At 69.0% G+C, this 55,753-nt stretch carries 54 protein-coding genes and 1 tRNA gene (1 of these 55 only partly in view); 29 read left to right on the top strand and 26 right to left on the bottom strand.

The genetic code is table 11. The annotated features are described in order from the left end of the window. The 3 genes in view from eda to edd are tightly spaced (each overlapping or abutting the next) and all read right to left on the bottom strand, a layout consistent with a single transcriptional unit that may run on beyond the window. A protein-coding gene (eda, locus tag ACFRCG_RS11075; protein ID WP_380030538.1) for a bifunctional 4-hydroxy-2-oxoglutarate aldolase/2-dehydro-3-deoxy-phosphogluconate aldolase crosses the window boundary here: on the bottom strand, positions 1–579 show its 5' portion. The gene continues 42 nt to the left of window position 1, outside the view; only the first 579 of its 621 coding nucleotides appear in the window; it begins with the start codon at positions 577–579; the stop codon falls past the left edge of the window. Then, a complete protein-coding gene (gene glk, locus ACFRCG_RS11070) occupies positions 576–1,595 on the bottom strand; it encodes a glucokinase (protein WP_380030537.1) in 1,020 nt (339 codons plus the stop codon). Before glk ends, eda begins: the two co-directional genes overlap by 4 nt. Then, positions 1,592–3,466 (bottom strand): phosphogluconate dehydratase, encoded by a 1,875-nt coding sequence (gene edd, locus ACFRCG_RS11065; RefSeq protein WP_380030624.1) that lies wholly within the window; start codon positions 3,464–3,466, stop codon positions 1,592–1,594. The genes glk and edd overlap by 4 nt, the downstream gene beginning before the upstream one ends. A gap of 231 nt (positions 3,467–3,697) precedes the next feature. Between edd and ACFRCG_RS11060 the strand changes: the two genes are divergently transcribed. From ACFRCG_RS11060 to ACFRCG_RS11040, 5 genes are all read left to right on the top strand, one after another. Continuing rightward, entirely contained in the window at positions 3,698–4,885 is a 1,188-nt protein-coding gene (locus ACFRCG_RS11060) for an ROK family protein (protein WP_380003384.1), read from the top strand. A 383-nt stretch (positions 4,886–5,268) separates the two neighbouring features. Then, the gene (locus tag ACFRCG_RS11055) at positions 5,269–6,225 is read left to right on the top strand and encodes a pirin family protein (protein WP_380030536.1); all 957 of its coding nucleotides are present in this window, start codon (positions 5,269–5,271) and stop codon (positions 6,223–6,225) included. A gap of 455 nt (positions 6,226–6,680) precedes the next feature. Then, on the top strand, positions 6,681–6,986 hold the full coding sequence (locus ACFRCG_RS11050; RefSeq protein WP_380030535.1) for a hypothetical protein: 306 nt from the start codon (positions 6,681–6,683) through the stop codon (positions 6,984–6,986). A gap of 3 nt (positions 6,987–6,989) precedes the next feature. After that, entirely contained in the window at positions 6,990–7,976 is a 987-nt protein-coding gene (locus ACFRCG_RS11045) for a hypothetical protein (protein WP_380030534.1), read from the top strand. Between the two features lie 96 nt (positions 7,977–8,072). Then, entirely contained in the window at positions 8,073–8,369 is a 297-nt protein-coding gene (locus ACFRCG_RS11040; RefSeq protein WP_380003388.1) for a hypothetical protein, read from the top strand. 204 nt (positions 8,370–8,573) lie between these two features. Here ACFRCG_RS11040 and ACFRCG_RS11035 read toward each other — a convergent pair whose 3' ends face one another. Next, on the bottom strand, positions 8,574–9,116 hold the full coding sequence (locus tag ACFRCG_RS11035; protein ID WP_380030533.1) for a hypothetical protein: 543 nt from the start codon (positions 9,114–9,116) through the stop codon (positions 8,574–8,576). 91 nt (positions 9,117–9,207) lie between these two features. On the opposite strand from ACFRCG_RS11035, the gene ACFRCG_RS11030 reads away from it, so the two are divergent. After that, positions 9,208–9,732, top strand: coding sequence for a PadR family transcriptional regulator (locus ACFRCG_RS11030; RefSeq protein ID WP_380030532.1), 525 nt, complete (start codon positions 9,208–9,210; stop codon positions 9,730–9,732). Between the two features lie 146 nt (positions 9,733–9,878). Further along, on the top strand, positions 9,879–10,889 hold the full coding sequence (locus ACFRCG_RS11025; protein ID WP_380030531.1) for a zinc-binding dehydrogenase: 1,011 nt from the start codon (positions 9,879–9,881) through the stop codon (positions 10,887–10,889). A gap of 46 nt (positions 10,890–10,935) precedes the next feature. On the opposite strand, the gene ACFRCG_RS11020 is transcribed toward ACFRCG_RS11025, so the two are convergent. After that, on the bottom strand, positions 10,936–11,934 hold the full coding sequence (locus ACFRCG_RS11020) for a nitrilase family protein (protein WP_380030530.1): 999 nt from the start codon (positions 11,932–11,934) through the stop codon (positions 10,936–10,938). A gap of 145 nt (positions 11,935–12,079) precedes the next feature. Here ACFRCG_RS11020 and ACFRCG_RS11015 point away from each other — a divergent pair, with 145 nt between their 5' ends. Continuing rightward, entirely contained in the window at positions 12,080–13,072 is a 993-nt protein-coding gene (locus ACFRCG_RS11015) for a LysR family transcriptional regulator (protein WP_380030529.1), read from the top strand. Here the strand turns inward: ACFRCG_RS11015 and ACFRCG_RS11010 are convergent. The 4 genes from ACFRCG_RS11010 to ACFRCG_RS10995 all read right to left on the bottom strand — a co-directional run bounded on the left by ACFRCG_RS11010 (position 13,002) and on the right by ACFRCG_RS10995 (position 16,784). Beyond that, a complete protein-coding gene (locus ACFRCG_RS11010) occupies positions 13,002–13,475 on the bottom strand; it encodes an RrF2 family transcriptional regulator (RefSeq protein ID WP_380030528.1) in 474 nt (157 codons plus the stop codon). The genes ACFRCG_RS11015 and ACFRCG_RS11010 overlap by 71 nt on opposite strands. A gap of 76 nt (positions 13,476–13,551) precedes the next feature. Then, positions 13,552–14,382, bottom strand: coding sequence for a hypothetical protein (locus ACFRCG_RS11005; protein WP_380030527.1), 831 nt, complete (start codon positions 14,380–14,382; stop codon positions 13,552–13,554). A 456-nt stretch (positions 14,383–14,838) separates the two neighbouring features. Further along, positions 14,839–16,155, bottom strand: coding sequence for a hypothetical protein (locus ACFRCG_RS11000; protein WP_380030525.1), 1,317 nt, complete (start codon positions 16,153–16,155; stop codon positions 14,839–14,841). Positions 16,156–16,268: 113 nt separating this feature from the next. Continuing rightward, positions 16,269–16,784 (bottom strand): SigE family RNA polymerase sigma factor, encoded by a 516-nt coding sequence (locus tag ACFRCG_RS10995; protein ID WP_380030523.1) that lies wholly within the window; start codon positions 16,782–16,784, stop codon positions 16,269–16,271. A gap of 279 nt (positions 16,785–17,063) precedes the next feature. Between ACFRCG_RS10995 and ACFRCG_RS10990 the strand changes: the two genes are divergently transcribed. Next, positions 17,064–17,552: a hypothetical protein gene (locus tag ACFRCG_RS10990; RefSeq protein WP_380030522.1), complete on the top strand. Its 489-nt coding sequence runs from the start codon at positions 17,064–17,066 to the stop codon at positions 17,550–17,552. On the opposite strand, the gene ACFRCG_RS10985 is transcribed toward ACFRCG_RS10990, so the two are convergent. Beyond that, the gene (locus ACFRCG_RS10985) at positions 17,549–17,839 is read right to left on the bottom strand and encodes an MTH1187 family thiamine-binding protein (RefSeq protein ID WP_078976209.1); all 291 of its coding nucleotides are present in this window, start codon (positions 17,837–17,839) and stop codon (positions 17,549–17,551) included. The two genes, ACFRCG_RS10990 and ACFRCG_RS10985, sit on opposite strands and share 4 nt — an antisense overlap. 1,681 nt (positions 17,840–19,520) lie before the next feature. Beyond that, positions 19,521–20,447: an alpha/beta hydrolase gene (locus ACFRCG_RS10980; protein WP_380030521.1), complete on the bottom strand. Its 927-nt coding sequence runs from the start codon at positions 20,445–20,447 to the stop codon at positions 19,521–19,523. A gap of 172 nt (positions 20,448–20,619) precedes the next feature. Between ACFRCG_RS10980 and ACFRCG_RS10975 the strand changes: the two genes are divergently transcribed. Both ACFRCG_RS10975 and ACFRCG_RS10970 read left to right on the top strand, forming a co-directional pair. Then, positions 20,620–20,970: a hypothetical protein gene (locus ACFRCG_RS10975; RefSeq protein WP_380030520.1), complete on the top strand. Its 351-nt coding sequence runs from the start codon at positions 20,620–20,622 to the stop codon at positions 20,968–20,970. Between the two features lie 335 nt (positions 20,971–21,305). Further along, positions 21,306–21,857 carry a YceI family protein gene (locus ACFRCG_RS10970; protein ID WP_380030518.1) on the top strand — a complete coding sequence of 184 codons (552 nt, stop codon included), beginning with the start codon at positions 21,306–21,308 and terminating at the stop codon, positions 21,855–21,857. A 684-nt stretch (positions 21,858–22,541) separates the two neighbouring features. On the opposite strand, the gene ACFRCG_RS10965 is transcribed toward ACFRCG_RS10970, so the two are convergent. Then, on the bottom strand, positions 22,542–23,015 hold the full coding sequence (locus tag ACFRCG_RS10965; RefSeq protein ID WP_380030517.1) for a hypothetical protein: 474 nt from the start codon (positions 23,013–23,015) through the stop codon (positions 22,542–22,544). Positions 23,016–23,579: 564 nt separating this feature from the next. Here ACFRCG_RS10965 and ACFRCG_RS10960 point away from each other — a divergent pair. Both ACFRCG_RS10960 and ACFRCG_RS10955 read left to right on the top strand, forming a co-directional pair. Beyond that, on the top strand, positions 23,580–25,658 hold the full coding sequence (locus ACFRCG_RS10960; protein ID WP_380030516.1) for a restriction endonuclease: 2,079 nt from the start codon (positions 23,580–23,582) through the stop codon (positions 25,656–25,658). Between the two features lie 241 nt (positions 25,659–25,899). Beyond that, the gene (locus tag ACFRCG_RS10955) at positions 25,900–26,757 is read left to right on the top strand and encodes a phosphotransferase (protein WP_380030515.1); all 858 of its coding nucleotides are present in this window, start codon (positions 25,900–25,902) and stop codon (positions 26,755–26,757) included. 7 nt (positions 26,758–26,764) lie between these two features. Here the strand turns inward: ACFRCG_RS10955 and ACFRCG_RS10950 are convergent, their stop codons facing one another. After that, on the bottom strand, positions 26,765–28,144 hold the full coding sequence (locus ACFRCG_RS10950; protein ID WP_380030514.1) for a hypothetical protein: 1,380 nt from the start codon (positions 28,142–28,144) through the stop codon (positions 26,765–26,767). Between the two features lie 214 nt (positions 28,145–28,358). On the opposite strand from ACFRCG_RS10950, the gene ACFRCG_RS10945 reads away from it, so the two are divergent. The 5 genes from ACFRCG_RS10945 to ACFRCG_RS10925 all read left to right on the top strand — a co-directional run bounded on the left by ACFRCG_RS10945 (position 28,359) and on the right by ACFRCG_RS10925 (position 30,989). Beyond that, on the top strand, positions 28,359–28,847 hold the full coding sequence (locus ACFRCG_RS10945) for a hypothetical protein (RefSeq protein ID WP_380030513.1): 489 nt from the start codon (positions 28,359–28,361) through the stop codon (positions 28,845–28,847). Next, a complete protein-coding gene (locus ACFRCG_RS10940; protein ID WP_380030512.1) occupies positions 28,844–29,086 on the top strand; it encodes a hypothetical protein in 243 nt (80 codons plus the stop codon). Before ACFRCG_RS10945 ends, ACFRCG_RS10940 begins: the two co-directional genes overlap by 4 nt. Before the next feature lie 15 nt (positions 29,087–29,101). Further along, positions 29,102–29,407, top strand: a complete 306-nt coding sequence (locus tag ACFRCG_RS10935) for a hypothetical protein (protein WP_380030511.1) — start codon at positions 29,102–29,104, stop codon at positions 29,405–29,407. 212 nt (positions 29,408–29,619) lie between these two features. Continuing rightward, positions 29,620–29,835 (top strand): helix-turn-helix domain-containing protein, encoded by a 216-nt coding sequence (locus tag ACFRCG_RS10930; protein WP_078976195.1) that lies wholly within the window; start codon positions 29,620–29,622, stop codon positions 29,833–29,835. Then, complete coding sequence (locus ACFRCG_RS10925) at positions 29,835–30,989, top strand: tyrosine-type recombinase/integrase (protein WP_380030510.1); 1,155 nt, start codon at positions 29,835–29,837, stop codon at positions 30,987–30,989. Before ACFRCG_RS10930 ends, ACFRCG_RS10925 begins: the two co-directional genes overlap by 1 nt. A gap of 62 nt (positions 30,990–31,051) precedes the next feature. Here the strand turns inward: ACFRCG_RS10925 and ACFRCG_RS10920 are convergent. Continuing rightward, a tRNA-Gly gene (locus ACFRCG_RS10920) sits at positions 31,052–31,125 on the bottom strand. A 127-nt stretch (positions 31,126–31,252) separates the two neighbouring features. On the opposite strand from ACFRCG_RS10920, the gene dcd reads away from it, so the two are divergent. Together dcd and ACFRCG_RS10910 are read left to right on the top strand one after the other, a co-directional pair. Further along, on the top strand, positions 31,253–31,834 hold the full coding sequence (dcd, locus tag ACFRCG_RS10915) for a dCTP deaminase (protein ID WP_020557430.1): 582 nt from the start codon (positions 31,253–31,255) through the stop codon (positions 31,832–31,834). A gap of 115 nt (positions 31,835–31,949) precedes the next feature. Beyond that, positions 31,950–32,447 (top strand): phosphoribosyltransferase, encoded by a 498-nt coding sequence (locus tag ACFRCG_RS10910; RefSeq protein WP_078976193.1) that lies wholly within the window; start codon positions 31,950–31,952, stop codon positions 32,445–32,447. Positions 32,448–32,480: 33 nt separating this feature from the next. On the opposite strand, the gene ACFRCG_RS10905 is transcribed toward ACFRCG_RS10910, so the two are convergent. From ACFRCG_RS10905 to clpB, 4 genes are all read right to left on the bottom strand, one after another. Next, positions 32,481–33,083 (bottom strand): bifunctional DNA primase/polymerase, encoded by a 603-nt coding sequence (locus tag ACFRCG_RS10905; RefSeq protein WP_380030509.1) that lies wholly within the window; start codon positions 33,081–33,083, stop codon positions 32,481–32,483. A 263-nt stretch (positions 33,084–33,346) separates the two neighbouring features. Continuing rightward, a complete protein-coding gene (locus ACFRCG_RS10900; protein WP_380030508.1) occupies positions 33,347–34,324 on the bottom strand; it encodes a Yip1 family protein in 978 nt (325 codons plus the stop codon). 143 nt (positions 34,325–34,467) lie between these two features. Next, on the bottom strand, positions 34,468–36,696 hold the full coding sequence (locus tag ACFRCG_RS10895) for a (Fe-S)-binding protein (protein WP_380030507.1): 2,229 nt from the start codon (positions 36,694–36,696) through the stop codon (positions 34,468–34,470). A 372-nt stretch (positions 36,697–37,068) separates the two neighbouring features. Beyond that, on the bottom strand, positions 37,069–39,687 hold the full coding sequence (clpB, locus tag ACFRCG_RS10890) for an ATP-dependent chaperone ClpB (RefSeq protein ID WP_380030506.1): 2,619 nt from the start codon (positions 39,685–39,687) through the stop codon (positions 37,069–37,071). Positions 39,688–39,852: 165 nt separating this feature from the next. Here clpB and ACFRCG_RS10885 point away from each other — a divergent pair, with 165 nt between their 5' ends. Next, entirely contained in the window at positions 39,853–40,518 is a 666-nt protein-coding gene (locus ACFRCG_RS10885; protein WP_380030505.1) for a nucleoside/nucleotide kinase family protein, read from the top strand. A gap of 54 nt (positions 40,519–40,572) precedes the next feature. On the opposite strand, the gene ACFRCG_RS10880 is transcribed toward ACFRCG_RS10885, so the two are convergent. The 5 genes from ACFRCG_RS10880 to dnaK form a co-directional block, all read right to left on the bottom strand. Then, the gene (locus ACFRCG_RS10880; protein ID WP_380030504.1) at positions 40,573–42,402 is read right to left on the bottom strand and encodes a TIGR03767 family metallophosphoesterase; all 1,830 of its coding nucleotides are present in this window, start codon (positions 42,400–42,402) and stop codon (positions 40,573–40,575) included. A 115-nt stretch (positions 42,403–42,517) separates the two neighbouring features. Beyond that, positions 42,518–42,988 carry a heat shock protein transcriptional repressor HspR gene (locus ACFRCG_RS10875; RefSeq protein WP_380030503.1) on the bottom strand — a complete coding sequence of 157 codons (471 nt, stop codon included), beginning with the start codon at positions 42,986–42,988 and terminating at the stop codon, positions 42,518–42,520. Position 42,989: 1 nt separating this feature from the next. Further along, positions 42,990–44,162, bottom strand: coding sequence for a molecular chaperone DnaJ (gene dnaJ / locus ACFRCG_RS10870; protein ID WP_380030502.1), 1,173 nt, complete (start codon positions 44,160–44,162; stop codon positions 42,990–42,992). Positions 44,163–44,283: 121 nt separating this feature from the next. Further along, positions 44,284–44,877, bottom strand: a complete 594-nt coding sequence (gene grpE / locus ACFRCG_RS10865; protein ID WP_380030501.1) for a nucleotide exchange factor GrpE — start codon at positions 44,875–44,877, stop codon at positions 44,284–44,286. Beyond that, complete coding sequence (gene dnaK, locus ACFRCG_RS10860; RefSeq protein WP_126636603.1) at positions 44,874–46,721, bottom strand: molecular chaperone DnaK; 1,848 nt, start codon at positions 46,719–46,721, stop codon at positions 44,874–44,876. Before dnaK ends, grpE begins: the two co-directional genes overlap by 4 nt. A gap of 350 nt (positions 46,722–47,071) precedes the next feature. Here dnaK and ACFRCG_RS10855 point away from each other — a divergent pair, with 350 nt between their 5' ends. The 4 genes from ACFRCG_RS10855 (at position 47,072) to ACFRCG_RS10840 (ending at position 51,002) form a co-directional block, all read left to right on the top strand. Beyond that, positions 47,072–48,124: a hypothetical protein gene (locus ACFRCG_RS10855; protein WP_380030500.1), complete on the top strand. Its 1,053-nt coding sequence runs from the start codon at positions 47,072–47,074 to the stop codon at positions 48,122–48,124. Continuing rightward, the gene (locus ACFRCG_RS10850) at positions 48,121–49,104 is read left to right on the top strand and encodes a hypothetical protein (protein WP_380030499.1); all 984 of its coding nucleotides are present in this window, start codon (positions 48,121–48,123) and stop codon (positions 49,102–49,104) included. The genes ACFRCG_RS10855 and ACFRCG_RS10850 overlap by 4 nt, the downstream gene beginning before the upstream one ends. Before the next feature lie 103 nt (positions 49,105–49,207). Beyond that, positions 49,208–50,065 (top strand): hypothetical protein, encoded by an 858-nt coding sequence (locus ACFRCG_RS10845; RefSeq protein ID WP_380030498.1) that lies wholly within the window; start codon positions 49,208–49,210, stop codon positions 50,063–50,065. A 1-nt stretch (position 50,066) separates the two neighbouring features. Next, positions 50,067–51,002 (top strand): hypothetical protein, encoded by a 936-nt coding sequence (locus tag ACFRCG_RS10840; protein WP_380030497.1) that lies wholly within the window; start codon positions 50,067–50,069, stop codon positions 51,000–51,002. A gap of 60 nt (positions 51,003–51,062) precedes the next feature. Here ACFRCG_RS10840 and ACFRCG_RS10835 read toward each other — a convergent pair whose 3' ends face one another. Then, a complete protein-coding gene (locus ACFRCG_RS10835; protein WP_380003422.1) occupies positions 51,063–51,425 on the bottom strand; it encodes a cupin domain-containing protein in 363 nt (120 codons plus the stop codon). 153 nt (positions 51,426–51,578) lie between these two features. Between ACFRCG_RS10835 and ACFRCG_RS10830 the strand changes: the two genes are divergently transcribed. Both ACFRCG_RS10830 and ACFRCG_RS10825 read left to right on the top strand, forming a co-directional pair. Beyond that, complete coding sequence (locus ACFRCG_RS10830) at positions 51,579–51,959, top strand: hypothetical protein (RefSeq protein WP_380030495.1); 381 nt, start codon at positions 51,579–51,581, stop codon at positions 51,957–51,959. A 25-nt stretch (positions 51,960–51,984) separates the two neighbouring features. Continuing rightward, positions 51,985–52,134 (top strand): hypothetical protein, encoded by a 150-nt coding sequence (locus tag ACFRCG_RS10825; protein WP_380030494.1) that lies wholly within the window; start codon positions 51,985–51,987, stop codon positions 52,132–52,134. A 54-nt stretch (positions 52,135–52,188) separates the two neighbouring features. Here ACFRCG_RS10825 and ACFRCG_RS10820 read toward each other — a convergent pair whose 3' ends face one another. Beyond that, the gene (locus ACFRCG_RS10820) at positions 52,189–52,521 is read right to left on the bottom strand and encodes a hypothetical protein (RefSeq protein ID WP_380030493.1); all 333 of its coding nucleotides are present in this window, start codon (positions 52,519–52,521) and stop codon (positions 52,189–52,191) included. Between the two features lie 191 nt (positions 52,522–52,712). After that, positions 52,713–53,006: a hypothetical protein gene (locus tag ACFRCG_RS10815; protein ID WP_380030492.1), complete on the bottom strand. Its 294-nt coding sequence runs from the start codon at positions 53,004–53,006 to the stop codon at positions 52,713–52,715. 262 nt (positions 53,007–53,268) lie between these two features. Between ACFRCG_RS10815 and ACFRCG_RS10810 the strand changes: the two genes are divergently transcribed. After that, the gene (locus ACFRCG_RS10810; RefSeq protein WP_380030491.1) at positions 53,269–54,186 is read left to right on the top strand and encodes a helix-turn-helix domain-containing protein; all 918 of its coding nucleotides are present in this window, start codon (positions 53,269–53,271) and stop codon (positions 54,184–54,186) included. Beyond that, positions 54,146–54,265 carry a DUF397 domain-containing protein gene (locus ACFRCG_RS10805; protein WP_380030490.1) on the top strand — a complete coding sequence of 40 codons (120 nt, stop codon included), beginning with the start codon at positions 54,146–54,148 and terminating at the stop codon, positions 54,263–54,265. The genes ACFRCG_RS10810 and ACFRCG_RS10805 overlap by 41 nt, the downstream gene beginning before the upstream one ends. The last annotated feature ends 1,488 nt before the right edge of the window (positions 54,266–55,753 follow it).

Here is a 55,753-nt window from a genome sequence, read left to right as displayed (position 1 = left end):
CCGGGACCAGTCGCGCGAGGCGACCGCGTCCGCGGGAAGCATCCAGGACCCGCCGACGCAGGCCACGTTGGGCAGCGCCAGGTAGGTCGGGGCCGAGGCCGGGGTGATTCCGCCCGTCGGGCAAAAGCGCACGTCCGGCACCGGCGAGGCCAGCGACTTCAGGAACGGCGCGCCGCCCGAGGCCTCGGCCGGGAAGAACTTCATCTCCCGGACGCCGCGTTCGCGCAGCGCCAGCACCTCGGACACGGTCGACGTGCCGGGCAGGAAGGAGAGTCCGGTGTCGACCAGGGCCCCGTACAGGGTCTCGGTGCAGCCCGGCGTCACCAGAAAGCGGGCGCCGGCGTCGGCCGCCGCCCTCGCCTGGTCCGGCGTCAGGACCGTACCGGCGCCCACGAACGCGCCCTCGACCTCGGCCGCGATCCGCTCGATCGCTCCGAGTGCGGCCGGTGTGCGCAGGGTGACCTCGACGGCCGGCAGCCCGCCCGCCACCAGCGCGCGCGCCAGCGGTACGGCCGACTCCACGTCGTCCACGATCACCACCGGGATCACCGGTGCCAGGTCAAGAGCGGACGTGCTCACGCCGCCACCTCCACGGGTCGAGTGCTGCGCGCCTCCAGCCACGCGGACGCGCCGCGCAGAGCCGGATGCGGGGCCACCACGAGCGCGGTGGAGATGCGGTGCAGGTACGGCGCCATCGTCGGGTTGGTCTCGAAGCCCATCCGGAACTCGCTCTCCAGCAGCATCTCGGTGATCCGGGGCAGGATGCCCCCGGCCAGGAAGACACCGCCGCGAGCGCCCATCGTCAGGGCAACCCCACCGGCGAACGTGCCGAGCAGTCGGCAGAAGGTCTCGACCGTCGCGACGCACACCTTGTCGGAGCCGTCGAGCGCGCGGGCGGAGATGTCGGCCGGGCTCAGCGCCTCGGCCGCGACCCCGTGTACCGCCGCCGTACAGCGGTGCAACCGGCACAGTCCCGGGCCGGACAGCACGTGTTCGGCGGTCACCGTGCCCAGGCCGCCGCGCTCGTCGCGCAGCACCTCCAGGGCCGCCGCGTCGGGCCCGTGCGCCGGGCGCAGCAGGACGTGCCCGCCCTCGCCCGGCAGCGGCACCCAGCCGCCGCCAGGGATCGGCACCAGGCCGGCCACGCCGAGTCCGGTGCCGGGGCCGAGCACGGCCATCGGCAGCGTCGGGTCGGGCAGTCGGTCGCCGACCACGATCAGGTCCTCGCCGGCCAGGTGCGGCAGCGACAGGGCCAGCGCCTCGAAGTCGTTGATCAGGTACAGGTCCGGCACGCCGAGCCTGACCCGGGTCTCCGCGATGGACAACACCCACGCGCCGTTGGTCAGCCGGAACCGGTCGCCGTGCACGGGGCCCGCGACCGCCGCGCAGATCGCGCTCGGCCGGGCCGCGCCGGAGCGGTCCAGGTAGTCCTCGATCGCCGCGGCCAGGTCCACGTGGTCCTCGCTGCGCAGCCCGAGCACGTGCTCGGGTCGGCCGCCGGGCTCGGTGAGCACGGCGAAGCGGGCGTTGGTGCCGCCGATGTCGGCGACCAGCCACGGGCGGTCGGGGGTCGGTGGGGCCACGGTCGGGTTCACGCGCTCGCTCCGTCGAAAGCCGCGGTCGCGACCGCGCCGAACACACCCGCGCCCAGGTCGGCGGGGCCCACCCCGGCGCGCAGCGCGGTGAACAACTCGCGCCCGGTGCCGACCCATTCCGCGTCGGTCGGGGCCGCGCCCTCGGGCCGCCGGCCGCTCAGGTCGGCCTCGGTGGTCAGCGTCCCCGCGACCGCGTCCACGGTCACGATGTCGCCGTTGCGGATCAGCGCTATCGGGCCGCCGACCGCCGCCTCGGGCGTGCAGTGGATCGCCGCCGGGATCTTGCCGGACGCGCCGGAGAGCCGGCCGTCGGTGACCAGCGCCACGTGGTGGCCCCGGTCCTGGAGCACGCCGAGCGCGGGGATCAGCTTGTGCAGCTCCGGCATGCCGTTGGCGCGCGGACCCTGGTAGCGCAGCACCGCGATCAGGTCGTGGTTCAACTCGTCGCGCTCGAACGCGGCCAGGAAGTCGGCCTGTCCGTCGAACACCCGCGCGGGCGCGCTCACCACGTGGTGCGACGGGTCGACCGCGGACACCTTGATCACCGCGCGACCGAGGTCGCCGTGCAACATCCGCAGTCCGCCGTCGGGCGCGAACGGCTTGTCGTAGGGCCGCAGTACGTCCAGGTCCAGGCTCTGCGTCGGGCCGTCCACCCACACGATGGAGCCGTCCTCGGTGAGCTGCGGCTCGCGGCGGTAGCGGGCGAGCCCGTCGCCGGCCACGGTGCGCACGTCCTCGTTGAGCAGCCCGCCGTCGAGCAGCGTGCCGATCAGGAACGCGGTGCCACCCGCGGCGTGGAAGTGGTTGATGTCCGCCGGACCGTTCGGGTACATCCGGGTCAGCAGCGGCACCGCCGTGGACAACTCGGCGAAGTCGTCCCAGGTGAGCGTGATCCCCGCGGCGGCGGCCATCGCGACCAGGTGCAGCGTGTGGTTGGTGGAGCCGCCGGTGGCGAGCAGCGCGACGACCGCGTTGACCCAGGCCTTCTCGTCCAGCACCTCGCCGATCGGCGTGTAGTCGCGGACCAGCGAGGTCGGGTCGCCGAGCGAGGTGGTGGCCGCGACCCGGCGGCCCGCCTCGTCGGTCAGCGCCTTGCGCAGCGGCTGGTCGGGGTGCACGAAGCTGGCGCCCGGCAGGTGCAGCCCGAGCACCTCCATCACCAGCTGGTTCGTGTTCGCGGTGCCGTAGAAGGTGCAGGTGCCGATGCCGTGGTAGGCGCCGGCCTCGGCGTCGAGCAGTTCCTCGCGGGAGACCTTGCCCTCGGCGAAGCGCTGCCGGACCCGGGCCTTCTCCTTGTTCGGCAGGCCCGAGGACATCGGACCGGCGGGCACGAAGACGGTCGGCAGGTGTCCGAACGACAGCGCCCCGATCACCAGGCCGGGGACGATCTTGTCGCACACGCCGAGCATCAGCGCGCCGTCGAACATGTCGTGCGCGAGCGCCACCGCGGCGGCCATCGCGACCACGTCGCGGCTGAACAGGGACAGCTCCATGCCCGCGCGGCCCTGGGTGATCCCGTCGCACATGGCGGGCACGCCGCCGGCGAACTGGGCCACGCCGCCGGCCGCGGCGACCGCGGCCTTGAGCTGCTCGGGGTAGGTCCGCAGCGGCTGGTGCGCGGAGAGCATGTCGTTGTAGGAGGAGACGATCGCGACATTCGGCTTGACCGGGCCCTGCGGGCCGGCGCCGCGCAGGCTCAGCTTCTCGCTCGGCGAGCACGCGGCGAAGCCGTGGGCGAAGTTGGCGCAGCCGAGCTGACCGCGTGCGGGCTTCTCGGAGGCCGCCGCTCGGATCCGCTCCAGGTACGCGGAACGCGTGGCGGCACTGCGGCGCGCGATGCGCTCCGTCACTGCGGCCACCGTCGGGTGGATCCTCTGCTCGCTCACGATCTTCGTGCCCCTGCTGTCTTCGGCTGGCTCTGCCGGTTCGGGTACCAAACTAGGGGTACTTTTGCTTCTTGGCAAGCAAAAGAGTGACGCTCGGGTGTCGAAGTAGTGAACTTAGGGCTTTGACCGAGGGAAAGCCGCCCTGGTTCACTGGACGACATGGCCCGACGCGCGAATCCCATCCCGCACAGCAGTGCAGGCGAGGTACTTCGCCTGGTGCGTGAAGGTGATGCCGAGACCCGGGCGGACGTCGCCCGGCTCACCGGGCTGTCCCGATCCGCCGTGGCGGCCCGGATCGACGAACTGGTGGACGCCGGACTGCTCGCCGAACGCGCCGACGGCGTGTCCACCGGCGGCCGGCCCCCGATCCGCCTCGAACTCAACCCCGAGGGCGGCCTGGTACTGGCCGCCTCGCTCGGCAGCAGCCGAGGCCAACTCGCGGTCTGCGATCTGACCGGCCGGGTGTTGGCCAGCCGGGAGACCCGGATGGCCGCGCAGGGCGGCCCCGACGCGGTGCTCACCGGACTGCCGGACTGGATCGACACGATGCTCGCCGAGGAGGGCTTCGACCCGGCGCGGGTACGCGGGGTCGGGGTCGCCGTGCCCGGACCGGTCGAGTTGGACACCGGACGCGCCGCGGGTGCGCCGACGCTGCCGGGGTGGGACGGGGTGGCGATAGCGCCGACCCTGCAACGCCGGTTGCCGGTACCGGTGTACGTGGACAACGACGTGAACGTGATGGCGCTGGGCGAGTATCGGGCCCGGGCCGACGCGGGCGACCTCGTCTTCGTCAAGGCGTCCACGGGCATCGGTGCCGGGATAGTCGCCGACGGCAAGGTCTACCGGGGCGCGCTCGGCGCGGCCGGCGAGATCGGCCACATCCCGGTCGCCGGCGGTACCGGGGTGCGCTGCTGGTGCGGCAACGTGGACTGCCTCGAAGTCCTGGCCAGCGGGCGGCACTTGATCGAGACGCTGGCCGCCCACGGGGCGCGCTTCCCGGACGGCCGCGAGGTCTCCAGCGTGCGTGACGTGGTGGCTCTCGCGGCGGCCGGCCAGCCCGAGGCGGTGCGGCTCGTGCGCGAGTCGGGGCGGATGCTCGGCGAGGTGCTGGCGAGCGTGGTCAACGTGCTGAATCCGGCGGTGGTGGTGCTGGGCGGCGACCTCGCCGACGCGGGCGATCCGCTGCTGGCCGGGGTGCGTGAGGTGGTCTATCGGCGGTCCACGGCGGTGGCCACGCGCGAACTGCGCATCGTGCCGAGCGTGTTGGGCGAGGCCGCGGGCCTGACGGGCTGCGCGTTCATGGCCCTGGACCAGATCCTGTCCCCGGACTCGGTGGACACCACCCTCGCCCGCCTCGCCGGCGGCCGAGCCCTCCCCAGCGTGAACAGGGCCCTCCCGGCCTGAACCCGGGCCGGACCGCCCACCGGGACTCGTCCGGCCGCGCAGCGGCGGTGAACCGCGACTCGCCGTGGCGACGGTGCCACGTTCCGCAAGCCGCCACGCCCCGGCACATCGCCACGCCCCGGCACATCGCCGCGCTCGCGGCGACCTCGCCCCGCTCCGCGACCGCGTAGCGGACGCGCGGCGCGGCGCCCGATCCCGACCGCGCGGCGGACGTGTACCCCAATGCGCCCCCCGCTCGCCGCCACGACGGCGCGACCCCCTCGCCCCGCCCGGAACCACCCTTCGAACCAGACCCTCCGCGCGGGGAATGTTGAGCGAGCAACTACTGTTGAGGCGTGCAAGGACCGGGAAAGCCGGACCGTACTCGTCCCGAGGAGCAGGCCATGCCCGCCGTCACCGTTGCCAACCCGCTGGCTCTGCCGCGTCTGCCGGAGCCCGCACTCGACGCCCGCCCGCGTCCCGTACTCGCCGTCACCACCGCCCCGAGCGGAGTCGAGGGTGAGGGCTTCCCCGTGCGGCGCGCCTTCGCGGGTGTCAACCAGACCTACCTCGACCCGTTCATCATGATGGATCAGATGGGTGAGGTGGAGTACGCGCCGGGTGAGCCCAAGGGCACCCCGTGGCACCCGCACCGGGGCTTCGAGACGGTCACCTATCTCCTCGACGGCGAGTTCGTCCACCAGGACTCGGCCGGCGGTGGTGGCGTGATCACCGACGGCGACACCCAGTGGATGACCGCCGGCTCCGGCCTGCTGCACATCGAGGCGCCGCCGGAGGCGCTGGTGACCAGTGGCGGGCTCTTCCACGGCATCCAGCTGTGGGTCAACCTGCCGTCCGTGCAGAAGATGAGCGACCCGCGCTACCAGGACATCCGCGCGGGCGACGTCAAGCTGCTCGCCTCGGACGACGGCGGCGCCCTGGTCCGGCTGATCGCCGGCTCCGTCGGCGGCTTCGACGGTCCGGGTATCACGCACACCCCGATCACCCTGCTGCACGCCTCGGTCAACCCGGGCGCGCGACTTTCGCTGCCGTGGCGCAAGGACTACAACGCGCTGGTGTACGTCCTTTCCGGTTCCGGGACCGTCGGAACCGATCGGCGACCGATCGAAACCGGCCGGCTCGCGGTCCTGGGTGCCGGCGACACGATCGACCTCCAGGCGGACGCGCGTCAGGATTCGAACAAGCCCAACCTCGAGGTGATCGTTCTCGGTGGGCAGCCGATCGGGGAGGAAGTGGCCTGGTATGGCCCGTTCGTGATGAACACTCACGCGGAACTGGCGCAGGCGTTCGACGACTTCAAGGCCGGTCGCATGGGCCGGATCCCGGCGGACCGGATCTGACGGGGTCTCAACAGTGGCCGAAGATCATCGGCGCGGGATCTGACGCACCGTCAGAGCCCTTAGGGTGCAAGGGAATGCCTCATGGGGGCGAGCGCGTGGGCTACGCAATGCAGCCGAGCGGTCGCCCCTTGACGCTGTCCCGCCCACTGGCCACACTGAACAAGGTCAAATGGAACGTAACGGTTTGCCGCGCCATGGGCGCGGCCTGCGGAAACAGGAGTGGAGCCGTCACCTCACCACCGTGAGCTCCGCCGCCGGGCCGTTGTGGCTCCGGTCGACGGGCGCGATGTGACACCGGACGAGAGGAGTCCGCGTATGTACCGGCCCTCCCGGGTGGCACACGGCATCGGCGACGGTGACCGACGGCCGCCCCACGCCCCGTATTTCGCCGATCGACCGATCGGAACCGGTACGTTCCCGCTCGGGTCGTCCACCGGCGCTTTCACGACTCTTTCGTGGACCGCCGGCGCCGGGCCCCGGAGGCCCTGATGGCCGACGACTGGCGCAAGAAGTTCAAGGAACGCACGGTCAAGACCCGGACCTCGTCCGCGAACTGGCTGGCACTGCGCATCGTGCACTCCAACGCGCTGACCATGCTCATCCTGGGCACCGCCGCGGTGTTCGCGGCCGTTCTGCACATCCGCGGCCGGGCACGAGACGGCGAGTTCTTCGCCATCGCGATCGCGGTGCCGTGGATACTGGCGGCATACCGGCACAGCCGGTCCTGCAAGCCGTGCCCACGTCAGTCGGGAGGTGGATAGGCGATGAGCGGCTACGAACCGCCACCGCCCCCCGAAGCACGCGGACTTCGGCTCGGCGACCTGCGGCGATGGCGCCATCTTTCGGATCCCGAGGACGAGGAACCGGCATTCCCCGCGCCCCGGGACGAACCCGCGCGCGGATCCGCCCGCGCGTCGCGCAGCCCTCGACACGAGGACGAAGAGCCCTCCTGGCGGCGCGACTTGCGGGAGCGTCGGAAGCGCGAGCGGGACACGGCGGCGGCGCCCGAGTCCCGGCGTACGACGGAGCGCAAGAGTGGTACCGGCGCGCGCCCCGGGCGGGGCGGCGCCGGCGAACGCCCCGACGCGGCCCGGTACTCGGAGAGCACGCGGGCGCATCCGCCCGAGCGTGGCACCGACCCTGGCGGCTCTTCCCCGCGCCCCACGGTGCGGCACGTGATGAAACCCCGCGACCCGGGGCGGAACAACGCTCCCGCGGCACCGCCGACTTCGGCCCCGCCCACACGCAAGCCGCCGTGGCGCCGCTCCGCCAAGGCGGCCGGCACGGGCGCGGTGGGCACGGCCGGAGCGCTCGGCGCCGACGACGCGGCACCCGTTGCCGCGAGTGGTCCGACGTCCGGCCTGGCCCGCTTCGTCCGCCGCGGCTCGGCGGCCGGCGACCAAGCCGGTGGATCGGCCGATTCCGGCACGCAGGGCGGGACTTCGGACAAGCCCGGAGTGCCGCCGCCGTTCACGGGCGGCCCCGGCGGCGTGGTCGGACCCTCCCGGCCGTTCAGCGGCACCGACCTGGTCATGCTGGTTCCCACCGGCCTGGCCGCCTACTACGGCGCCGGCCTCCTGGTGGACTGCTCCCATGAGGCGGGTTTCATGGCGGCCTTCTGTCTGTGGCTGATGGCCGGCTTCTGGATCGTGATCATCAGCGCCAAATGGCCCCTGGTGCGACTCATGCGCTGGGCCTGGGTGTTGGCCGGCCTGATGGCCGGGGCGACCATCCCCATCGGTGGCGGGTGACGGTGCGGGCGACGTGAGTAGCTTACGAACCGTCATATCACGGGTACGCCAAGGCAAACAGGGACCGGCGGACGACCGCAGGACCGGAGGGGAATCATGCACATGTCGCTGAGCGCCGTGGCCGCTGCCGCGCCCGAACACATCGCCAACTTCCAGGCGGTGACGACCGAGACGAGCAGTGTCGGTCGTGGGGTGACCGTCGGGGTCCCGATCCTGATCATCTTCATCCTCTTCTACATGGTCACGCACAAGGGCTACAAACTCCTGGGCCTGATCCTGGCGTTCGTGGCCGGTGTGATGTTGTCCGGTACGCAGGTCGCGTCCTCGCTCTCCGAACTGGTCGACCACTTCGTGACGGCCGGCGTCAACGCGGTCAGCGACACGTTCAGCTGAGTCGGATCCGGGCGGCCCGCACCGGAATCGGGTCGCCCGGCCCGTCGAGTCCCGCATGGTGCCCGCGGTCGGGGCGCGCGCCCACCGCCACGGCGTCGCCGGCGCGTCCGGCACGTCGTCGCGACGCGGGTGCGTGGGGCACGGGACGTACCACCCGACGCCGGTCGCCGCCCTCGGCGTGCGCCGTTCGCGGGGCGGCCGACGTCATCCGGCGTACCGGGCCTGGACGAGCGCGGGGTAGCGGGCGGTGAACATCGCCGGGAGCACGAATCCGGCTGCCTGGGCGGCGACGGCCACCCCGCCGGCCAGGTCGTTCGCCTTGATCAGATAGAGCGCGACCGCCGTGACGGTGAAGCTCGCGGCCCACACGCAGGCGATCACCACATTGACCCGGCGGAACATCGGCAGGCCCCAGATCTCACGCGGGGTGGAACGCCGGGCGATCACGAGGGTGAAGGGGTTGCCGACGGCGATCGAGCCCCAGGCGGTGAGCGCCAGCCAGGCGAACGAGGCCGCCCCGACATAGCGGTGGAAGCCGGAGTCCGGCACGGCGAACGCGACCGGGGTCAGCACCAGGAAGAAGATCGCGGTGCTGTAGGCGAGCAGGTCGACCCCGCGCCCCGCCCGGTGGTCCTGGGCGGCGATCAGCACGGTGGCGGCCAGCGCGGCGAGCGCGCCCCACTGCCAGTTCGTCGAGGGGATGGCGGCGAAGACGATCCACGGAGCGAAGTTGCGGACGTAGTTCATGGCATTCCTCTGTTCGACGCTCCGCTGCTGACAGGTCAAACTTTGACGTTCCAACTTCGACATGTCAATCCTGAGTGGTAAAGTCCGCGCCATGAGCCTTCGTCACGCACTCCTCGGACTCCTCGCGAATCGCTCGGCCAGCGGCTACGACCTGCTGAAGTCCTTCGAGACGTCACTGGCCAACGCGTGGCCCGCCACCCAGAGCCAGGTCTACGGCGAACTGGGCAAACTCTCCGCCGAGGGCCTGCTCGACGTGACCGCGGAGGGTCCACGCGGCCGCAAGGAATACTCGATCACCGAGAGCGGGCGGGCCGAACTGCGCCACTGGCTGATCGAGGTGGAACCCGAGCGGGTCAGGCGCAGCGGCATGCTCCTGCGCGTCTTCTTCCTCGACACCCTCGCCCCGGCGGAGGCCCGGGCATACCTGGCCGCCCAGGCCGAGGTCGCGGCCGAGCGGAACGCGGGGCTGCGCGAGGTGGAGGCGAACGTGCCGTGGGACGACGGCCCGCTGTCGGTGTACGGCCGCGTCGCCCTGGAGTACGGCCTGCGCCTGTCGCAGATGCAGCGCGACTGGGCGGAGTGGGCGGCGGAACAGGTGACCCCGCCGACGACGTGAGGGCGCGCGGCGGGTGCCTGCCGAGGGACGGGGCGCCCACCGATCGACCGTGGCCGAGTGGCACACGGCTGACATGCCGTCGCTCGCGGAATGCCGGGATCCCCCCGCCCCGTTACGCCTGCGACGTTGTGTCTTGATCGTTTGCCATGGAGGTGGAAGTGGCCGCGACGATGCGGGCCGTGGTGCTGACCGGACCCGGGCCGGTGGAGAACCTGGTGCTGCGGGACCCGGCCGTACCCGAGGTGCGGCCGGGGTGGGTGCGGATCGCGGTGAAGGCGTTCGGGCTGAACCGTTCGGAGTTGCACACCCGGCTCGGACTGGCCGAAGGCGTGACGTTTCCCCGGGTGCCGGGGATCGAGGCGGTCGGGGTCGTGGACGCATTGGATCCGGCCGACGCCGACGGCGGCCTCGTGGTCGGACGGCAGGTGGCCACCATGATGGGCAACATGGGGCGGACCTACGACGGGGGCTATGCGCAGTACACGCTCGTACCCGTGGACCAGGTGATCGGGTTCGGGTCGGACCTGCCCTGGCACGTGATCGGCGCGGTTCCGGAGACGTTGCAGACGGCGTATGGCTCGTTGACCACCGGGCTGGACCTGCGCGCCGGGCAGAGCCTGCTGATTCGCGGCGGGACCTCCTCCGTGGGCCTGGCCGCGGCGGCGCTCGCCAAGGGGATCGGCGCCACGGTGCTCGCGACCACGCGCCGCGCCGCGAACGTCGAGGTGCTGCGGGCCCAGGGGGTGGACCACGTCCTGGTCGACGACGGTGCCGTCGCCGCCGCCGTACGCGCGCTGTATCCCGAAGGCGTCGACGCGGCACTGGAGTTGGTCGGGACGCCGACCCTGCCGGACACCCTCGCCGCCACCCGGGTGCACGGGACGGTGTGCTTCACCGGGATGTTGTCCAACGAGTGGATCGTGCCCGACTTCTATCCGATCGGCTACCTCCCGAAGGGTGTTCGGCTGACCGCCTACGGCGGCGAGAGCGGCGATCTGCCCGCCGACGTGTTGCAGCGCCACCTCGACGAGATCGCCGCCGGGCGGATCAGCCTCGGGCCGATCCACACGTACGCTCTCGACGACATCCGCCGCGCGCACACCGACATGGAACTCGGCCGTACGGTCGGCAAACTCGTCGGGTTGACCGAGGGCTGACCGAGGGCTGACCGAGGGCAGGTCGAGCGCCGCGCCGACCCCGGGTTCAGTCCGGGAGCACCATCGGGGCCACCGCCGCCGGGTCCGGCGAGAAGCGGGCGGTCCTGGCGTCGCGTTCGTCGCCGAAGTGGTGGGTGAGGACGCCGTACAGGTCGGGGCGGCGGCCCTTGAGCCAGCGGCGGCCGGTGGACAGCGGGATCAGGGACAGGTCGACGTCCGCGGTGACCATCGTGTCCGCCGCGGCCCAGGTCTCGGCGAGGATGCGGCCGTACGGGTCGAGGATCATCGCGTTGCCGGTGCGGACCTCGTCGTCGTCGCGCCCCACCCCGTTGCTGAAGATCAGCGCCAGGCCGTTGTCGTGGGCCCGCGAGGGCAGCCAGCGCAGCAGCCACCCCCGGCCGCTGTCGCCGCGAAACGCGGCCTCGACGGCGGCCGGGTCCCGGTGCCGGTTCTCCCACACGGCCGGTGGGATCGGCCGCATGCCGTGCGGACTGCGCGAGTCGGTACCGCCGGTCTGGTGCGGTGCCACCAGGATCGAGGCCCCGAGCAGGGCGGTGGCCCGCACGTTCTCGACGAGGTTGTTGTCCCAGCAGACGAGGATGCCGACCCGTACGCCCCACGGGGTGTCGAAGACGGTGTACCGGTCGCCGCTGGAGACGGCCTCGTGCTCGAACGCGTGCAGTTTGCGGTGGCGGTGCACCCGGCCGTCGGGCAGGCACACCGCGTACGAGTTGAACAGCCGCCCGTCGACCTCGTCCAGTTCCAGGAAGCCCAGGCCGCCGGCCACGCCCAGCTCGACGGCCAACTCGCGCACGCGGGTGACGGAGGGGCCGGTGACCGGCTCGGCGAGTTCGCGCAGCCGCTCGGCGGGGTGCCGGCGCAGGTGCCAGTAGCCCAGGAGGGACATCTCGGGGACCACGACGAGCTGTACCCCGTCGGCGGCGGCGCGGCGGGTGAAGTGTTCGACGCGGGCCAGGTTGTACGCCTTGTCGTCCGGGCGCGGCTCGAACTGTACCGACGCGCAGCGCAATTGCTCCGTCGACATCGACGACTCCTGTCCGTGGGGTGGCTGATGGGTGGCTGATGGTCGTCCCGACTTCCATCACAGCCGTACCTCGGCATTCCGGTCCAATGAAAGTTCGGGGTGCTTCGATAACCGGACGGAATGGATCGCCGCCTAGACTCCCGATATGGACATCCGGCTGCTGCGCGCGTTGGTCGCGGTGGCCGACCGCGGCTCCTTCGGGGTCGCGGCGCGGGGGTTGTCGATCACCCAACCCGCGTTGAGCAAGCAGATCCGGGCGCTGGAGGCGGAGGTCGGCGGCGCCCTGTTCATCCGGGGGCGGCACGGTGCCGAGCCGACCCGGCTGGGCGCCACGCTGCTTCCGGAGGCGCGCGAACTGGTGCGTCGGGCCGACCAGTTGACTCGGCGGGCCGGACAGTTCCGGCGCGGGGAGGCGGGCAGTCTGGCGGTCGGGTTCGGGCTGTCCGGGATCGACCTCGCGCCGCAGGCCGTCGCGGCCTTCCGCCGGCGCTTTCCGGGGGTGGAGATCTCGTTGGAGGACATGTCCTCCGCGAGTCAGATCGAGGCGGTCCGCGGGGGCGACCTCGACGTGGGCTTCGTACGGCTGCCGGCGCCGGACGACCTGGCCCGGTTCGTGGTGCTGACCGACGCGCTCGCGGTGGCGGCGCCCCGGGACGCGGATCCGCCGCCGACTGATCCGGTGGGTGTCGCGGCGTGGTTGCGGGGGCGTGCGGTGGTGCGGCTCACCCGGGCGAAGGGGCCGGGGCTGGTGCGGCAGATCGAGCTGTTCGAGCGGGAGTTCGATGCTCGGTCGGAGCCGGTCCAGGAGGCGTCCGACCTCCAGACCGTGTTGGCGCTGGTCGCGGCGGGGGTGGGGGTGGCGTTGGTGCCGGCGGGGGCGGCCGGTATCGCGTCTTCGACGGTCGAGGTGACGGCGATCGAGGGCGGGGATGCTTCGGGCGCGATCTCGGATGCCGTTTCGGCCGCCGTCTCCTGGCGGATCGGCGCGGTCTGGGACCCGGCGCGGGGCACGCGGGTGCGGGACAACTTCCTCGCCGTCGTGCGCGATCTCGTCCGGCGGCGCGGGGCTACTTCGCGGCCAGCCGGTTCCGGGTCAGCTCCGGGGTGTCGGGGGAGCGGGACTCCACCGTCGCCCTGATGTCGGCGAGCGTCTGCGCGGCGAGTTCGCGGCGCCAGGCCAGGTCGGCGCGGGACATCGCCTGCGCGATGACGCACGTGGTGCGGTAGTCGGCCGTCGGGTCGGCGTCGGGACCGTTGCGCAGGATCTGTTGGCAGCGGAAGGCCGCGTCGGGGCCCTCGATGGCGACGACCACGTCCATCAGGGTGATGTCCTTCAGGGCCTTGGCCAGCCGGAATCCGCCGCGCGGGCCGGAGGTCGAGGTGACGATGCCGGCGCGAGCGAGGGCCTGGAGCTGCTTGTTGAGGTAGGCAGCGGGCAGGCCGTGGAAAGCGGCCAGCTTGGTCGCCGTCACCGCCGTGCCCGATTCGGCCCACGCCAGGTTCAGGCAGCTGTGCAGCGCCCACTCCACGCCTTCGCTCATCTGCATATGCTGGACGCTACCCATCCAGAATACCCGGGACAACCCCCGTTCCCTCGGATGGCTCCATCCGCGACGGTCACAGCGGCAGGCCGGCGAGTTGCATCAGCCGTTTCGCGCGGGCGAAGCCGTCGAGCGGAACGGGCGTGGTGCCGGTGCGGCAGTCGTGGCACAGGGCGCCGGGGACGAGGTCGGGTCCGGGGCGTCCGCAGTCGGCGCACTCGACCAGGCGCGGGCGGCGCGACTGGGCCGGGATCACCGGAGCCGTCGGTGGTGGCGCGGTACGGGTGAGGCGGAAGTGCAGCAGGCCGGTCCTGAGCTCGCGGCTCGGTGGCGGTAGGTCGTCGGTCAACTCCCGGAAGACCTCGTCGTCCGTGGCGCCGGCGGTGAAGCGGGCCTGGACGAACGGCACGAGGGTACGCAACTCCCGGTCCTTGAAGGCCAATCGTTCGTCCACGTCGGCCAGTGAGCGGAGCAGTTCGAGGGCGCGTACGGCGGGATCCGGCTCGGGACCGGCCGTCGGCGCGGTGTTCGGCGCGGTGTCGGGCCCGGCCTTCGGGGCGGCCTTCGGGGCGGAGGGTGAACCTGTCTCGGGAGCGCCCCGGACCGCGCGCGGCCCGGACCACTCCGTGAGACGACCGAGCAGGCGCCCGGTCGCCGAGTCCCTTAAGCGCTTGGCCACCGCGATACCGGCGTCGGTGAGTTCCTGGAGCACGCGGCGGGCGATGTGGGTGCCCACGCCCAGGAGTTCGCGGATGCTCTCGATGGAGATCGGCGTGCCGGGAGGCGCGGCCTCGTAGCGGATGGCGGCTTCGAACGCCCATCCGGAGAGGCCGCCGAATTGGGCCAACACGGCGGCGGCGGGGTTCTCGACAGGGGCGGGTACGTCGATACGCTTGGGGACAGCCATGCGAGGGTTCATGCCTCTCGTTGAATGGTCAGGCCCTCGCACCGGTGTTCGTTGCACCGGCGGGGGCCGAAATACGTTTTGGATGACTCACGCTTTGGACACGGAACAGCACACAGTGCTGTGGCAGTTGCCGTCAATCACCCACCCGAGTGACGTTTTCCTGGGCGGTTTTCCACCTGGAGCCGGCCGCCGCCCCGAAGGGGCGGCCGGCCTAGTGGGTCCTAGAAGGCGCCGTGTCCGCACAACGAAAAACCGCATCGACGGTCTCACCGGCACAAACGCTTGCGCGACGAAGTCCTGTGCCGTACAGCGGGTTTCACGCACTTCGGAGGGCCCACTCGGCGGGTGCGGGTACGTGGTCCGTCCGCCCCGCCCCGGCCTGGCCCGGCCCGGACCCGACGCGGCGCGTACACCCGGCCCGCCGGCCGTACGCGCCGCGCGCTGTCCGCGTGGATCTCACCGCGTCCAGCGCGGATCGGCGGCCATCGCCTCCAACTGGTCCAGGGTCAGAGCCGGTTCGACGCGAGACGGTTTGTTCTTGCTGAAGGACCCCTGGAACACGAGCCCCGGGTAGTCGTCACTGTTGATCAGAACCAACCCCGGACCGGCGGTGTTTCCCGCGTCGACCTGGACCGTACGCCCGTCCGGGTGGCGTATCGCCACCCGCCACTGGACGAACTCCGGCGGCCCATTGCCCACCGGCTGTCGCGCGGCGAAGGTCGTGGAGCCGTCGGGGAGGGTCTTGGTCCGACAATCGGCAATTCCCGCGCAGGATTCCAGGGGCCCGGCGGTCATCCGGACGCTCGCGGAAAGGTTCGTCAGCCCCTTCCCGTCCCGGATTACGACCGTCGCACCTTGCCCAGATTCGCCCTTGGCGGTGACGTCGGTACCGGCGGGAAGCACGCTTTGCAGGACGCCGAGCATCCGTCGATCCGGTGTCGGCAGGGCGTCGATCCCGCGTACCCAGCGTGCGTCCGTCGCGATCCCGGTCAGCTGGTCGAGCGTCAATCGCGGATCCCGGCCGACGCCGACGCCGTCCGGGTTGTCACCCGTCCACTGGTCCCGCGCCCCGCCGCTGAAGGCGTCGAGCGAGACCCGGCCGCCGTCGGGTCGGTCCAGGACCACTCGCCAGTGTCGTTGCCCGGGCGCGCCCGACATGCCGTTGACGGTCTTGGCCACGCTCAGTTTCGATCCGTCGGGCTGACGCCGGGTCGTGCACTCGTCGTAGGGCCTGCGCCCGTCGACGGCGCCGCAGTCGGCGATGCGGCTCTCGGGGCTGTCGGGCGCGGGGCGCGCAAGCATCACCCGGACCCCGGTCGAGCCGCCCGAGTCGGTGTAGACGAGTTGGGCGAACGGATTCCGACTGATCAACGGCGGGTCCTGGGGCGTCGGTTGCGACCCGCCACCGGAGACCTCGCTGATCTTCCCCTTGGCTGGCAGCAGGCTTTCCAGGACGGCGATCATCTGATTGCCCGTCACCGGCCCGGCCGAGGGCATCTCGCCGTCCGGCAGCGTACGCCGAGAGGCCGCCGACGCATCGGTCTCCAGCGCCCGATCGAGGACGACCCCGACGCCCACCACGGTGACGGCCATCGCACACGCGGCGGCCCCGATCCGGATGCGCCGCGTCCGCCGAATCCGCTTGCCGCGTGCGACGCCGCGCGCGATCACCTCGGGGTCGTACGCCGGGAAGGTATCGACCACGGCGTTAAGCGCCTCCGGCAGCGCCTGCTCGAAGTCGGGGTCGTGGTACTCAAAACCGGCAGGGGGCACGGTGAAATCACCGGTCCTTTCACTGGGAATGCGGAAGCGTGCAGGGGTCGAACGGAGCGCCGGCGTCGCGGGTGTCACCGGTGCCATCGGCGCCCACCGATATCAATCGAGACTCAACCGCGATCGAGGGCGAGATCCGGCAACTGATCGCCCAGCACCGCCCGCAGCCGATCGAGGGCCCGATGGGAGCGAACCCGTACCGCTCCCGCGGACAGATGCAACATCTCGGCGACCTGCTCCACCGAGCGGTCCTCCCAATAGCGCAGCACCAGCACCGCCCGATCCCCCGGAGCCAATTCGGCCAGGCCGTCGAGCAGAGTGAGCCGCAACTCGGGATCGCCCGTCGGGCGGGCCGCACGCTCCGGCACGTGGTCGGTGGCGCGCTCGGTGGAACTCTTGCGGCGCTGTTGTTCCAGGTAGGTGCGGACCAACGTGGTGTGCGCGTAGGCGAACGGCCACTCCATCCGGCCGATCCTGCGCCACTTCGGATAGAGCTTGCCGAGTGTCTCCTGAAGCAGGTCCTCGGCACCGTGCCAGTCACCAGAGGTGAGCAGACACGCGGTACGGAACAACCTGCGGCTGTGCGTGGCGGCGAACTCTCGGAAGTCCGCATCGCTTCCGCCGGCCATCGATGTCCCCCGTTCGTCGACGTCATCAGGGGAAATGGACCGGCCGGCAAAAACGTTACATCCCGCCCCGCGCGGTTCGGGAAGCCGGCCGGATGCCCGGATCCGGACAGCCCACAACGCCCCGACGAACCGAGCGAACCGAGCGAACCGACAAGCTTGCCATCGCCTACCGGGCGGCGCTCCACCTCGCTGCCATCCTCATCCGGGCCCGGGCGTAGGGGCGTCGGACCGCACAATTTGGAGAGGCACGTCCTCGACCCAGCGTGGCAGCATGCGTCGATGGTCTTTCGACACCCCGACGGCGACTACGCGATCACCGCGATGTACTCCGTGCCCGATGACGCCTGGTATCTGGAACTGGATCTCGTGGCCGGACAACGGACACTTGTGACCGCAATCGTCCCCGACGAGGATCCGGCACGGGAGCCGACGGTGTGCTTCAACCCGACCGCAGGACACACTCACGTCCCGTACGAGGTCATGCGCTGGTTCATGCACCAGGTCGACGAAGAGATCCGTAACTCCCGTGCCTGGATGCGGCTGAGACCGGAGCTCGTTGAGATCGTTTACCAACTCCGTCAGGAGCACATGGGCGTCATCATCGACGATGACGACTTTCCCCAGGTTCTGGCGGACGTGCGCACCACGGTCCCCGAGGAAGACCTCCCCGCCGTTCTGGAGGCCGCCTTCGGGCGGAATCCTGACGGCACCACCATGAACCACCCGCAAGCGCCCCGGCCTGTAGCCGATCAAGCAGACAGGTCCTAGGCCAGGTAGCGCTCGATCGTCTCGACCTTGGCCGTCAGCCCATCGACGACCCCTTCGCGGATGTCCGCCTTGAGCACCAGGCTCACCCGATTCGAGTGCGCCTTGACCGCCTCGACGGCCTCCTTGACCACGGCCATCACCTCGTCCCACTCACCCTCGATCGAGGTGAACATGGCATCGGTGCGATTCGGCAACCCACTGGCCCGCACCACCCGCACCGCAGCCGCCACCGCCTCCCCCACATCCTCACCAACACCCAACGGCGACACCGAAAACGCAACGATCACAACAACACCCTCCACATCCCAACCCCGTACACCCCCAGCGTAGGCCGACCCACACGCCACCCCCCAAACCCCAGCCACCCCCAACACCCAAGCCACACCAGGGTGCCGGACACCACGAGCTCCGCCGACCGCACCCGGCCCTTCGACAACCGGCAGCGGCACATCGACTTCGGCAGCCGATGCCCGCATGTCGACCTTCGACAATCAGCGGCCAAACCCTGCCCCCAACGATCGGCGCCCACGCCTGGACCCTCCACGGCCGACGGCCGAGCCTGCGCCATCGACGGTTGATCCCTGCGCCCTGGCCCCGGCCCCGGCGCCCGAGCCCCGGCCCCCGGCGATCGGCGGTCATGCCTCTCGTTTCGGTGACCGACCTTCCGCCTTCGGCAACCGGCGCTCACGCCTTCGTCTTCGGCGACCGGCGGCTGTGCTTCAGCGTTCGACGGCCGGCGGTCGTGCCTTCGGTTTCGGCGGTAGGCAGCCGAGCCCTCGCTTCCACAACCGCGACCACGCCGAGTCCTTCGACGTCCGGCCGCAGCGCCCCGGCCCCCGCTGACCGGCCACCGTGTCCTGGCCTGCGGCAGTCGCCGACGATGACTGCGGCGTCGGCGGCCGGCGACCGAGCTTCGGCTTCGGCAATTGGCGGTGGTGCGCCTGGTTTCGGGGGTCGGTGGTCGAGCCCTGACCGGTCGCCGAGTTCTGGCTTGCGGCGGTCACCGACTGTGGCTTTCGGCGTCGGCGGGGCGGTCGAGCTTCTGTCTTAGGCAACTGGCGGTGGCGCCCGTGCTTTCGGCGGTCGGTGGTCGAGCTTTGACCGGCTGGCGTGCTCTGGCTTGCGGCGGTCGCCGACTGTGGCTTTCGGCGTCGGCGGCCGGCGGCCGGCGGCCGAGCTTCGGTCTTCGGCAACTGGCGGTGGTGCCTCTGGTTTCGGCGGTCGGCGGTCGGAGTCGAGCTCTGACCGGCTGGCGTGCTCTGGCTTGCGGCGGTCGCCGACCGTTGCTTTCGACGTCGGCGGCCGGCGGCCGAGTTACGGTCTTCGGCATTTGGCGGTAGTGCCTGTGGTTTCGGCGGTCGGTGGTCGAGCTCTGACCGGCCGGTGTGCTCTGGCTTGCAGCGGACGCCGACCGTGGCCTTCAGCTTCGGCGGCCGGCGGCCGAGCTTCCGCCTTCGGCAACCGGCGGTCACGCCTTCGTCTTCTGCGGTCGGCGGCTGGGCTTGGCGTTCGACGTCTGGTGGTCATGTCTTCGCCGGTGACTGGCGGTCGTGCCTTTGCTTTCGGCGGTCGGTGACCGAGCCCTTCGCTTTCGTAACCAGCGACCATGCCGAGGCCGTTGGCGCCCGGCTGCGGGCCCCAGCTCCCGATGACCGGCAGCCGTGCCCTGGCCCGAGGTCACAACGGCCGTGGCTCGGCGTCCGGCAAACGGAGGCCGGCTCTGACTTTCGACGACGCCGGCAGCTACGCCGCGCCCCTTGCCTCCCGCCGCAGAGACCGGCGCCCATGCCTTGGTCTTGGGTGACAGGCAGCCCGATCCCGACTCCCGAAGCTGCCCCGCCCCCCGCGGTCCCGCAGCCGAGATCGCTGCCGCTGCCGCAGCCGCAGCCGCAACCCAGCCCCGCCTTGCCCCAGGCCCGACACCGTCGCCGGAGACCCGGCACTCCACGCCCCGGCCCCGCCGTGCGCCTACCCGACCCGGAAAGCCGCCCGCAGGGCGCGGCGGATGTCCTCCAGGGCCCGCCGCGAGACGTCCGCCGACGGGATCGCGTTGGAGCCATGGAACGTACCCGGCCGGTGATGCAGCTCGACCGGAACACCCGCCCGAATCAACCTCACCGCATACTCGATCGCCTCATCACGCAGCGGATCGAACTCGTTCGCCGTGATGTACGCGGGCGCCAAGCCCGCCACATCCTCGGCCCGCGCCGGCGCCGCGTAGGCGCTCGCCTCCGCACCCGCCAGGTAGTACCGCCAACTCAACTCCGCCTGCGGACGACTCCACAAGGGCGTCGCATCGAACTCCCGCATCGAGGGAGTGTCCAGCCGATCGTCCAAAACCGCCGTGTCCAACACCTGGTACACCAGCGCCGGCCCACCCTCGTCCCGAGCCCGCAGCGCCAACGCCGCAGCCAACCCGCCACCCGCGCTCACCCCGCCGACCGCGATCCGCCCCGCATCCGCCCCGATCGACGCCGCGTGCTCCGCCACCCACCGAAGCGCCGCCCACGCATCGTCGAAGCCCGCCGGAAAGGGATCCTCGGGCGCAAGCCGATACTCCACATTCACCACGACGCAGCCCACCTCCAGGGCGGTCGCCACGCAGCTGCCATCCGTACTGTCCATGTCCCCGAACACGAACCCACCACCGTGGAACCACACCAGCACCCCGAGCGCCCCACCAGCCCCGGCCGCCTCCACCGCGGCCGTCGGCGTATAGATCCGCACCGGCACACCCCCGGCCACCACCCGATCCTCGACCAGAAGCCCGTCCGGACGCTGCAAAGGCTGGGCCCGAGCCCGCTGCGCCGCCCGAAACGCCGCCGGCTCGGCGATGTCCACGGTCGGCAGATACGGGAGGACCGCGAGCAATTCGGGGTCTATGCGGTGATCCATGCCGCGGAAGCTAGCAGCGCCCGCCACCAACTTCCATGACGCCCCGTCAGATCCAACCCGATCGAGGCGGAAGTCACTCGCCCGCCACCCCACCCGAGCCCCACCCCGCCCGCCCCATCCCACCTGCGAAATCCGTTTCCACCCCACCCACCCGCGGCCGCACCATAACCCCATGAACGCCATCCCCACGACGACCCTCTGGCGGCCGACCGGACCGGCCGAGTTGGAGCTCGTACGCGAGTCCGGCTGGACCGCGTGGCCGGCCCGCCTGCCCGACCAGCCGATCTTCTACCCGGTCCTCAACGAGGACTACGCGATCAAGATCGCCCGAGACTGGAACGTCCCCGCCTCCGGCTCCGGCTACGTAACCCGCTTCCAAATCGAAACCGAGTACGTAATCCGCTACCCGGTCCGCCAGGCAGGCGGCAAATCCATCCTCGAACTCTGGGTCCCAGCCGAAGACCTCCCGGAATTCAACAAACACATAGTCGGCCGAATAGAACTGATCCACGAGTTCCACTAGCCCAAGCCCCAACCCACCCCGCCACCCCAAGCGGCGTCGGCCCGCCGACCCCTCCAGGGCAGCCACCCACAGAACCCCGAAGACCCGGCCCACGGCCCACGCCCGCGTGTCCACCCTGAGCCCGCCTTCAACGGAAACGGCCCACCACCCCTGCGAGCTGTTCGCATCGGTGCCGACCACGAGCCGCAGTGGTGGCGGCGGCCGTGGTCATCATTCGGAGTGCACTCCCCGCGCGTCCGGGCGGCCCAGGCGCCCATCACGCCTAGCGTGGGTCAGGAGACAATCCCGGCGAACCGCCGCCGGGATCCCGACCGACCCAGGGAGATCCGCTCACCATGACCGCCACCCTCCCCGAGCTCACCGGGGACTACGTCCTCGACCCCGCCCACACCCGGATCGGTTTCGTCGCCCGCCATGCCATGGTGACCAAGGTCCGCGGTTCGTTCAGCGATTTCGAAGGCACCGCCCACCTGGACGGCAGCGACCCGACCAAGTCCACCGCACAGTTGGTCATCAAGGCCGAGAGCATCCACACCGGCGTCGAACAGCGCGACCAGCACCTGCGCACCAACGACTTTCTCGACATCCCCAACTTCCCCGACATCACCTTCCGGACCACCTCCATCGAGGCGAACTCCGACACCGATTACCGCGTCACCGGCGACCTCACCGTCAAGGACGTCACCCGCCCCCTGACCATCGACTTCGAGTACACGGGCAACGCGGTCGACCCCTACGGCAACCTCCGCGTCGGCCTGGAGGGATCCGTGACCATCTCCCGCAAGGAATTCGGCGTGAAATGGAACGCGGCCCTGGAAGGCGGCGGCGTCCTCGTCGGCGACAAGGTCGTCCTGGAGTTCGACATCTCCGCCATCAAGCAGCCCTGACCCCACCCGACACACCCATCCGGCAGCGCCACAACCCAAACCCCGCCGGGACAACACGCAACCCGCCCCCCGGGCCCGCACCCCGCCCCGGCCCAAAGCCACCCCACGCCCGTTCCCGCCGAACCGCCCAACACCCACCGCCGAAGGCCGCAGCCCGATGTAGCAAATCCGAAAACGACGAAGGCCCAGTCCACGGATCATGTCCGTGACCTGGGCCTTCGTGAACGGAGCGGGCGACGAGAATCGAACTCGCGTTCTAAGCTTGGGAAGCGCCGTTCCTCGCTACGAGAGGATGCATCGTGATCAGGAGCGCGCCTCGGCCAGCCTTCGCGGCTCGGTGAGCCGTCAGTACCCCTGGCTATCCGCGACTGCCCATCCGTTCTGGCACGCATCTGGCACGGCGAGCGGCCTGCCTTTCCCAGGGGGAGCGCTCGCTTCCAGCGAACCGAGGCAGGGATGCTCAGCTAGGAAGGGTTGCCGCGATCTGCGCAAGTCTCCATCCGCGGCCTGGTATTCGCTCATCTTGAGTGCTGGTGAGAACCCCTGAGCCCGCGCCCCGTTCTGGTAAGCATCCTCATTCAGTGCGCCTAAGAACTGCCCTCGACCGCTGGTTGCCGCCCCTTCGGGTACGCCCAGGGCGCGCAGCTTGATCGACTGCACTGGCGGTATGACGCACGTAGCGGATCACTCAGCGATGTTGGTCCACGGCTCCGGTGACGCGGCCCGGTTCGCCTCGTTGCGCTTGAAGAGGTAGTAGCCAACAGTCTCGCCTTTGGTGGCTACGTTTTGACCCGAGGAAAGAAACTTGTCACGGCTCTGCTGGCCCTGTTCAACGAAGACAAACGAGCCGTTTACGAGCTCCCAGCCCTCACGGCAGACCGCATTGACGACCTCGAGCGGGTCGTTGGTCTTTTGTGAGGTCCCACTACCAACCATCGGCACGATGATTGCCTGTTGGCTCATCACGCTGAACGAGTACTGGTACACCAAGTCGCCACGCTCGAAGGACGTGCGGGCACGCCCGACCGGCGTGGCAAAGAAGGCCTGGCGGTCGCGCTCCGTTTTCTCGGCCTTGTGCTGTGCCTCGGCAGCCTGGCGCTTCTGCTCCTTCTCGGCCGCGGCCTGAGCTTGCTCTTCCGGAGTCTTCCTCAGCGCCACGTTGCAACTCCCTGCTCGTCGGGTGCGCTTCTGCGTGCCCGCCGTCCGAAGGTACGCGGAACCAGCGCCCAGCATCCGAGGAACGCGACTCAGAGCCCTGCACACGACTCCGGAGCGGGTGCCAGCAAATCCCCAAAACTTCCCCCTGACCAGCACGTTAGCCGCGTCGGGAAGCACCCAATTCCAAGATCATTACATGCATGCTGCACAACCAGCCAGCTGCCCCCAAAACCCAACCGAGGCACCCGGTCCACGGCATGCCGGGGGCCGGGTGGCATGCCGTGGTTTCTGCGCGCGGGTCACGCAACCCGACCAACAACCCGGATATTCGGCAACTGCGGCCCGATCCCCAAAGCTCAGTACCAACGGGTGTCCAACGCAACGAGCGCGCCCCGGTCGCGGCCAAAGGTCGCGTTGCCGGCCCCCAGCCGGCTCGCAGCGCAGCTGCGAACAAAAGAACGGGGGAGACGGGACGAGCCCGGGTCATGACTGTCGAACACACTACGTCTGTTGGTTTTCGGAGCTACAGTAAAACGCGACGCCATACAGACTATGAGGTGCGCTTTGAGTGATCCTTGGAAGAACCCCGTGCTTGTGAAAAAGTGGCAAGATCGCGCGAATACGATCGGGTACATCTCAGGCGGATTGGCAATTCAAGCCGCCCTGCTTAGGCAAGTTTTGGAGCGCCTTCCGGCCAAAAATAAAGACATTATTTACTTGACTTCTCAAAAAGGAGAGGAAGTAGCCGTCGAGTGCGAGAACCTGTGTGTTCATCAACTTTCAACTACAGAGCTTGTCGAGCGTGATGGACATGGTGGCTGGCGTGCATCTGTGGCTTCTCAGCAATGGCTGCAGAACGCTGACGGATTCTTTCTTGCAGCTCATATTCATGCGCGCGTGAAGTTCTTCGGCGAACTTTTGGAAGCCGTGGATTCCGATACAACACACGCACACCTCCTGGCGGTTGCATGCGATCCCTACGGGTTGTCATGGAACAGTGACGATCAGGTCCGTCGGAGAGTTGCTTGGCTCAGAAGTCTGGGATTCCTCGAACTTTGGAAAAGCAGAATTGTTCGCACCGAGTTGGGTGATCGTCTGCTTGGCGGTTTGGATGTCTGTAGCCCAGACGATGCGGCGGGAGCGTTCTTTGAAGTTCCAGCGGTTCGGGACACGAACCTCATGGGGCGAGTAGAAGCGATCCTGGCCAACGGTCCGGAGGGGATTAGGAACAAGAAAAGTCTAATCGGCTACATTCCCCGAGTCGACAAGGAAGCTGAACAAGATCAGACAGATGGAAAGATGACGCCTATTGGGGCGCTTAGAAAGATTTATGACCTAGTTGGGGATGGAGCATCGGTAGATGTTCTGCGTGACAAATGTGAAGCCGCCTTCGGAATTAGTCGAACCTCGTTCAGTTCTATGCTCAATTCGGTTCGGCATCTGGGGGTGATCGAGCAGACAGGATTGGACGAGTACGCCATAATTTCTGATATCGAAGTTCTGCTCAAGCCCGGAGAAGAACCGACCTTTGTGGCTCACTTGCACTCGCGGTACTTGTTCGTTGGGGAGATTCTACGGCATCTAGATGAACCCTCAACGGCGGCCGGGCTGACGCAAATTGCAAAGAACGAGTACGGCTACAATCAGATCACGGCTGGCGAGGTTCGTGTCCGACTTCAGTTCCTCCAGGATGCGCAATTGATCCACAGGATCGACTGGCAGCGTTTTCGTTCAACCGCGCTCGGCAAGCAGTTTAGTCAACTATTGCCAGCCGTCGAAATGCTCCCAACGGAGACTGTGTCTCATAATCCGAGCGATTCTCTGTCGTCGGATGTCGAGACGGCATTGACTCGAAGGCTGAAGGATTATGGAGGAAGTGGAACCAATAGTAAGGAATTCGAGATTGCTGTCGCCGAAGCATTTCAGGTTCTGGGATTCAGAGCTGAGCACCTGGGAGGTTCAGGGCGAACGGATGTGCTGGCTACGGCTGAACTGACGCCAAGCGATACATTCCAGGTAATCGTGGATGCGAAGAGCTCCGGCGGCGGTGTAATTACTGACTCGCATGTGAAGTTCGACGCATTGAAGGACCATAAAAAGAAGCATCACGCCGATCACGTCGTTGTAGTCGGCCCCGATTTTTCGGATCGCGTTAAACAATGGGCTGTCGAGCGTGGGTTCGCTCTCTTCACAGTTCGCGCATTGACGGAGATGCTCGAACGGCACCGCGTGACACCTCTAGGACTTAGAGAGATCGGTGAGATTCTAACGCGAGCGGATTTGCATGAGGAAGAAGCTGCAGATAAGTACTCTTCTCTAGAGCAGCAAAGAGATTTGCTTATTCGAATCCTTCAACTGGCTTTTCAGGAAGCTACCGACGAGGATCCTATTTCGGAGGGTTACATCAGCATCGAAAACCTCACGTACGTATTGAGGAAGGAGATTTCTCCTCGTCCTACGATGAATTCGATTAAAGATGCCTTGGATTTTTTGAGTGGTCCTTTGGTGGGTGCTCTGGAGGAAAGTAAAGGTCGATATAAGATCTTGGACTCGCCAACTAATGTTGGGATTCGTCTTAGCGGACTGGGCGCGGGACTGGGCCTTGCCGGAAGAGGCCCGGTGAAGGGAAGCAAGGACGTGTGATCCCGTCGTTCTCCCCTGAGCAGCCTGAGCGTCGCCGGGGGTGCGCCGTGACCGGCGGCCACGCCGCACGCGCGGCGTGGCCCAGGGCGGCGCGCTTGATCCTGTAGAGCCAAATTCGGCAATGGTCGATTGGGCGTCGTTCGAGGGTCGGCAGGGCGTGGGATGCGGGTAGCTTCGCGGTATGGCGGATGGCGGGGTGTCTGGGGCCAGCGGGGCGTTCACTGCGGAGCATGCTCGGGAGGTGTTGGGCTCGGCGTGTGCCGTGGCCGGGCTGAGCGCTGAGGGGGCGTCTCTGCTGCGGCTTGGGGAGAACGCTGTTTTTCGGTTGGGCGATCCGGTTGTAGTGCGGGTCGCGCGATCGGCGGACCAGATCGATGAGCACGAGCGGACTGTGGCTGCTGCTCGGTGGCTTGCCGAGGTGGGGTTCCCGGCGGTGCGGGTCGTTTCGAGGATTCGGCAACCGCTCGTGGTTGATGGGCGGGTGGTGACGTTCTGGGAACTGGTGGCCGAGGAGGAGCGGTTCGCGGGCGTGGTCGCGCTGGCCGAACTGGTGCGGCGGTTGCACTGGCTGGAGGAGCCGGAGTCGCTGGGGGTGCCGTATCTGGAGCCGTTGGCGGCGACCTGGGGGCGGATCGATGCCGCGGTGGCGTTGGGCGATGACGACCGGGCGTTTCTGCGGCAGCGGGCCGAGGACCTGCGTAAGCGGTACGACGCTCTGGAGTTCGTGCTTCCCTTCGGGCTCGTGCACGGGGACGCGAACGTCGGGAATGCGCTCGTCGACGAAGCGGGGCGGGCTGTCCTCATCGACCTGGACGGGTTCGCGCTCGGGCCACGTGAGTGGGACCTGGTGCTGACTGCGATGTACTACGAGCGGTACGGGTGGCACACCAGGGCCGAGTACGAGTCGTTCGTGAACGCGTACGGCTTCGACGTTATGAACTGGTACGGCTACCCGGTCCTGGCAGACATGCGCGAGCTGATGATGACGGTGTGGCTGACGCAGAACATGGCTGGCGATGCTGCGGTGACGGCGGAGGTTACGCGGCGCATGTCGGACCTGCGATCCGGTGCCGACCGGCACGGGTGGAAGCCGTTCTGAGGCCGGATCAACTCGCGGTCTGCTGCCACAGGCGGTGGCTCTCGGCCTCCTCCAGGAATTCGGCAACTGGAGCTGAGGTTACGAACACCACCAACTTCGTGCGGAATTCCGACAGGTACGTCACACATCGGGCGGACTTGAGCTGTCGCCCGAGTTTCAGTGCGGTGAGGGCGCTGCGGCAGGCGAGATCGGGTTCTCCGGCCGTCAGGTGGGCTTCTGCCAGGACCATGGTCGCGAAGAAGTCGCTGCGGACGTAGCGGCCGTCCGTACCGCCGAGACACAGTTCCGCGTATGTGGTGGCTTGCTGGGCTTGGTGCATGTCGCGGAAGCAGTGGCCGAGTTCGGCGGACAGCTCTGCCTGGTCGAAGTAGCCGATCCACTCTGGGTCTTCACCCGGGTTGGTGCGTTCGAAGATCGTCGTTGCCCGGGTCAAGGCCGTGTTGCATCCGGCGTGGTCGCCGACGCGGGAGAGCGCTCGGGCCTCCATCGCGAGGAACTGTGCGGTCAACGTTGGGGTTGCGTGGCCCGTGGTGCCGAGCTGGGCGGCGCGGGCCAGGTTGGCTGCCTCGGTGAAGCGGCCGAGGTAGGTGGCCTGATGGCTCATCGCGGAGAGGACGCTTCCGGCGAGACGGCGATCCGCGGCGGCCTGGGCCAAGCGGAGGGCCTGGATGAAATAGCGTTGGGCCAAGCCGTGGTGGCCGCTGTCGTAGCTCATCCACCCGGCGAGGAGCGTGGCTTCGGCGACCGTGCCGAACAGGGCGCGGCCCACGGGCTCCGTGCTGCGTGCGGTCAGCAATTCGGCGACGTCGCCGTTCAGGTACTGGATCAAGGCTCGGCGGCCGTGCCCTCCCCCGAAGCGGTTGTCCAAGTCGGCGTAAACGTCAACCGTTGCACGGACGGCTTCGACGTCTGACATCCCGACCTGGGTGCGGGTTCGTGAATTCGGCAACTGCTCCTGCTGTCCGGAAACGAGCCACGCGAGCGGCGCCGCGTTCCAGGCGGCCGGGTCCGGGGTCAGCGCTTGCATGTCGTCACCAGGTGCGAGATCGGCACGCCACAGCGCTGCAAGTGCTTCGATACCGTCCGTGGGAGTGCTGGGGTAGACCGTGTCCGGGGCCTCTGGAGCGGCCGGGGTGTCGGCCAACCCGAGGCGGTGTGCCGGCCGGCCGTAGACCTTCACCAGCAGCTCGACGTAGTCGGCGGGGTAGGTCTGGCCGTTCTCCCAGCGGGCGATGCTTCGCAGGAGTGATGTGTCGGTGGGGAGAGAGCGACCCTCCTGCGCGGCGGCCTGGCGGAGGGCGTAGACGAGGCGGGGCTTCTTCCAGCCGAGGTGATTTCGGGCTGCGCGTAGGAGATCGGCTTGATACGGCGTGGTGGTCGACGCCACGAATCGCCTCCCCGGAAGCGGAGCCAGATCAAGCCATCATGCTCGCGCACACGAAGCGTCGTCAAAGAATCGCAGTGAGTTGATCTTGCTCACGCGCGCTTAGGTGACAAGCCGTGTCACCCCTTGTCATCCCTTGCCGTCTGCCTCGGACCGGTGCCGCCGTCGCATTGTGGTGATGCCCGGCGGAACGACCGGCGGGCTTCGGGAGATGAACATGACGCTTCATCAGGCGAGTGAATCCGCCGGTGCCTGGCTGCTCGCAGCCCTCGGTACCTCGGCCGGGACCGGACACCCCCGGGCGCCTCGGCTGTGGGCGACCGGCCACGTCGTGGACGCGGTCATCGTGGCGGACCGGCTGGGCATCGAAGCAGTCGACTGGTATCGGCGTCTCGGTTCCCTGGCTCCGCCGTCCGTCATCGACCACCAGGCGCGGAAGGTCGCTTTCTTCATTGCGCCAGTCGGGGAGCCCTTCTTCGCGGGCGCGTTGACGGTTCTACGAGGGGATGTGCCGTACCGCTACCTCTCGACAGGCGGGTACCTGGTGGTCCCCGGCCGAGATGCCGAAGCCGGAGATCGCTACCAGTGGCTCAGCAGGCCCACGGAGGAATCCACCCTCGATCGCGACGCGGTCGCGGGTGCTCACCGTTCATCTCCTGATTGCGCTGCGCAACCTGTCTGCCGCCGCCGAGGGCACGGGCGATGAGTGATCCGGACGCGACTTCCTGGTCGCCTATCGACACCACGGCTTGGTACGAAGCGCGAACCGCGGTCGCCGCCCTGCGGGATGTCCTGATCGCCGCCGGCCTAGCCGAGCACTTCCCCTATCTCCGTGCCGACGTCAACGCCTTCGGCCATGGGTTTGTCGAACTCGGCCGCACCACACCGGAAGCCGCTACCCGGCTCGCCGAACTTCTCGCCGCAGCCGAGAAGAACCCCACCTGACAAGGAGGTACCGCCATGCGTCCTGCCGCCGACAACGCGCGAACTTGCGCTCCACATGCCGAGGTTCTGCACTCCGGCATCCCCTACGTCCGTGGCTGGAGCAAGGCGAACAACGCCACGACCGAACTTGCCGCACGCCTGGCCATGGCCGGCCTGCACGATGGCTTCGGAGCGCTCAAGGCGGAAGTGAACGTCCACGGTGACGGCCTGGTCAACCTCGGCCCCGTCCCTGCCGACGCAGTCCACCGCCTGGCCGCGCTCCTCGCCAACGGCCTTTGTGTCGAGCTGGATCACCTCGCCGCGCACGACGAAGCAGCCTGACCCACATACCCCGGTCGGGTGCGCAAGACGGCTCCCCGCGCACCCGACCGGACCAACGCACCACCCGACCGATATTCGGCAACGGCCGCCACAGGCCGGCTCGCACTGACCAAACGCCCAACGGTGTCGAGACAACCAGCCGAGGTCCCCACGCAGACGGGCCCAACAGGACGCGACCTGACCAGTCCAGACCTGCGAGGGAACTTGCTCCCGTGAGCGAGAAGAGCACTCCCGGACGGCTCCTGACCGTCCCCCAAGCCGCCGACCGGCTCAACGTCGGCGAGCGCTTCGTCCGTCGCCTCATCGCAGAGCGGCGCATCACCTTCATTCGGATCGGCCGCCATGTCCGGATTCCGGCGGACGCGGTCGACGCCTTCATTCGCGCTGGGCTCGTGGAGCCTGGCAGAACTCATGGAAAGGCGGCCTGATGGCCAACAACAAGGGGCGGCGCCGTCGTTTCGGGGCGGTCCGTCAACTTCCGTCCAAGAGGTGGCAGGCGCGATACCCCGGGCCGGATGGCCAACTGCTGACGGCTGACAAGACATTTGCCACCAAGACGGCCGCCGAAGAGTGGCTGACCGACACCGAGTCGGAGATGCGGCGCGGCGACTGGATCGACCCGCGCGGCGACCTGGTCTTCGGTACGTTCGCCATCGCCTGGATCAAGGAGCGGCCGAACCTCCGACCGCGCACGCGTGAGTTGTACAGCATCCTGCTTCGCCTGCACCTGATGCCGACCTTTGGCATGGCGGCCATCCCGGCTATCAAGGAGGCGGACGTACGCCGCTGGCGCGCCACTCGCCTGGAAGGCGGCGTCGGCCTGTCGACCACCGCCAAGGCGTACCGGCTCATGCGCGCGATCATGAACACCGCCGTGGACGACGGCCTGATCCGCCGCAACCCCTGCCGCATCAAGGGCGGCGGCGACGAGAAGGCTCCGGAGCGGCCGATCCTCACCCTCGAACAGGTCTTCACCCTCGCGGATGGCGTCGGGCCTCGCTACCGGGCTCTCGTCCTCCTCGCGGCCTTCGGTTCCCTGCGCTGGGGCGAACTCGTGGCCCTCCGTCGCGATCACGTGGATCTCGACGCAGGCGCCATCCGTATCGACGTCTCCGCAATCGAGATGAGCAACGGCAAGCGCATCACCGGACCGCCGAAGTCGGCCGCCGGCAAGCGCACCGTCACCATCCCCGCGCCGATACTCCTCGACCTGCGTCGGCATGTGGAGTGGTTCGCGGAGAAGGAAGAAGACGGCTTGCTCTTCGTCGGTCCGAAGGGGGCAGCCCTGCGTCGCTGCAACTTCACCCGGGTATGGCGCCGCGGGACCCATCACCTCGGAGTGACCGACCTCCACTTCCACGATCTACGTCATACCGGGAACGTCCTCGCTGCCGAGACCGGCGCCACCCTCCGAGAGCTGATGGATCGCATGGGCCAGTCGACGTCACGCGCCGCGCTCATCTATCAACACGCTCGCGCCGGCCGGGACCAAGCCATCGCGGACTCGATCGCGGAGCGGATCAAGAAATCTCGGCCCCAAGATCATCGCCAATCTGGCACGGATCTGGCACGCGAGGCGTAGGAGCCCTGGGAACGGCGAAGGCCCAGGTTACGGATCATGTCCGTGACCTGGGCCTTCACATATGGAGCGGGCGACGAGAATCGAACTCGCGTTCTAAGCTTGGGAAGCTCATGTTCTACCATTAAACTACGCCCGCAACACAGGGCTCCTTGGAGCGCTGCACCGTCACTCTACCGGATGGTCGAGTGTGGTCGCAGCATCGTTCCGGCGGTGGGTGCGGGAGCGTTTGGGTGGATCCGGGGGGCTGCGATTACGCTTTGCCCGTGCTTCTATCGGACAAGGACATTCGCGCGGAGATCGACTGCGGTCGGGTTCGGATCGATCCCTACGAGCCGGCCATGGTTCAGCCGTCGAGTGTGGACGTTCGACTGGACCGGTTTTTTCGGGTCTTCGAGAACCACAAGTACCCGCACATCGACCCCGCCGTCGAGCAGCCCGACCTCACGCGGATGATCGAGCCGCCGGAGGGCGAACCGTTCATCCTGCACCCGGGCGAGTTCGCGCTCGGTTCGACCTACGAGGTCGTGTCCCTGCCGGACGACGTCGCGTCGCGGCTGGAGGGGAAGAGTTCGTTGGGGCGGCTCGGGCTGCTGACGCACTCGACCGCCGGGTTCATCGACCCGGGCTTCTCCGGGCATGTGACCCTGGAGTTGTCCAACGTCGCGACCCTGCCGATCAAGTTGTGGCCGGGGATGAAGATCGGCCAACTGTGCATGTTCCGGCTGTCGTCGCCGGCCGAGTTCCCGTATGGGTCCTCCGTGTACGGGTCGCGCTATCAGGGACAGCGCGGGCCGACCCCCTCACGGTCGTTCAAGGACTTCCACCGCACGAACGTCCGCGATTAGGAGGAGGGGGCGCGGGTGGCCCGGGACGACCGTCCAGGACGATCCGACCGCGACCTCGACCCCGGCCCACACCCCCGCGACCGACGCCCCCGAACAGAAGATAGGCACCCCGGACATGAGTGACGTGCGCGAAAACCTCACCTGGCCGCTCTTCGGCCAGGCCACGCGCGAGCTGGCCATGCAGGTCGCGGCGGACGGGTACGAGCCCGACATCATCCTGTCGATCGCCCGCGGCGGCGTGTTCGCGGCCGGAGCGCTCGCGTACGCGTTGGACGTCAAGAACCTGCACCTGGTCAACGTCGAGTTCTACACGGGGATCGGCACCACGCTGGACATGCCGGTCATGCTCGCGCCGGTGCCCGACGTGGTGGACTTCTCGAACAAGAAGGTGCTCATCGCGGACGACGTCGCCGACACCGGCAAGACGCTGCTCCTGGTCCGCGACTTCTGCGAGGGCAACGTGGCCGAGGTGCGCTGCGCCGTGGTGTACGAGAAGCCGCAGTCGCTGGTGAAGTGCGAATACGTGTGGAAGCACACCGACGACTGGATCAACTTCCCGTGGTCCGTCGAGCCGCCCGTGGTCACCCGCCAGGGCCAGATCCTCGACGCCTGAGCGACGCGCGGCGCGGGACGACTTCCGCCCGCGTCACCGCGCCTGCGTGCTGAACCGCATCAACGCCCCGAGCACGTCCACCGCCCCCGGCAGCCCCCGCTCGGTCGGGTCCGGCGGCACCGCCCACCGGGTCCGCCCCCCGCACGCCGTGGACGAGGGCGGAGCCGGTACGAAGTGGCCGACCGCGTGGTGCCGAACGTCGAACCGGGCCGTGTCGTTGTGGTCCACCGTGTACCAGTACAGGTTGCGCGCGCCCGGGTCGACCAGGAACAACAACCGCTCGCCCGGCAGCTGCAACACCGGCCCCAGCGGCAGGCCGACCACCTCGAGCTGGCGGATCGCCGCGTAGCCGACCTGCGCTGGCGCGTCCAGGACGTCGAACTCCAGCCCGCTCGCCAGCAGGACGGTGTACGGCTTGCCGCTCCACCACTCCCACACGTCGTCCGTCGACCGGGTGGCCCGGGTCAGCCCCGGTTCGGCGGCGGGATGCGCACCCGGGTCGGGGCATTCGGTGTCGCCGCACGAACATCGGCCGTCCTCGACGTAGGCACCGGGCAGCACGGGCCAACCCCGATCCACGACGTAGAAGAGGGCGGCGGCCTGGAGCGCAGCCCGGGTGCGTTGCCGCACAAGCATGTCCGTTCCGTTCCTCGCGACCGGACCACGACGAAGTGTCGTGGTCCGGCAGGTGTACTCCCGGTACTCCTACGAGTACACCGCCCGAAACGGCCCCCGAACAGATCCGCAACGCGGCTCGACCGTGCCGCTTGCGGTCCGCTTGGTCCACTGCCGGCACGCTTCGCCGCCGGCCTGACCAGGCGTCAGCCCCCGCGCCCGGCCCGAACCACGCCCCCGCCCCCGGGGATCCCCCGACGTCACGACCCCCCGACGTCACGACCTCACGACGTCAACGGCAGCTTCAACACCAACAACAGCGCGATCAACTCGACCGCCACACACCCGAGCGCACGCGGCCACGCCAGCTCGTGCACCCGCATCATCAACGTCGTCAACATCCACGCCGTCAGCACGAACGAGAGCAGCCCGACGCCGGTCACGATCGCGTTCTTGTCCGGCGCGAACATCGCGACCGCCAGGCGCGGCGCGTCCGCGATCCAGACCACGATCATCGACAGCGTGATGAACGGCGTCGGCGAGCCGTTGCCGCCGAACTGGGTGGCCAGGGCGTGTGAGACCAGGCCGAGCAGCGCGCAGAACGCCGGCACCATGACCACGACGATGCCGAGCGCCGGCACGCTCGTGCTCAGCGTCGAGTGCACGATCTCCTTGCGCGACGCGTCGTTGGCCAGCACCGCGAGCACACCGCCGAGCGCGGACATGATCAGCGCCGGCCACCACACCGCCTGGTCGCGGACCTCGTTCATGGTGCGCAGCGGCCGCAACACGAGGCCGCTCAGCACCTCTTTCCAGTGCAGGTACCTCGGCGGCCCACCGTACGGCGGCGGCTGGTACTGCTGCGGCTGCGGAGGCGGCACCGACGGCGTCACCGTCGTGTACTCCTCCGGCGGCGCGCCGTAGATGTACAGACTCGTCTCGTCGGGCAACGACAGCGGCCCGTAACCCGAGTCCCGCGACCCGCCCTGCCCACCCTGCCCGCCCTGCGGCGGAGGCGGCGGCGGAACCTGCTGCCCATACCCCTGCTGCCCAGGCTGCCCGTACCCCTGCTGCCCAGGCTGCCCATACCCGTGCTGCCCGGGTTGCCCAGGCCCCTGCTGCCCGTACCCCTGCTGCCCGGGCTGCCCCTGCTGCCCCCCGTACCCGTCGCCGTAAGCCCCGCCGTATTGAGGTGGTGGGTAACCCTGGCCGGCAGGCGGGGGCTGTTGCCGGTACGGGTCGTAGGGTCCATTGCCAGTCACACCCCTGACGGTACCGGCACCACACCCCCCTCCGTCGTCGCGGGACGGTGGTAATTCGGGCACAAAACCGAACGCCGCCGGCCCCGAGGGAACCGACGGCGCTCGCCGCACACCGAGCGCGCCGAAGCGCGCCCCGAAAAAAGCTACTTGGCCCCCGCGTCCTCCAGGACGCCCTCCTCGGCCGGCGGCTCCGGCAGCTTGACCGACTGGAGCAGCAGCTGCGCCACGTCGACCACCTGCAGCTCCTCCTTCGCCTCGCCCGCCTGCTTCTTGGCGTTGATCGAGTCGGTGAACATCACCAGGCAGAACGGGCACGCGGTGGAGACGATGTCCGGCTTGAGCGAGAGCGCCTCGTCCATGCGCTCGTTGTTGATGCGCTTGCCGATGCGCTCCTCCATCCACATGCGCGCACCGCCGGCGCCGCAGCAGAAGCCGCGCTCCTTGTGCCGGTGCATCTCCTCGTTCCGCAGGCCCGGCACCCTCGCGATGATCTCGCGCGGGGGCGTGTAGACCTTGTTGTGCCGACCGAGGTAGCACGGGTCGTGGTACGTCACCAGGCCGTCGACCGGCCCCACCGGCAGCAGCCGACCCTCGTCGATCAGGTGCTGGAGCAGCTGGGTGTGGTGGATGACCTCGAAGTGCCCGTCCAGCTGCGGGTATTCGTTCGCCAGCGTGTTGAAGCAGTGCGGGCACGTGGTGACGATGCGCTTCTTCGGCGCGTCCTCGAGCGCCGCGTTCAGCGTCTCGACGTTCTGCGCCGCGAGCATCTGGAAGACCACCTCGGAGCCGAGCCGGCGCGCCGAGTCGCCCGTGCAGGACTCCTCCTTGCCGAGGATCCCGTACTTGACGCCCGCGATGTCGAGCAGCTCGGCGAACGCCTTGGTGGTCTTCTTCGGACCGTCCGCCAGCGCGCCCGCGCAGCCGACCCAGTACAGGTACTCCAGTTCGGCGGGCTCGATGTCCTGCCCGACGATCGGGACCTCGATGCCGGTGGTCTTCTTCAGCTCCTTGACCCAGTCGAGCCGGGCCTTGGTGGCCACGCCCCACGGGTTGCCCTTGTTCTCCAGGCCCTTGAGCATCGTCGCCGCCTCGGACGGGAACGCGCTCTCGATCAGCACCTGGTAGCGGCGCATGTCGACGATGTGGTCCACGTGCTCGATGTCGACCGGGCACTGCTCGACGCACGCGCCGCACGTCGTGCACGACCACAACACGTCGGGGTCGATGACCCCGTTCTCCTCCGCGGTGCCGATCAGCGGCCGCTCGGCCTCGGCCAGCGCCGCCGCCGGGACCTTGGCCAGCTGCTCGGGTGTGGCCTTCTCGTTGCCCTCTTCGTCCTTGCCGCCGCCCGCGAGCAGGTACGGCGCCTTGGCGTAGGCGTGCTCGCGCAGCGACATGATCAGCAGCTTCGGGGACAGCGGCTTGCCGGTGTTCCACGCGGGGCACTGCGACTGGCACCGACCGCACTCGGTACAGGTGGAGAAGTCGAGCAGGCCCTTCCAGGAGAAGTGCTCGACCTGACTGACGCCGAACACCGCGTCGTCGGCGGGGTCCTCGAAGTCGATCGGCTCGCCGCCGGAGGTCATCGGCTGCAGCGCGCCCAGCGCGACCGTGCCGTCGGCGTTGCGCTTGAAGTAGATGTTGAAGAACGCCAGGAACCGGTGCCAGGCGACACCCATGGTGGGGGTGAGGCCGATGGTGATCGCCCACGTCATCGAGATGACGATCTTGATCGTGGCGACCAGGTAGACCAGGTTCTCCAGCGAGTTCTCGGACAGGCCGCCGAACGCGGAGACCAGCGGGTAGCTGACCCAGTAGCCGGGCTCGTACGAGTCCACCCCCGCGAGCGCGCCTTCCAGCCCGCGCAGCAGCATGATGCACACGCCGACCGAACCGACCACGAACTCGACGAAGTACGCCTGGCCGAAGTTGGACCCGCCGAACCGGCTCTTGCGGCCCGCCCGTCGCGGGTGGCTGAGCTGGCGGATCACGATCAGCACCAGGATGCCGAGCACGGTCATCAGGCCCATGAACTCGGTGAAGACCTCGAACGGGTCCCAGTGGCCGAGCCCCCACAGTGCGAACTCGGGCGAGAAGAGCTGCCCGTACGCGTTGACCAGGGTCAGGATGAGTGCGCCGAAGCCGACCATGACGAACCAGTGCGCGGCGCCGACGATGCCCCAACGGAGCATCCGGGTGTGCCCGACGGTCTCGGTCAGCATCGTGCCCAGACGCTTGCCGGCCGCATTGGTCCGGCCGCGGACGGGCTGTCCGAGTTTGACGAACGAGTAGATGTATGCGGCGGTGCGCCCGAGTAGGGCGAACCCGATCACGCTGATGAACAGCGAGATCACGATCGCTGCGAGCTGCATGGGCGTTCGGCTCCTCCGGTGGGACGTCCCTTCCGGGGCGTGTATCGGCCGACAGCGTACGGCCGTGCGGGCATCTTACCCACTGGTAACTTAACCACTGCGTCGATGATATCTGTCACGCCGGACGCTATCGGCTTCGCAGGTTTTGCCCGCTTTATCCCACGCCGGACGATCTTGTCGGACCCCACACTCCACTCCGGACCGGCTCCCGAGCCGATCCGAACGCGGCGCACCGACCCACTCGGCTCGCCAGTTGTGTGACGCACCGTCAGATCTGTACACACGCATGCTGCCATGCCACGGCGCCGGGACCCGCAAGAGGTCCCGGCGCCGGGTATTTCGCCCACGTCCACCGACCGCCGAGGCGGCCGATCACAGTGTCTTGACGGCCTGCTTCTGAGGTTGCACGACCAGCGCGTCGCCCGCTTCGTCGAGATCGACCAAAACCGTGTCGCCGTCGCCCACCTCGCCCGCCAACAGGGCGCGCGCGAGCTTGTCGCCGATCGCGGTCTGGATCAGCCGGCGCAGCGGCCGAGCGCCGTACGCCGGGTCGTAGCCGGTCAGCGCGAGCCAATCGCGCGCCGCGTCGGTCACGGTCAGGGTGATCCGCCGGTCCTTGAGCCGGGCGCCGAGCCGGTCCACCTGGAGGCCGACGATGTGCGCCAGCTCGTTCGTGCCGAGCGCGTCGAAGAGCACGATGTCGTCGAGCCGGTTCAGGAACTCCGGCTTGAACGAATTGCGGACCACGTCCATCACCATCTCGCGCTGCCGCTCCGGCGACAGCGTGGGATCCACCAGATACTGCGACCCCAGGTTCGAGGTCAGGATCAGCACCACGTTGCGGAAGTCCACCGTGCGGCCCTGGCCGTCGGTCAACCGCCCGTCGTCGAGCACCTGGAGCAGTACGTCGAAGACCTCGGGGTGCGCCTTCTCCACCTCGTCGAGCAGCACCACCGAGTACGGCCGCCGGCGTACCGCCTCGGTCAGCTGGCCGCCCTCCTCGTAGCCCACGTAGCCGGGCGGCGCGCCGACCAGGCGCGCGACCGAGTGCTTCTCCGCGTACTCCGACATGTCGATGCGCACCATCGCGCGCTCGTCGTCGAAGAGGAAGTCGGCCAGCGACTTGGCCAGCTCGGTCTTGCCCACGCCGGTCGGGCCCAGGAACAGGAACGAGCCGGTCGGGCGGTCCGGGTCGGCGATGCCGGACCGGGCCCGGCGGACCGCGTCGGACACCGTCATCACCGCCGCCTGCTGCCCGATCAGCCGCCGGCCCAGCTCGTCCTCCATCCGCAGCAGCTTGCCGCGCTCGCCCTCGAGCAGCCGCCCCGCCGGGATGCCGGTCCAGGACGAGACCACGTCGGCCACGTCGTCCGGGCCGACCTCCTCCTTGACCATCGCCGTGCCGTCCGTGCCCCGATCGCCCTCGGTCGCCGCGGCCTCGGCCAGCTCGCGCTCCAGGGTCGGGATCTGCCCGTACATCAACTTCGACGCCGTCTCGAAGTCCCCGTCGCGCTGGGCCCGCTCCGCCTCACCGCGCGCCGCGTCGAGGCGCTCCTTCAGCTCGCCGACCCGGTTCAGCCCGGCCTTCTCCTGCTGCCAGCGCGCGGTCAGCCCGCTGAGCTGCTCCTGCTTGTCGGCCAGGTCCTTGCGCAGTCGCTCCAGCCGGTCCCGGCTGGCCGCGTCGGTCTCCTTGGCGAGCGCCATCTCCTCCATCCGCAGCCGGTCCACCGAGCGCTGCAGCTCGTCGATCTCGACGGGGGAGGAGTCGATCTCCATCCGCAGCCGCGACGCCGCCTCGTCGACCAGGTCGATCGCCTTGTCGGGCAAAAAGCGCGCGGTGATGTAGCGGTCGGACAGGGTGGCCGCCGCCACCAGCGCGGAGTCGGCGATCTGCACCTTGTGGTGCGCCTCGTAGCGGCTCTTGAGCCCGCGCAGGATCGCGATCGTGTCCTCGACGCTGGGCTCGCCCACGAACACCTGCTGGAACCGGCGCTCGAGCGCCGGGTCCTTCTCGATGTGCTTGCGGTACTCGTCCAGCGTGGTCGCGCCGACCAGGCGCAACTCGCCGCGCGCGAGCATCGGCTTGAGCATGTTGCCCGCGTCCATCGAGCCGTCGCCGGTGGCGCCCGCGCCGACCACGGTGTGCAGTTCGTCGATGAAGGTGACGACCTGGCCGTTGCTGGACTTGATCTCGTTCAGGACGGCCTTCAGCCGCTCCTCGAACTCGCCGCGATACTTCGCGCCCGCCACCATCGCGCCCAGGTCGAGTGCGATCAGCCGCTTGTCGCGCAGCGACTCGGGTACGTCGCCGGCCACGATCCGCCGGGCCAGGCCCTCCACGACGGCGGTCTTGCCGACGCCGGGTTCACCGATCAGTACCGGGTTGTTCTTGGTCCGCCGCGACAACACCTGGACCACCCGGCGGATCTCCGAGTCGCGGCCGATGACCGGGTCGAGCTTGCCGTTCCGGGCCTCCTCGGTCAGGTCGCGGCCGTACTTCTCCAGCGCCTGGTAGGTGCTCTCCGGGTCCTGCGAGGTGATCCTCGTGCTGCCGCGCACCGCCTTGAAGGAATCGAGCAGCGCCTGCGGGGTGGCGCCCGCCTCGCGCAGCGCCTCGGCGACCGCGCCGGAGCGGCCGGAGGCGAGGCCGACCAGGACGTGCTCGGTGGACACGAACGCGTCGCCGAGCTTGTCGGCCTGCTTCTCCGCCTCGTCCAGCGCGAGCATCGTCTCCCGGGCGAGCTGCGGGGCGGCCACCGTCGAGCCGGACGCACTCGGCATACGATCCGCGATCCGGTCGACCGCGACCTTCAGCAGCGGCACGTCGACACCGGCGGCGCCGAGCAGCGGGACGGCGATCCCCTCGGGCTGTTCGAGCAGGGCGAGCAGCAGATGCGCGGGCTCCACCTGGGGGTGTCCCGCCGCGGCAGCCTTGCGGATGGCGACCGAAAGGGCCTCTTGGGCCTTGGTGGTGAGCTTCTGTGCATCCATGTGAGGTGTGCGTCTCCTTCGCTTCGGGCACGCGCTGTCACGGCCATCATCCCGTCCGTGCCGCGCGTGTACCGCACCCGAACGGTTCGTTGACTATGGCAACCACAACTAAGTTGAGTCTATTCCACTCAACCATGCGTTGCCCGGGATGCTTACACTGCGGACATGCCAGATGTGTCCGGTGCTCTCGAAACACTCGACGCGCTCGCGGATGAGGCGGTACGTCTCATTCCGGCCGCGCCCGGGGCCGGGCGGGTCGTGCTCGGTCTCGCCGGTCCGCCGGGAGCCGGGAAGTCCACGCTCGCCGGTCGGCTCGTGCGCGCGATCGAGCAGCGGGTCGGGTCCGGTACCGCCGCCTACGTGCCGCTCGACGGCTTCCATCTCTCGAACGTGCAGCTCAAGCGGATCGGGCGGCTGCATCGTAAGGGCGCGGTGGACACGTTCGACGTGTGGGGCTACGCGACCACGCTGGCCCGGGTGGTGCGGGAAGTGGACCGGGACGTGTACGTGCCCGACTACGACCGGACGTTGCACGAGCCGGTGGCCGCGCGACACGTGGTGCGGCCCGGGACGCGGATCGTGGTGACGGAGGGCAACTACCTGGCGCTGGACGCGCCCGGCTGGGCCGACGCCTACTGCCTGATGACCGAGGTCTGGTACGTACACGCCTCGGACCGGGTCCGCGACGAGCGGCTGACCAGGCGCCAGCGCCGGGGCGGGCGCAGCCCCGGCGAGGCGATGGCCTGGGTCGCGGGCAGCGACCGCCCCAACGGCGAACTCGTCAAACGCTCGAAGTCGCGCTGCGCCCGGGTGGTGACGGTGGTGTGGTGAGCCCGCGGCGCTCGTCGGCGCGGATCGACGCGGCCGGCCCGCGGCCCGCCGTCCTCACCCGCCGGACGGGCTGAAGGGGGCCGGGACCAGGAGCTCCACGTTGCGGTCCTCCAGGCGGCCTCGGCGGCCGTCGACCTTCGGGTCGGGGCGGTCTCGCTCCTGCCAGTCGTTGCCGGCGAGTTCGCGGGCCAGGGCGGCCAGGGCCAGGGGGGAGTCGAGCTTGTTGCCGTGTGACTCCGGGCCGGCCGAGTCGATGATCGTGCCGAATATGGACAGGGTCCCGTTCATGTTGTCGGCGATCTCCACGATCCGCGCCTGGGAGGGCCAATCGATGTGCGACGCGGTGTTGACCTCCCAGAACCCGCCGGGGACCGCGCTGCCCGCCGGTCGCGGGTAGGGCTTCACGTAGTTGTCGTGGGTGTGCCCGTTGACCCACAACACCACGTTCGGGAACCGCAGCAGCAGCGCCTGCACCTGCGGCCCCAGGATCCGCGCGGGCTCCCCGGCCGGCACGGTCTTGTTGGTCATCGTCTCGATGGTGTGGTGGCTGAACAGCACGAACAGCTTGTCCTGACCCGTGCCCCGGACCACCCGGCCCTGCTCGTCGAGATGGCTCGAACTGCCCTTGACCAGCTGGTCCTCCAGCCAGGCGAACTGGGTCGGGTCCAGGCATCCCGAGTCCGAGCCGTACGAGTTCACCGTGTCCAGGACCAGGCAGCGCACCGGGCCCTGGTCGAAGGTGTAGTACGCGGTCTTGGTGTCCAGGTTCTGCTGGGTGAAGCCGTGGCCCTTGGGCAGGCCGGTGGTGTTGAAGTGCTCCTTGATCGTCTCCGCGCGGTCGACGAGGCGACGATCCGGATCGGCGGTGACCTTGCGCTTGGGGCCGGCCAGCAGCGCCGCCAGCGCGTCCGGCTTGCCGCTCTGCAGTCCGAGGGCCAGCGTGACCACGGTCTGCCCAGGGGATATGTCGAGCACCTTCTCGTCGCCGACCGCGACCTTGCCCAGCATTTCGCTGACCGGCAGGTTGCCCTGCACCAGGCCGTCGTGGTTGCCGTAGGCGCTGTACCAGGGGGTCTTCAGGCCGGTCGCCTCGAACGGCCGCCGGCACGCGTCCAGCAGGCCCGGCACGGTGGGATAGCCGTACTGGCCGCGCGGCACGTCGTCCTTGTGCCCGGGCGGCGTGCCGTCGGGGTGCCAGTAGCGCTCGTGGTACGCCACCGCGTCCATCGGGCCCTCGTACCTGTTGCGATCGCCCGAGTCGGGCGTGACCTTCTTGCCGCCGTCGAGCACGTCGATGTACCAGCGCAGCTCGTTGAACTGGATGTTGTCGGTGTTGTCGCCGGTGCAGATCGTGAAGGCCAGCGGCGCGCCGAGGGCCGGACCCTTGCCGATCCGGTTGAGCGACTGCACCATCGCCTCGGCTATCTGCGCGGTCAGCACCTCCTGCGGGCGGTACGCCGACTGGAAGGGCAGCAGCTTGGCGAACGGCTGGTCCTTGTCGCTGTGCCGGTCGAGGAAGTCCACGCGCGCGGTCGACTGCGAGTCCTGGATGTGGATGTCGGTCAACTGGGTGAACGCGACCAGGGAACGCCGCTTCGCCTTGTCGCCGGAGCTGCCGCCGGGCACCAACTCGCCGCGCAGCAGGTGCGGTTCACCGGGTCCGGCGACGACCTTGCGGTAGCCGCCCGGTCCGGGCGGGCCGAGCACCAGGGTGCGCTCCAGCGTGGTGCCGGCCGCGCCGGCCGGCTTGGGCGCGCCCGACTTGGGTGCGTCGCTCGACTTCCCGTCGGGCTTGTCCTTGTCGTCGTCGGAGCACGCGGCCACTCCGAGCAGTGCCGCGCTCGCGGCCGAGTACTTCAGCACGTCCCGACGATTCGGCTTCATGCGGCGACCCTACTGACGCGTAGCGAGCCGCATCAAGGAAGCGTCGAGGCCGCACAAAAAAGGCGAGGAGGGGCACGGCCGGGGCCGTACCGCCTCCTCGACGTCGTCGCGTCCGTCAGTCCGAGCGCCCGCGCCGCGGCTTCCACACCACGAGCGCGGTGCCGGCCCGCGGTCGGACCGGGACCAGATCGCGCCGGTAGGACGCGTGGACGGCCGCCTCGCGCCGGGCGCTCGCGTCCGTCGCCTCGTGCAGCGCGTGCTCCATCTCGGCCACGCGCACGCGCAGCGCGAGCACCTGGTTCTCCAGCTCCAGGATCCGCTTGATCCCGGCGAGGTTGATGCCGGCCTCCTGGGAGAGCCGCTGCACCTCGCGCAACTGCACGATGTCGCGGGCGGAATAGCGCCGCCCCCGGCCCGCCGTACGGTCCGGCGAGACCAGGCCGAGTCGGTCGTACTGTCGCAACGTCTGCGGGTGCAGGCCGGACAGCTGGGCGGCGACCGAGATCACGTAGACCGGAGAGGTCTCGTCGATCTCGAAGCCGTGCCCACCGCCGACACCGCCACCGCCCAAGCCGCCCGGTCGCATGTCATGCCCCCTTCGCCGCGTCCAACAGATCGGCTCGGGGATCGTGCGCGACGGTCGCCTCGCGGAACGCCTCCAGCGCCTCGCGCGCCTTGTCGTTCAGCTGCTGAGGGACCGTCACCTCGATGGTGACCAGGAGGTCGCCCCGAGTGCCGTCCTTGCGTGCCGCCCCGCGCCCGCGCACCCGCAGCGTGCGGCCGTTGCCCGTGCCCGCGGGGAGCTTGAGCGTGACCGGGATGCCGCCGAGCGTGGGTACGGTGACGTCCGCCCCGAGTGCGGCCTCCGGGAAGGTGACCGGCACGGTGACCGTGAGGTTGTCGCCCTTGCGTCCGAAGACGGCGTGGGTCTTGACGTGCACCACGACGTACAGGTCGCCGGCCGGGCCGCCGCGCTCGCCGGGCGCGCCCTTGCCCTTGAGCCGGATGCGCTGCCCGTCCTGGACCCCGGCCGGGATCCGGACCTGCATCGTGCGCGAACTCTTGGCCCGGCCACTGCCGTTGCACACGATGCACGGGTCGTCCACGAGCAGCCCGCGGCCCTTGCAGTCGCGGCACGGCTCGGAGAAGCCGAAACCGCCCTGCGGCCGGCTGACGTTGCCGGAGCCCGCGCAGGTCGGGCACATCCGCGGGGTGGTGCCCGCGGCCGCGCCCGTGCCGTTGCAGTGCCGACACGGTTCCGAACTGGTCAGCCGGATCGGCACGGTCGCGCCGTCGACCGCGTCGGCGAAGCCGAGGGTGACCTCGGACTCCACGTCGGTACCGCGCCGGGGCTGCTGGCGCCCGGTCTGGCGACCGCCGCCGAACAGGCCGCCGAAGATGTCGCCCAGACCGCCGGTGTTGCCCGCGCCGCCCTGCTGGCCGCCGAAGATGTCGCCGAGGTCGAACGGGAAGCCGCCGGTGCCGGACTGTCCGCCGCCGGCGCCGCGGAAGCCGCCGCCGCTGCCGAACAGGGTCCGGGCCTCGTCGTATTCCTTGCGCCGCTTGTCGTCGGCCAGTACGTCGTAGGCCTCCGAGATCTCCTTGAAGCGCTCCTCGGCCTTCGTGTCACCCTTGTTCTTGTCCGGGTGGAACTCGACGGCGAGCTTGCGATACGCCTTCTTGATCTCGGCGGTGCCGGCGTCCTTGGGGACGCCGAGCACCTTGTAGTAGTCCTTCTCCAGGTAGTCCTTCGTACTCATGCGCCCCTCGCCGATCGGGTCGGGGTGCCCTCGTGCTCCGAGCGCCCGTTTCCGGATTCACACCACCCGCGCATCGGCGTCCCTCCTCTCCGCTTCTCGTCGTCTCGTTCCCGGTGACGGTTCAGCTGCCGGCCGCTTCGCCCGACTCCTCCGGACCGCCCTCGGCCTCCGCCGTGGGTTCCGCGACCGCCACCCGTGCCGGACGGATGATCCGCTCGCCCACTTGATAACCGGGCTGCAGGATCTCCACACACGTGGGTTCGGTGACATCGGTCGCGTACGAGTGCAGCAGCGCCTCGTGCACCGTCGGGTCGAACGGGTCGCCCTTCGAACCGAAGCTCTGCAGCCCCATCTTGGCCACGATCGACTCCAGCGACTCGGCGACCGACTTGAAGCCGCCCGCCAGTTCGCCGTGGTCCCGGGCCCGACCGATGTCGTCGAGCACCGGCAGCAGTTCGCTCAGCACCTTGATGGCGGCCGACTCGCCCGCCACGTTGCGGTCCCGCTCGACCCGCTTGCGGTAGTTCGCGTACTCCGCCTGAAGCCGCTGGAGGTCGGCCGTGCGCTCGCCGAGTTGGTTGCGCAGCTCGGCGAGTTCGGCCGCCCCGGGGGCCGGGGCCGCCGCGGTGGCGGCGGTCCCGGCTTCCGGCTTCGACTCGGTTTCTTGGGCGTCGCCCGGGACGGCGCCGTGGTTCGAGCCGTTCCCTTCGGTCACGCAGCACCGCCCTTGCGGTCCTCGTCGACGATCTCGGCGTCCACGACGTCGTCGTCGGCGGTGTTGGCGGAGGCGTCACCCGCGCCGGCCGCGCCCTCGGTGCCCGGCTGGGCGTTCGCGTACATCGCGGTGCCCAGCTTCTGGCTCGTGGTGCTGACCTTCTCCGCGGCGTCGCGGATGGCGGCCAGGTCCTCGCCCTTGAGCGCGTCCTTCAGCTCGGTCAGCGACGTCTCGACCTCGGTCTTCACGTCGGCCGGGACCTTGTCGCTGTTGTCCTTGATGAACTTCTCGGTGGTGTACACCAGTTGCTCGGCCTGGTTGCGGGTCTCCGCGGCCTCGCGACGCTGGTGGTCCTCCTCCGCGTGCGCCTCGGCCTCGCGCATCATGCGGTCGATGTCGTCCTTCGGCAGGCCCGAGCCGCCGGTGATGGTCATCGACTGCTCCTTGCCCGTGCCCAGGTCCTTGGCGGACACGTGCACGATGCCGTTGGCGTCGATGTCGAAGGTGACCTCGATCTGCGGCAGTCCGCGCGGGGCCGGCGGCAGGCCGGTCAGCTCGAACATGCCGAGCTTCTTGTTGTACGCGGCGATCTCGCGCTCACCCTGGAACACCTGGATCTGCACCGACGGCTGGTTGTCCTCGGCCGTGGTGAAGATCTCCGAACGCTTGGTCGGAATCGTGGTGTTGCGCTCGATCAGCTTGGTCATGATGCCGCCCTTGGTCTCGATACCGAGGGACAGCGGGGTGACGTCGAGCAGCAGGACGTCCTTGACCTCGCCCTTGAGCACACCGGCTTGGAGCGCGGCGCCGACGGCCACGACCTCGTCCGGGTTGACGCCCTTGTTGGGCTCCTTGCCGCCGGTCAGCTCGCGCACGACGTCGGCGACGGCCGGCATCCGGGTCGAACCGCCGACCAGGACGATGTGGTCGATCGCCGAAAGCGGGATGCCCGCGTCCTCGATGACCTTCTGGAACGGCACCTTGGTGCGGTCGAGCAGGTCCTGGGTCAGCTGCTGGAACTGGGCCCGGGTGAGCTTCTCGTCCAGGTGCAGCGGGCCCTCGGCCGAGGCGGTGATGTAGGGCAGGTTGATCGAGGTCTCCATCGAGGAGGACAGCTCGATCTTGGCCTTCTCCGCCGCCTCGCGCAGGCGCTGGAGGGCCATCTTGTCCTTGGACAGGTCCACGCCGTGGGCGTTCTGGAACTGCTTGACCAGGTGGTCCATGACCCGCTGGTCCCAGTCGTCGCCACCGAGGTGGTTGTCGCCGTTGGTGGCCTTGACCTCGACCACGCCGTCGCCGATCTCCAGGAGCGACACGTCGAAGGTGCCGCCGCCGAGGTCGAAGACGAGGATGGTCTGCTCGTCGGCCTTGTCCAGGCCGTACGCCAGCGCGGCCGCGGTGGGCTCGTTGACGATGCGCAGCACGTTCAGACCGGCGATCTCGCCGGCCTCCTTCGTGGCCTGGCGCTCGGCGTCGTTGAAGTACGCCGGCACGGTGATGACCGCGTCGGTGACCTTCTCGCCCAGGTAGGCCTCGGCGTCGCGCTTGAGCTTCATCAGGATGCGGGAGCTGATCTCCTGCGCGGTGTACTTCTTGTCGTCGATCGCCACGGACCAGGTGGTCCCCATGTGGCGCTTGACGGACCGGATGGTCCGGTCGACGTTGGTGACGGCCTGGCGCTTGGCCACCTCGCCGACCAGGACTTCACCGTTCTTCGCGAAGGCAACCACGGACGGTGTGGTCCGCGACCCCTCCGCGTTGGTGATGACGGTCGACTCGCCGCCTTCCAGAACGCTGACGACGGAGTTCGTCGTACCGAGGTCGATACCGACCGCACGTGCCATGATTCGGTTCCTCCAGGGGAAGGGTTGAGCGCTTGTCGCTCAAGCATGAGCTGCCCGGTTCAACGGGTCAAATCGCTTGAGTATTCCTCGCTCAACTTTAGTGCCCCGGAGGCTGTGAGGGGCGCGTTCCGCGCGCGTTGATCGTGTCACCGCGACATCACGCGGCCGAACCGCCCGGACGCTTGACGTCATCGAAACGTTGTGCGCCTCGGGAGACTTATTCAGGTGAATGTCGCCACAAACGACACCCTTGACCTCTGCGGCCTCCGGGTGCACATGGCAGCATGTTCGCGCGCCTGCTGCCTGCCGCGCCGACGGCGAGCGAAATCCGAGATCCCAGGGGGACCCCCATGAGCGATGGTCAGGGCTATCCGCCCGTACCTCCGATGCCGCCCGGCCCGCCGGGCCAACCGGGCCAGTCCGGACCGCCGCAGGGGGGTTACCCACCGCCGCCGGACGGTTATCCGCAGCAGCCCGGCGGTTTTCCGCAGCAGCCCCAACCGGGCGGCTTCCAGGAAACCGGCGGTTACCCGTACCCGCAGTACAGCGAGTACGGCCACTACCAGCAGTACGCGCAGAACCCGATCCAGCTCGACGCGAACGGCCGTCCGCCGCGGGGGGCGCGCAGCCGCAAGGTGATCGGGACCTGGATCGCCGGCATCACCGGCGCCGTCGTCGCGTCCGTGGTCGTCGCCATGGTCGGCTTCGACGACCCGACCGAGAAGAAGGACCCGGCGGCCGAGGCGAGCAAGCCGGCGCCGATCGTGGTCGGCAAGACGGCCGCGCCGAGCAACAGCGCGGCGGCCGCGCCGAAGAAGGCCGACCTGTCCAACGAGTTGAAGATCCCGACGGCGCTGCCGCCGATCACCGGGCAGAAGATCACCGGCATCACGGTCGATCCGAAGACCTGGCCCAAGGCCTGCGACCTGCTGACCGACGAAGAGATCAAGACGGCGATCCCCGAGGGCACGATCCGCGAGCGCAAGAGCCGCATGGGTCGCATCTCGAACATGTTCGGCAACAACGTCAACGACAACGAGTGCGAGATCACGCTCGACCTGCCGAACCAGCAGTCCTCGAACTATCCGGCCGAGATCAGCATCACCTCGTACGGATACAAGACGTTGGCCGACGAGAAGGCGTCCTTCGCGAAGGAGAAGACCAGCCAGGAGCGCACGTCCAAGCAGTTCCCCGATCAGTACGACGACATCCCGGCCGACAAGATCGGCGTGGACGGGGCGTTCCGGGACAACCGCACGGTGCAGATCTCCAAGAACGGCTTCCGGGTCTGGATCACGCTGTCCGCGCAGCTGGAGGACTCGCAGGGCAACCCGCTCAAGGGCAACACGATGGTGCGCCAGTACGGCCCGACCGTGGCGGCGATCGTCGGGCAGAAGCTGTGAGCGGGGGTTGGCAGCAGCAGCCGCAACAACCCGGGCAGCACGGCGGCGGTTACGGCCAACCAGGGCAGTATCCGCAGCAGCCGGGATATCCGGCCGGACAGCAGGGATTCCCGCAACAGCAGGGCTACGCGCCCCAGCACCCCGGCTACCCGCCCCAGGGCGGCTACGGCCCGCCCGGACAGCCCTACGGACCGCAGGGGCCGCAACGCGGGGGCAATCGACCGGTGTTGTGGATCGCGGTCGTGCTGGTGCTGATCGCGGCCGGGGTCGGCGGCTTCCTGTTCCTGAACAAGGACGACGACTCGAAGGACACCGCGAAGACCGGCCCGCAGTCGTCCGGCGGTCCCGTCGCGCCGGGAGGCTCCGGCGGCGGCAAGAGCGGCGGCCCCGGCGGCCAGAGCGCGGCGCCCCTGCAACGCCCGATGGTTTTCCCCGCAGCGCCGCCGGCCGACGCCGGGCCAGGATTCAATGCGACCAACGACGGCAAGAGCTGGCCGAAGGCGTGCGAGATGCTGTCCGACGCGCAGATCGGGAAGGTGATCAAGGGCGCCACGGTCAAGACCAGGAAGCCGGACACCACGGTGTCGGTCAAGTACGACTTCCCGGGTGCGGCCGACAACCAGTGCAACTTCGACCTGGCCGTACCGGACCCGAACAATCCGAAGTATCCGTCGTACGCCAAGATCGAGCTCACACTGCACGAGGTGAGCACCCCGGTGATCGCCAAGGGCCACTACGGCGACACCAAGAAGAACCGGGCACGCAAGCCGTTCGGCGAGTTCGAGGAGCTGAGCACCAAGCTGGGCACCGACGACGCGTTCCGCGACGACAGCTACATCTACTTCTACAAGGGGTCGTACTTCGTGGAGCTCTACGTCCACTCCGGGCTGACCGGCCCCGGCGGCGCGAAGCTCGCGGACGACGACGGGGCCAAGCAGTACGGGCCGACGCTCGTCAGCTACCTCGTGGCCCGGATGTAGACACGGACGCAACGGATGTAACCGCGGTCCGCGCGGCACGGCAGCAGCGGCGACAGCGCATCGGAACAGCGCGTCGGATCAGGTAATCAGGAGGAGCACGGGGATGGTACGAATCGGGAACCCCGGGGGGAACCAGTACGGCGGCGGGCCGCATCAGCAGCAGCCGTACGGTCAGCCCGGCATGTACCAGCAGCAGTACCCCGGTGGCCCGATGCCGCCCCACCAGCCGCCGCGCCGCAGCAAGCTCAAGCCCGTGCTCGGCTGGATCGGCGTGGTCGTGGGCGGTGTGCTGGCGACGGTGGCGGGGTCGTACATCGTCGACGAGATCAACAAGAAGAACGACAAGGGCGACAAGCCGGTGGCGGAGAACGGGGTCGCGTTCCCCGACGGTTACACCCCGCCGCCGGGCGTGGCCTTCAGCGACGGCGCCAAGTTCCGGGCCAGCGGGGACACCGGCACCTGGCCGGACGCCTGCGACATGCTCTCCGACAAGGAGATCCAGAACGCGATCCCCGACTCGAGCATCGTGGGCGGGCGCCAGGGCCGCAAGACCGGCAAGATTCCCAAGAACTACGAGTGCACGGTCAACATCAAGCTGCCCAACCTCGCGGATCCCGCGACGCCGGCCAAGCTCACCATGACCATCAAGGCGATCGGCGACGCCGGACCGGTCAAGGACATGTACGAGAAGGCGAAGAGCGAGGCGGCCCCGTTCACCGGCTACGAGGATCTGGCCAACAAGCTGTTCGTGCAGAGTTCCTTCCGGCAGGGCACCAAGCTGAACCTGTTCAAGCAGGGCACGAAGCCGGACTCGCCGGCCTACTACGTGGTGCTCGACGTGGACGCCGGTATCCAGAGCACCAAGGACTCGGCGGGTACCGCCGAGCCGCGCGAGGAGTGGACCAAGAAGTCCGGACCCGCGCTGGTGCGCGTCCTCAACATCAAGATGACGGACGACTGAGATGACCGGCCAATACAACAGCCCGAACTCCGGCCAGTATCCCGGCCCCGGCCCTCAGGGCCCCGGTTACCCGCCGCCCGGCCAGTACGGCCCGCCGCCGGGCTACGGCCAACAACCGCCCGGCTACGGCGGCCCCGGCTACCCGCCGCCGTATCCGCCCCAGCCGCCGCGCCCCAACCGCCGCAAGCAGATCTTCAGCTGGGTGGCCGTGGTTGCCGGCGGCACCGCGGCAACGGTGGTCGCGGCCCTGCTGATCAACGGCACGGACGGCAAGAAGAACGAGGCGGTAAAGCTCCCTCCCACGGAGAGCGCCCGAAAGCTCGAAAGCTTCGACCCGAACGCGGTGAACAACACGCCGACGACGGCCCCGTCGAAGGAGGCCACGCGTCCGTCGGCCCCGCCGGCGCCCAAGTCCGGTGGCAAGTTCGCGCCCGTGCCGAACGACATGTCCACCTGGCCGGACGTGTGCGACCTGATCACCCCGGAAGAGCTTGCCAAGGTCATCCCCGAGGTCACCTCCCAGGAGCAACAGGGCACCGCCAAGGCGGCCGGCTCCTACGCGTCCCGCGGACCGGCGCTGCGCAGCACGACGTGCCAGTACACGGTGAACACCAAGCGTGGCTGGGGCTACAGCAACGTCATCAAGCTGACCATCCAGATCAACAACATCGACGCTCCCAAGGAACTCGACTACAACTGGAACCTGAGCAAGAACGGCGCCCAGCGGATCCAGACCGACTTCAAGGCCCTGGGCACCACGGGCGGCGCCGACGACGCCTACTACGCGGTGAACGGCGTGCGGATGCGCAAGGGCCAGTACTACCTCCAGTTCGAGGCCTCGGGTTCCCTCAGCAAGGAAGGCACCGACTCCCCCTGGCAGGGCTGGCAGGGCGAACTCCTCCCCAAGCTGCTCCCCTCGATCACCGCCAAGATCTGACCCGGTGCGCCCGGTGTCCCCGGTGGGTCGCGGCTGTTGCGACCCGCCGGGGCCGGTGGCCTACTCGTCGCGGTGCACCGTGTCCGGGGTGAAGCCGGGGAGGCAGACGGCGATGTAGTCGGCGCCCTCTTCGCCTCGGGTGCTGTAGCGGACCCATTCGCCGGCGGCGGTGTGGATGCCCTGGCCGGCCGCGACCTCGTGGGTGCCGCCCTCGTGCTCCACGGTGAGCACGCCGCGCAGGACCACCGTGTACTCGTCGAACTCGGGGCGCTGCCCCGGTTCCTCCCAGCCGCCGGGGCTGGTCATGTGCGCGATGCTCAGCGCCTCGTCGCCGGTGTTGACCCGGCCCACGAACTCGCGAATGGTCTTGGGGATGTTCCCGGCCGCCTCGACGACGGTCGGCTTCTCGATGAATTTCGGCATGGCCCCATCCTGTCCCAGGAGGCCGCCGAATCGTCGGCGGCCCGGCCTGGCGACGGGAGAATCGGCCTCGACCGCGTCGACCCGCGGCTTCCGCCGGACGCCCCGGGAAAGCACACTGTAAGTAGCCGGGCCATAACACAGTGAAGGGCGTCTATGGACGAGCACGCCAGTGAGCATGGGTATCAAGACGGGCCGGAGCCGGACGGGCGTACCTGGCGCACATGGGCAACGGGCGAGTTGATCGAACTCCCGGCCACCATCGCCAGCGTTCGGGCTGCCTTGCCCGCCGAGCAGCGCGAGGAGTTCACCAAGACGATCGAGGACACACCGGCACGAGACCTGCCCCTGACCCTCAACCGATGGGCCCGCCGCACCCGCCCGGAAGTCGACGAGGCAATCGAGCGAACGCACGACTGGGTGGAAGGGATCCACGCCGAAGCCGATGCAATGACGATCTTGGGGGAGGAACGGAGTGTCGTACTCGATCGCGTACAGTCCCGCCTGCGAGAGGGCCCGCCTGAGTCTGCCCGCTGATAAGCGCCGGGATCTGGATAACGGCATGGCATGCATCGCCCAGGATCCGTACGGATGCGGATCGTCGGCGACGTACCACAAGGACAGGCGCGAGGCGACGTGTGGCAGCGTGATCGTGGTCTACCAAATCACGAATAACTCGCTGCTGGTCACGGTCGTGGAACTCATGGGGTAACAAAAGCGAAAGGAAGCCCCGACTCTCGAAGGGCCGGGGCTTCCGTCGTCGGGGTCAGCGGCCGGGGCGTGGCTTCGGGCGTAGGCCGCCGTAGCGGAGCGGGGTGATCGTGCCGGGCGGGATCGGGAAGGGCAGCAGGTCGTCGGGCCGGGCGCCGTCGGTGGGGAACCAGACGCCGTCGTCGGGCACGAGGTCCGCCAGGCCGGCGGTCCATTCGGCTCGCGCCGCATCGAACGGCTGGACCGTCACCCGGCCGGCGTCGTCCACCCGCACGACCACGCCGGGCGGCTGTTCGGGCCGACGCGCGTCCACGGCGTGCTTCACGTTGTCCCCGATGCCGCTGCCGCTCGGGGTTGTTTTGTCCGGCGGTGGGATCGGTAGTTTCATGTCGACCTCGCTTCGGTGGGGGAGGCCGGGGGCCGGCGGATCACTGGCGAGCGAGCGCCGGCCCCTGGCGGTTGGCTGCTGACTGGATGCCGCTTGTGGCCCTCTCCGCCGACCGGGCCATGGGAAGGCGGAGAGGGTTCGAAGCCGTGCCGCCGGTAGCCACGACCAAATGGATTCGGCGGCACGGCGGTTCAGGGGGTGGTCTCCGGTTGGCCGGTCGGCCGCACGCTGCCGGAGGGCATGCACCACTGGATATCCGGCCCGAACCGGGCCATGGGGAAACGCACTTCGTCCGGCAGCGGTTGCGCCGCGACGATCTCACCGGGCCCGCGCACGCTGCGCGCACCGCGCGCGACCGCGTTGGGTTGCCCGATGTCGGCTTCGTCGTCCACGACTTCGAGGCGCGCCAGGGAAATGGTGTAGGCGCTGCTGTTGGCGGTGAGCGCCACGACATAGCCGGTGGCCACGCGATAGAGCGTGCCCACGTATCCGCTCCGCGTGTCCCGAACGCGCACCTCGTCCGACGCCGCCAGGCGACGCCGCAAGTCGGCTTCTGTGGGCGGCTGTTGTCTCGTCACGGTCATGGGCATGCCTGTCCCTCTCGCGCTGCGGCGGGTAGATATCCGGCCACATTCTGTGGACACGGAATGTCTATCCCAGGATCAACCCGCCGCCTTACGATGCGGCCAGGCGAGAACCTGATTTGCACAGCAATCAGGAATAAATGATCTTGAGGGATTAAACGACTTGGCCGAAGCGATCGACCCAACACAATCATCCGCAAATATGTTCGCCGCCCGCGTGACGAAGTTGCGTAAGTTGCGCGGGCTTACGCAAGCCCAACTGGCAGCCTTGATCCACGTGCACCCCACGCGCATCACCCAAATCGAACGGCGCACGGGCAGTCCGCCGACGTGGGAACAGGCGTGGCGCCTGGATGCCGCGCTGGGTGCCGATGACCTGCTCACGGACCTGTGGAAGGCGAGTCAGCGGGAGCTGGTCCCCGATTATGTGCGTGAGTACATGGACCGGGAGCAGGCGGCAACCGGCCTACGTTTCTACGCCGCGCAGATCGTGCCGGGCTTGCTTCAGACAAAGGCATACGCTCGCGCCACGCTCCGACTTGGGCAAGCGCTGACCAGTGACGACGAGCTTCGGGATCGTATCTCGCGACGCTTGGACCGCCAGGCACGCATTCTGCGCGGCGACAACCCTCCTCGCGTCCGGGTCATCCTCGACGAAGCAGTTCTGGCCCGGAGTGCGGGCAGTCAGTCCGTGATGCGTGGCCAAATGGACCGGCTACTGGAGGAAGCGAACGCGGGTACCAAGATCCAGGTTTTGCCGTTCCGCGCGGGTGAACACGCGGCCATGGGTGGCTCTCTGACACTCGTTCAGACGGTGGACGGTAGCCGATACGCGTATACCGAAAGTGCATTCGATGGGCGACTCTGGGAGGGGCGGTCAGAGGTGAACGCGTTTGGCCTAACCTACGAGCAACTTCGGGCATCGGCCCTGTCTGCTCGGGAGTCCGAAGTGATGATCAGATCCGTAGCGAAAGGTATGTATCGTGCACCCCACCGGTTGGCGAACTTCCAGCTACAGCAACCAGCAAGGCGCGGAGTGCGTGGAAGTCGCTACATCCCAAGACGCCGTTCCGGTTCGTGACAGCAAAGATCGAAGCCTGGGTCACCTCGTCGTCCCTACGGCTTCGTGGACGGCACTTACAGAGGCGCTGCGCGGCTAGTGCGACCTGACGCCCCGTCGGCCGTTGTCGGTCGGCGGGGCTTATTGCTGCCCTGCCGGGGTTGCGTCTTTGGTTGCGTGGTGGCCTGGTGTGGGGCTGGTCAGAGTCGGTGGTGGGCCGCCGGCGGCGTGCGGGGCTCGGGGGCGGAAGGCTCCTGGCGAGACGGGTGTGTTGCTCGGCAGGAAAAGCACCTGGCAGCGGCGGGCAGGGTGGGGGCTTGGGTCAGGTCCGCCGGGGAGGCTTCGCGGGGGGGTCGGGTAGTTCCGGCGAGAGTCGCGTCTCGGTCGGCTGCGCGGGGCCGGTCAGAGTCGTCGAGGGGGGTCGCCGCCAGCGTGCGGGGCTCCGAGACTCGAAGCTCCCGACGAGACGGGTGTGTTGCTCGGCGGAAAACCGGCCGGCAGCGGCGGGCAGGGAGGCGCTCGGGTCGAATCCGCCGGTGAACCTTTCCGAGTGGGCCGGGTGTTCCCGGTGATGGTCACGCCCCTGGTTGCGGAGGGCTGGGCCGGGGCCGGTCAGAGTCGTCGGGCGGGGCCGCCGCCAGCGTGCGGGGCTTGGAGACTCGAAGCTCCTGACGAGACGGGTGCGTTGGTCGGCGGAAAACCGGCCGGCAGTGGCGGGCGGGTGGGAGCTCGGGTTGGGTCTGCCGGGGAGCGTTCCCGGGTGGGTCGGGCGGCCGGGTGTTTTCGGGGTGCGGTGGGCATGTGGGTGACGGAGGTTCACGAAACCGGATCCCGTGGGGTGCCGCAGCCTCCGCGAGAGAGAAAACCGCAGGTCAGCGCAAGCGGCTGCTGTTTCGAGCGCCTCGGGATCCGGTTTCGACGCCCACAGAGCACTTTCGGCCGCCGAGAGGCCGCAGCGCCCGAGATCGGCTCCGACTGAGCGGTTTCGGTCTCCACGCCGGAGTCGAGGAGGCTGGAGCACACGAAACCGGCACTCGACACCCGACTTTCCACCCCGACCCCACAAAACCGCAGGTCACCGAGACTCGAAGCCCACAACCACCCACCGAGATCCGGTTCCGAACCCCAGCTCTCTCCAGACGCCTCCGAAACACCCCAACCCACCAGGAAGGCCCCTCGGCGTGCTCAACCTGGCCCGTCACCCTGCCCGCCGCTGCCAGGTGCTTTTCCCGCCGAGCAATGCGCCCGTCTAGCCAGGAGCCCTCCGCCCCCGAGCCCCGCACGCCGGCGGCGGCCCACCCTTCGACTCTGACCGGCCCCGCGTAGCCGACCGAGACGCGACTCTCGCCGGAACTACCCGACCGCCCGCGAAGCCTCCCCGGCGGACCTGACCCGAGCCCCACCCTGCCCGCCGCTGCCAGGTGCTTTTCCTGCCGAGCAACACACCCGTCTCGCCGGGAGCCCTCAGTCTCGGAGCCCCGCACGCTGGCGGCGGCCCACCCTTCGACTCTGACCGGCCCCGCGTAGCCGACCGAGACGCGACTCTCGCCGGAACTACCCGACCGCCCGCGAAGCCTCCCCGGCGGAC

This window comes from Embleya sp. NPDC056575 (genome assembly GCF_042793325.1).
In the GTDB taxonomy this organism is placed as follows: domain Bacteria; phylum Actinomycetota; class Actinomycetes; order Streptomycetales; family Streptomycetaceae; genus Embleya.
This window is presented reverse-complemented; position numbering and strand designations above follow the sequence as displayed.

What these genes read in the sequence shown, in the direction of transcription:
- ACFRCG_RS11055 (WP_380030536.1), top strand. Translation starts at nt 5,269, where the DNA reads ATGCCCGCCGTCACCGTTGCCAACCCGCTGGCTCTGCCGCGTCTGCCG.
- ACFRCG_RS11045 (WP_380030534.1), top strand. Translation starts at nt 6,990, where the DNA reads ATGAGCGGCTACGAACCGCCACCGCCCCCCGAAGCACGCGGACTTCGG.
- ACFRCG_RS11040 (WP_380003388.1), top strand. Translation starts at nt 8,073, where the DNA reads ATGCACATGTCGCTGAGCGCCGTGGCCGCTGCCGCGCCCGAACACATC.
- ACFRCG_RS11035 (WP_380030533.1), bottom strand. Translation starts at nt 9,116, where the DNA reads ATGAACTACGTCCGCAACTTCGCTCCGTGGATCGTCTTCGCCGCCATC.
- ACFRCG_RS11030 (WP_380030532.1), top strand. Translation starts at nt 9,208, where the DNA reads ATGAGCCTTCGTCACGCACTCCTCGGACTCCTCGCGAATCGCTCGGCC.
- ACFRCG_RS11025 (WP_380030531.1), top strand. Translation starts at nt 9,879, where the DNA reads ATGGAGGTGGAAGTGGCCGCGACGATGCGGGCCGTGGTGCTGACCGGA.
- ACFRCG_RS11020 (WP_380030530.1), bottom strand. Translation starts at nt 11,934, where the DNA reads ATGTCGACGGAGCAATTGCGCTGCGCGTCGGTACAGTTCGAGCCGCGC.
- ACFRCG_RS11015 (WP_380030529.1), top strand. Translation starts at nt 12,080, where the DNA reads ATGGACATCCGGCTGCTGCGCGCGTTGGTCGCGGTGGCCGACCGCGGC.
- ACFRCG_RS11010 (WP_380030528.1), bottom strand. Translation starts at nt 13,475, where the DNA reads ATGAGCGAAGGCGTGGAGTGGGCGCTGCACAGCTGCCTGAACCTGGCG.
- ACFRCG_RS11005 (WP_380030527.1), bottom strand. Translation starts at nt 14,382, where the DNA reads ATGGCTGTCCCCAAGCGTATCGACGTACCCGCCCCTGTCGAGAACCCC.
- ACFRCG_RS10995 (WP_380030523.1), bottom strand. Translation starts at nt 16,784, where the DNA reads ATGGCCGGCGGAAGCGATGCGGACTTCCGAGAGTTCGCCGCCACGCAC.
- ACFRCG_RS10990 (WP_380030522.1), top strand. Translation starts at nt 17,064, where the DNA reads ATGGTCTTTCGACACCCCGACGGCGACTACGCGATCACCGCGATGTAC.
- ACFRCG_RS10980 (WP_380030521.1), bottom strand. Translation starts at nt 20,447, where the DNA reads ATGGATCACCGCATAGACCCCGAATTGCTCGCGGTCCTCCCGTATCTG.
- ACFRCG_RS10975 (WP_380030520.1), top strand. Translation starts at nt 20,620, where the DNA reads ATGAACGCCATCCCCACGACGACCCTCTGGCGGCCGACCGGACCGGCC.
- ACFRCG_RS10970 (WP_380030518.1), top strand. Translation starts at nt 21,306, where the DNA reads ATGACCGCCACCCTCCCCGAGCTCACCGGGGACTACGTCCTCGACCCC.
- ACFRCG_RS10945 (WP_380030513.1), top strand. Translation starts at nt 28,359, where the DNA reads ATGACGCTTCATCAGGCGAGTGAATCCGCCGGTGCCTGGCTGCTCGCA.
- ACFRCG_RS10940 (WP_380030512.1), top strand. Translation starts at nt 28,844, where the DNA reads ATGAGTGATCCGGACGCGACTTCCTGGTCGCCTATCGACACCACGGCT.
- ACFRCG_RS10935 (WP_380030511.1), top strand. Translation starts at nt 29,102, where the DNA reads ATGCGTCCTGCCGCCGACAACGCGCGAACTTGCGCTCCACATGCCGAG.
- ACFRCG_RS10925 (WP_380030510.1), top strand. Translation starts at nt 29,835, where the DNA reads ATGGCCAACAACAAGGGGCGGCGCCGTCGTTTCGGGGCGGTCCGTCAA.
- ACFRCG_RS10910 (WP_078976193.1), top strand. Translation starts at nt 31,950, where the DNA reads ATGAGTGACGTGCGCGAAAACCTCACCTGGCCGCTCTTCGGCCAGGCC.
- ACFRCG_RS10905 (WP_380030509.1), bottom strand. Translation starts at nt 33,083, where the DNA reads ATGCTTGTGCGGCAACGCACCCGGGCTGCGCTCCAGGCCGCCGCCCTC.
- ACFRCG_RS10895 (WP_380030507.1), bottom strand. Translation starts at nt 36,696, where the DNA reads ATGCAGCTCGCAGCGATCGTGATCTCGCTGTTCATCAGCGTGATCGGG.
- clpB (WP_380030506.1), bottom strand. Translation starts at nt 39,687, where the DNA reads ATGGATGCACAGAAGCTCACCACCAAGGCCCAAGAGGCCCTTTCGGTC.
- ACFRCG_RS10885 (WP_380030505.1), top strand. Translation starts at nt 39,853, where the DNA reads ATGCCAGATGTGTCCGGTGCTCTCGAAACACTCGACGCGCTCGCGGAT.
- ACFRCG_RS10880 (WP_380030504.1), bottom strand. Translation starts at nt 42,402, where the DNA reads ATGAAGCCGAATCGTCGGGACGTGCTGAAGTACTCGGCCGCGAGCGCG.
- ACFRCG_RS10875 (WP_380030503.1), bottom strand. Translation starts at nt 42,988, where the DNA reads ATGCGACCGGGCGGCTTGGGCGGTGGCGGTGTCGGCGGTGGGCACGGC.
- dnaJ (WP_380030502.1), bottom strand. Translation starts at nt 44,162, where the DNA reads ATGAGTACGAAGGACTACCTGGAGAAGGACTACTACAAGGTGCTCGGC.
- dnaK (WP_126636603.1), bottom strand. Translation starts at nt 46,721, where the DNA reads ATGGCACGTGCGGTCGGTATCGACCTCGGTACGACGAACTCCGTCGTC.
- ACFRCG_RS10855 (WP_380030500.1), top strand. Translation starts at nt 47,072, where the DNA reads ATGAGCGATGGTCAGGGCTATCCGCCCGTACCTCCGATGCCGCCCGGC.
- ACFRCG_RS10845 (WP_380030498.1), top strand. Translation starts at nt 49,208, where the DNA reads ATGGTACGAATCGGGAACCCCGGGGGGAACCAGTACGGCGGCGGGCCG.
- ACFRCG_RS10840 (WP_380030497.1), top strand. Translation starts at nt 50,067, where the DNA reads ATGACCGGCCAATACAACAGCCCGAACTCCGGCCAGTATCCCGGCCCC.
- ACFRCG_RS10835 (WP_380003422.1), bottom strand. Translation starts at nt 51,425, where the DNA reads ATGCCGAAATTCATCGAGAAGCCGACCGTCGTCGAGGCGGCCGGGAAC.
- ACFRCG_RS10830 (WP_380030495.1), top strand. Translation starts at nt 51,579, where the DNA reads ATGGACGAGCACGCCAGTGAGCATGGGTATCAAGACGGGCCGGAGCCG.
- ACFRCG_RS10825 (WP_380030494.1), top strand. Translation starts at nt 51,985, where the DNA reads ATGGCATGCATCGCCCAGGATCCGTACGGATGCGGATCGTCGGCGACG.
- ACFRCG_RS10820 (WP_380030493.1), bottom strand. Translation starts at nt 52,521, where the DNA reads ATGAAACTACCGATCCCACCGCCGGACAAAACAACCCCGAGCGGCAGC.